This is a genomic window from Trinickia diaoshuihuensis (assembly GCF_003390925.1).
Classification (GTDB): Bacteria; Pseudomonadota; Gammaproteobacteria; order Burkholderiales; family Burkholderiaceae; genus Trinickia; species Trinickia diaoshuihuensis.
Genome location: NZ_QUBS01000084.1, coordinates 115,344 through 172,556 on the forward strand (window position 1 = coordinate 115,344; position 57,213 = coordinate 172,556).

Annotated in this window: 49 protein-coding genes (2 of these 49 running past the window's edge); 35 read left to right on the forward strand and 14 right to left on the reverse strand. The window is 64.1% G+C overall.

Going from position 1 to position 57,213, the window contains the following annotated elements:
• A protein-coding gene (locus tag DXT59_RS22495) for a phosphatase PAP2 family protein (protein WP_116139276.1) crosses the window boundary here: on the reverse strand, positions 1-320 show its 5' portion. Its footprint begins 289 nt before the window's first position; only the first 320 of its 609 coding nucleotides appear in the window; the start codon lies at positions 318-320; its stop codon lies off the left edge, out of view.
• A 211-nt stretch (positions 321-531) separates the two neighbouring features.
• Here DXT59_RS22495 and DXT59_RS22500 point away from each other — a divergent pair, with 211 nt between their 5' ends.
• The 4 genes from DXT59_RS22500 (at position 532) to DXT59_RS22515 (ending at position 3,464) form a co-directional block, all read left to right on the forward strand.
• A complete protein-coding gene (locus tag DXT59_RS22500; RefSeq protein WP_116139278.1) occupies positions 532-1,188 on the forward strand; it encodes a lytic transglycosylase domain-containing protein in 657 nt (218 codons plus the stop codon).
• Positions 1,189-1,418: 230 nt separating this feature from the next.
• A complete protein-coding gene (locus DXT59_RS22505) occupies positions 1,419-1,808 on the forward strand; it encodes a surface-adhesin E family protein (RefSeq protein WP_116139280.1) in 390 nt (129 codons plus the stop codon).
• 125 nt (positions 1,809-1,933) lie between these two features.
• Positions 1,934-2,368 (forward strand): CHRD domain-containing protein, encoded by a 435-nt coding sequence (locus DXT59_RS22510; RefSeq protein ID WP_116139282.1) that lies wholly within the window; start codon positions 1,934-1,936, stop codon positions 2,366-2,368.
• Positions 2,369-2,501: 133 nt separating this feature from the next.
• Positions 2,502-3,464 carry an alpha/beta hydrolase gene (locus DXT59_RS22515; protein ID WP_116139284.1) on the forward strand — a complete coding sequence of 321 codons (963 nt, stop codon included), beginning with the start codon at positions 2,502-2,504 and terminating at the stop codon, positions 3,462-3,464.
• Here the strand turns inward: DXT59_RS22515 and DXT59_RS22520 are convergent.
• Positions 3,410-4,291: an EcsC family protein gene (locus DXT59_RS22520; protein ID WP_116139286.1), complete on the reverse strand. Its 882-nt coding sequence runs from the start codon at positions 4,289-4,291 to the stop codon at positions 3,410-3,412. The two genes, DXT59_RS22515 and DXT59_RS22520, sit on opposite strands and share 55 nt — an antisense overlap.
• A 135-nt stretch (positions 4,292-4,426) precedes the next feature.
• Here DXT59_RS22520 and DXT59_RS22525 point away from each other — a divergent pair, with 135 nt between their 5' ends.
• Together DXT59_RS22525 and DXT59_RS22530 are read left to right on the forward strand one after the other, a co-directional pair.
• Positions 4,427-6,022, forward strand: coding sequence for an MFS transporter (locus DXT59_RS22525; RefSeq protein WP_116139288.1), 1,596 nt, complete (start codon positions 4,427-4,429; stop codon positions 6,020-6,022).
• Between the two features lie 26 nt (positions 6,023-6,048).
• Positions 6,049-6,540 (forward strand): MarR family winged helix-turn-helix transcriptional regulator, encoded by a 492-nt coding sequence (locus DXT59_RS22530; protein ID WP_116139290.1) that lies wholly within the window; start codon positions 6,049-6,051, stop codon positions 6,538-6,540.
• A gap of 27 nt (positions 6,541-6,567) precedes the next feature.
• Here the strand turns inward: DXT59_RS22530 and DXT59_RS22535 are convergent, their stop codons facing one another.
• Positions 6,568-7,839, reverse strand: coding sequence for an amino acid deaminase (locus DXT59_RS22535; RefSeq protein WP_420823418.1), 1,272 nt, complete (start codon positions 7,837-7,839; stop codon positions 6,568-6,570).
• Positions 7,840-8,006: 167 nt separating this feature from the next.
• Here DXT59_RS22535 and DXT59_RS22540 point away from each other — a divergent pair, with 167 nt between their 5' ends.
• Positions 8,007-9,503 (forward strand): N-acyl-D-amino-acid deacylase family protein, encoded by a 1,497-nt coding sequence (locus DXT59_RS22540; protein ID WP_116139292.1) that lies wholly within the window; start codon positions 8,007-8,009, stop codon positions 9,501-9,503.
• Positions 9,504-9,524: 21 nt separating this feature from the next.
• Here DXT59_RS22540 and queF read toward each other — a convergent pair whose 3' ends face one another.
• Together queF and ilvA are read right to left on the reverse strand one after the other, a co-directional pair.
• Entirely contained in the window at positions 9,525-10,349 is an 825-nt protein-coding gene (queF, locus tag DXT59_RS22545; protein WP_116139294.1) for an NADPH-dependent 7-cyano-7-deazaguanine reductase QueF, read from the reverse strand.
• Positions 10,350-10,375: 26 nt separating this feature from the next.
• Positions 10,376-11,905, reverse strand: a complete 1,530-nt coding sequence (ilvA, locus tag DXT59_RS22550; RefSeq protein ID WP_116139296.1) for a threonine ammonia-lyase, biosynthetic — start codon at positions 11,903-11,905, stop codon at positions 10,376-10,378.
• 514 nt (positions 11,906-12,419) lie between these two features.
• Here ilvA and DXT59_RS22560 point away from each other — a divergent pair.
• The 12 genes from DXT59_RS22560 to DXT59_RS22615 all read left to right on the forward strand — a co-directional run bounded on the left by DXT59_RS22560 (position 12,420) and on the right by DXT59_RS22615 (position 26,782).
• The gene (locus tag DXT59_RS22560; protein ID WP_116139300.1) at positions 12,420-16,445 is read left to right on the forward strand and encodes a DUF3683 domain-containing protein; all 4,026 of its coding nucleotides are present in this window, start codon (positions 12,420-12,422) and stop codon (positions 16,443-16,445) included.
• A 54-nt stretch (positions 16,446-16,499) separates the two neighbouring features.
• Positions 16,500-16,922, forward strand: a complete 423-nt coding sequence (locus DXT59_RS22565) for an HIT family protein (protein WP_116139302.1) — start codon at positions 16,500-16,502, stop codon at positions 16,920-16,922.
• A gap of 55 nt (positions 16,923-16,977) precedes the next feature.
• Positions 16,978-17,391 (forward strand): gamma-butyrobetaine hydroxylase family protein, encoded by a 414-nt coding sequence (locus DXT59_RS22570; protein ID WP_116139304.1) that lies wholly within the window; start codon positions 16,978-16,980, stop codon positions 17,389-17,391.
• A gap of 24 nt (positions 17,392-17,415) precedes the next feature.
• Positions 17,416-18,147 carry a bifunctional demethylmenaquinone methyltransferase/2-methoxy-6-polyprenyl-1,4-benzoquinol methylase UbiE gene (gene ubiE, locus DXT59_RS22575; RefSeq protein WP_116139306.1) on the forward strand — a complete coding sequence of 244 codons (732 nt, stop codon included), beginning with the start codon at positions 17,416-17,418 and terminating at the stop codon, positions 18,145-18,147.
• Positions 18,148-18,183: 36 nt separating this feature from the next.
• Positions 18,184-19,200: a Tim44 domain-containing protein gene (locus DXT59_RS22580; RefSeq protein ID WP_116139308.1), complete on the forward strand. Its 1,017-nt coding sequence runs from the start codon at positions 18,184-18,186 to the stop codon at positions 19,198-19,200.
• 174 nt (positions 19,201-19,374) lie between these two features.
• Positions 19,375-20,001: a ubiquinone biosynthesis accessory factor UbiJ gene (locus DXT59_RS22585; protein ID WP_116139310.1), complete on the forward strand. Its 627-nt coding sequence runs from the start codon at positions 19,375-19,377 to the stop codon at positions 19,999-20,001.
• 14 nt (positions 20,002-20,015) lie between these two features.
• A complete protein-coding gene (ubiB, locus tag DXT59_RS22590) occupies positions 20,016-21,593 on the forward strand; it encodes a ubiquinone biosynthesis regulatory protein kinase UbiB (RefSeq protein WP_116139312.1) in 1,578 nt (525 codons plus the stop codon).
• Between the two features lie 4 nt (positions 21,594-21,597).
• Positions 21,598-22,245, forward strand: a complete 648-nt coding sequence (locus DXT59_RS22595) for a methyltransferase domain-containing protein (RefSeq protein ID WP_116139314.1) — start codon at positions 21,598-21,600, stop codon at positions 22,243-22,245.
• A 191-nt stretch (positions 22,246-22,436) separates the two neighbouring features.
• Entirely contained in the window at positions 22,437-22,769 is a 333-nt protein-coding gene (locus DXT59_RS22600) for an FmdB family zinc ribbon protein (RefSeq protein ID WP_116139316.1), read from the forward strand.
• 132 nt (positions 22,770-22,901) lie between these two features.
• Positions 22,902-23,546 (forward strand): DUF502 domain-containing protein, encoded by a 645-nt coding sequence (locus DXT59_RS22605; protein WP_116139319.1) that lies wholly within the window; start codon positions 22,902-22,904, stop codon positions 23,544-23,546.
• A 68-nt stretch (positions 23,547-23,614) separates the two neighbouring features.
• Positions 23,615-25,417, forward strand: coding sequence for an aspartate--tRNA ligase (aspS, locus tag DXT59_RS22610; protein ID WP_116139321.1), 1,803 nt, complete (start codon positions 23,615-23,617; stop codon positions 25,415-25,417).
• A gap of 159 nt (positions 25,418-25,576) precedes the next feature.
• A complete protein-coding gene (locus DXT59_RS22615; protein WP_116139323.1) occupies positions 25,577-26,782 on the forward strand; it encodes a multidrug effflux MFS transporter in 1,206 nt (401 codons plus the stop codon).
• Between the two features lie 50 nt (positions 26,783-26,832).
• Here the strand turns inward: DXT59_RS22615 and DXT59_RS22620 are convergent, their stop codons facing one another.
• Together DXT59_RS22620 and DXT59_RS22625 are read right to left on the reverse strand one after the other, a co-directional pair.
• On the reverse strand, positions 26,833-27,222 hold the full coding sequence (locus tag DXT59_RS22620; protein WP_116139325.1) for a hypothetical protein: 390 nt from the start codon (positions 27,220-27,222) through the stop codon (positions 26,833-26,835).
• A gap of 69 nt (positions 27,223-27,291) precedes the next feature.
• The gene (locus tag DXT59_RS22625) at positions 27,292-28,989 is read right to left on the reverse strand and encodes a S10 family serine carboxypeptidase-like protein (protein WP_162878200.1); all 1,698 of its coding nucleotides are present in this window, start codon (positions 28,987-28,989) and stop codon (positions 27,292-27,294) included.
• Positions 28,990-29,331: 342 nt separating this feature from the next.
• Between DXT59_RS22625 and nudB the strand changes: the two genes are divergently transcribed.
• The 8 genes from nudB (at position 29,332) to DXT59_RS22665 (ending at position 39,148) form a co-directional block, all read left to right on the forward strand.
• A complete protein-coding gene (gene nudB / locus DXT59_RS22630; protein ID WP_116139581.1) occupies positions 29,332-29,844 on the forward strand; it encodes a dihydroneopterin triphosphate diphosphatase in 513 nt (170 codons plus the stop codon).
• On the forward strand, positions 29,841-31,115 hold the full coding sequence (locus DXT59_RS22635; RefSeq protein ID WP_116139329.1) for a phospholipase D-like domain-containing protein: 1,275 nt from the start codon (positions 29,841-29,843) through the stop codon (positions 31,113-31,115). The genes nudB and DXT59_RS22635 overlap by 4 nt, the downstream gene beginning before the upstream one ends.
• Positions 31,116-31,307: 192 nt before the next feature.
• Positions 31,308-31,907 carry a TetR/AcrR family transcriptional regulator gene (locus DXT59_RS22640; RefSeq protein ID WP_116139331.1) on the forward strand — a complete coding sequence of 200 codons (600 nt, stop codon included), beginning with the start codon at positions 31,308-31,310 and terminating at the stop codon, positions 31,905-31,907.
• Positions 31,908-31,993: 86 nt separating this feature from the next.
• A complete protein-coding gene (locus tag DXT59_RS22645) occupies positions 31,994-33,781 on the forward strand; it encodes an acyl-CoA dehydrogenase C-terminal domain-containing protein (RefSeq protein WP_116139333.1) in 1,788 nt (595 codons plus the stop codon).
• A gap of 128 nt (positions 33,782-33,909) precedes the next feature.
• Positions 33,910-36,348 (forward strand): 3-hydroxyacyl-CoA dehydrogenase/enoyl-CoA hydratase family protein, encoded by a 2,439-nt coding sequence (locus DXT59_RS22650; protein ID WP_116139335.1) that lies wholly within the window; start codon positions 33,910-33,912, stop codon positions 36,346-36,348.
• Positions 36,349-36,443: 95 nt separating this feature from the next.
• The gene (locus DXT59_RS22655; protein ID WP_116139337.1) at positions 36,444-37,643 is read left to right on the forward strand and encodes an acetyl-CoA C-acyltransferase; all 1,200 of its coding nucleotides are present in this window, start codon (positions 36,444-36,446) and stop codon (positions 37,641-37,643) included.
• Positions 37,644-37,727: 84 nt separating this feature from the next.
• Complete coding sequence (locus tag DXT59_RS22660) at positions 37,728-38,495, forward strand: enoyl-CoA hydratase (RefSeq protein WP_116139583.1); 768 nt, start codon at positions 37,728-37,730, stop codon at positions 38,493-38,495.
• A 122-nt stretch (positions 38,496-38,617) separates the two neighbouring features.
• Positions 38,618-39,148 carry a hypothetical protein gene (locus DXT59_RS22665; protein WP_162878201.1) on the forward strand — a complete coding sequence of 177 codons (531 nt, stop codon included), beginning with the start codon at positions 38,618-38,620 and terminating at the stop codon, positions 39,146-39,148.
• Positions 39,149-39,186: 38 nt separating this feature from the next.
• Here DXT59_RS22665 and fdhD read toward each other — a convergent pair whose 3' ends face one another.
• Positions 39,187-40,008, reverse strand: a complete 822-nt coding sequence (gene fdhD, locus DXT59_RS22670) for a formate dehydrogenase accessory sulfurtransferase FdhD (RefSeq protein WP_116139585.1) — start codon at positions 40,006-40,008, stop codon at positions 39,187-39,189.
• Positions 40,009-40,171: 163 nt separating this feature from the next.
• On the opposite strand from fdhD, the gene DXT59_RS22675 reads away from it, so the two are divergent.
• A complete protein-coding gene (locus tag DXT59_RS22675) occupies positions 40,172-40,648 on the forward strand; it encodes a nitrate reductase associated protein (RefSeq protein ID WP_116139341.1) in 477 nt (158 codons plus the stop codon).
• A gap of 248 nt (positions 40,649-40,896) precedes the next feature.
• The gene (locus DXT59_RS22680; protein WP_116139343.1) at positions 40,897-44,064 is read left to right on the forward strand and encodes a sensor domain-containing protein; all 3,168 of its coding nucleotides are present in this window, start codon (positions 40,897-40,899) and stop codon (positions 44,062-44,064) included.
• Positions 44,065-44,107: 43 nt separating this feature from the next.
• Here the strand turns inward: DXT59_RS22680 and DXT59_RS22685 are convergent, their stop codons facing one another.
• Positions 44,108-44,506: an acyl-CoA thioesterase gene (locus DXT59_RS22685; RefSeq protein WP_116139345.1), complete on the reverse strand. Its 399-nt coding sequence runs from the start codon at positions 44,504-44,506 to the stop codon at positions 44,108-44,110.
• A gap of 92 nt (positions 44,507-44,598) precedes the next feature.
• On the opposite strand from DXT59_RS22685, the gene DXT59_RS22690 reads away from it, so the two are divergent.
• A complete protein-coding gene (locus tag DXT59_RS22690; RefSeq protein ID WP_116139347.1) occupies positions 44,599-46,476 on the forward strand; it encodes an ABCB family ABC transporter ATP-binding protein/permease in 1,878 nt (625 codons plus the stop codon).
• A 10-nt stretch (positions 46,477-46,486) separates the two neighbouring features.
• On the opposite strand, the gene murU is transcribed toward DXT59_RS22690, so the two are convergent.
• Positions 46,487-47,215 (reverse strand): N-acetylmuramate alpha-1-phosphate uridylyltransferase MurU, encoded by a 729-nt coding sequence (murU, locus tag DXT59_RS22695; RefSeq protein ID WP_116139349.1) that lies wholly within the window; start codon positions 47,213-47,215, stop codon positions 46,487-46,489.
• A gap of 15 nt (positions 47,216-47,230) precedes the next feature.
• Complete coding sequence (locus DXT59_RS22700) at positions 47,231-48,265, reverse strand: aminoglycoside phosphotransferase family protein (protein ID WP_116139351.1); 1,035 nt, start codon at positions 48,263-48,265, stop codon at positions 47,231-47,233.
• A 226-nt stretch (positions 48,266-48,491) separates the two neighbouring features.
• Here DXT59_RS22700 and DXT59_RS22705 point away from each other — a divergent pair, with 226 nt between their 5' ends.
• From DXT59_RS22705 to rsmA, 4 genes are all read left to right on the forward strand, one after another.
• A complete protein-coding gene (locus DXT59_RS22705) occupies positions 48,492-50,855 on the forward strand; it encodes an LPS-assembly protein LptD (protein ID WP_116139353.1) in 2,364 nt (787 codons plus the stop codon).
• Positions 50,856-50,945: 90 nt separating this feature from the next.
• Entirely contained in the window at positions 50,946-52,313 is a 1,368-nt protein-coding gene (locus DXT59_RS22710) for a peptidylprolyl isomerase (protein WP_116139355.1), read from the forward strand.
• An 18-nt stretch (positions 52,314-52,331) separates the two neighbouring features.
• Positions 52,332-53,333 carry a 4-hydroxythreonine-4-phosphate dehydrogenase PdxA gene (gene pdxA / locus DXT59_RS22715; protein ID WP_116139357.1) on the forward strand — a complete coding sequence of 334 codons (1,002 nt, stop codon included), beginning with the start codon at positions 52,332-52,334 and terminating at the stop codon, positions 53,331-53,333.
• A gap of 61 nt (positions 53,334-53,394) precedes the next feature.
• Positions 53,395-54,216, forward strand: a complete 822-nt coding sequence (gene rsmA, locus DXT59_RS22720; RefSeq protein ID WP_116139359.1) for a 16S rRNA (adenine(1518)-N(6)/adenine(1519)-N(6))-dimethyltransferase RsmA — start codon at positions 53,395-53,397, stop codon at positions 54,214-54,216.
• A 3-nt stretch (positions 54,217-54,219) separates the two neighbouring features.
• Here the strand turns inward: rsmA and DXT59_RS22725 are convergent, their stop codons facing one another.
• The gene (locus DXT59_RS22725) at positions 54,220-55,170 is read right to left on the reverse strand and encodes a DMT family transporter (protein WP_116139361.1); all 951 of its coding nucleotides are present in this window, start codon (positions 55,168-55,170) and stop codon (positions 54,220-54,222) included.
• A 177-nt stretch (positions 55,171-55,347) separates the two neighbouring features.
• On the opposite strand from DXT59_RS22725, the gene gloA reads away from it, so the two are divergent.
• Entirely contained in the window at positions 55,348-55,737 is a 390-nt protein-coding gene (gloA, locus tag DXT59_RS22730; RefSeq protein ID WP_116139363.1) for a lactoylglutathione lyase, read from the forward strand.
• 15 nt (positions 55,738-55,752) lie between these two features.
• Here gloA and DXT59_RS22735 read toward each other — a convergent pair whose 3' ends face one another.
• A complete protein-coding gene (locus DXT59_RS22735) occupies positions 55,753-56,622 on the reverse strand; it encodes a M48 family metallopeptidase (RefSeq protein WP_116139365.1) in 870 nt (289 codons plus the stop codon).
• Positions 56,623-56,626: 4 nt separating this feature from the next.
• Positions 56,627-57,213, reverse strand: the 3' portion of a protein-coding gene (locus DXT59_RS22740; protein ID WP_116139367.1) for a lysophospholipid acyltransferase family protein. 229 nt of this gene lie beyond the right edge of the window; 587 of the gene's 816 nt are visible here — the last part of the coding sequence; the start codon falls outside the window, past its right edge; its stop codon occupies positions 56,627-56,629.

A 57,213-nucleotide genomic window follows, 5' to 3' on the forward strand; every position in this document is an offset into this window, starting at 1 on the left:
CTTGGAAAGGACGAATCGGGCGCGTGCGCCAAAAACGTATGGCCGAGACCGATCATAAAAGGCCTCGGATGCTGCCATGCGAGGCCGATCAACTGATTTACCGCTAGCGAGGCCAACGCCAGCGCGCATCCTCGTAGCGCCGCTTCGCGCCGATGGGGGTCCGCCGACAGCCAGAGGCCGGTCAGAATCAGCGGGATCGACCAAATCAGGCCGTTCGCGATGAACGAGGCGATGGCGATGCGCCAGGCCGGCGTGGACGGCGTCGCGTCGATCGCCAGAAAAAGCGTGCGGTTCAGGACTTCCAAGTCGGTCGGCACCATGGGGACGGGCTCGTGGGGGACGGGCGCAAATTGTGGGACCGGCCTGCTTAACGCAGCCTTAACGGTCGGTTCGAACCGCCCCGGATCGCCACCAAGCCGCGCGGGCCGCCCTGCGCGCCGCTTTTAATCGACTGATGAATTCAATCGGGCCCCTGAAAGCCTGCAACTGTGCCGCTATAATGCGGCGCACCCCTTTTCTTCTTAGTGCCTGATGACCCGACTTCTTTGCGCGCTGCTGATCTCGCTCGGTCTCGCCGCGTCCGCCGATGCGCAGGACTCCGAAGCGTCGCGCGCACTGGTGGCAACGGCGATCGCGGCCGCTAGCATGCCGGCGGAGTCATCGGCTTCGCGCGGCGGCTCGACAGTGGCCGATGCGGCGGCGCCGCAAGGCGCGGCGTCGGATGCATCGAGCGGTAACGCTTCGGGTGAAGTCCATCGGATCCGCGAGATGTTGACGCGCAAGTTCGGGATCGCACGAGCGAAGGCGGAGCAAATTTCGGCTGCGGTGATGACATCGGCCTCGAAGTATTCGCTGCCGCCTGCGCTCGTGCTTGCCATCATTTCGATCGAGTCGCGCTTCCAAGACCATGCGCGCGGCAGAAACGGCGCCACGGGGCTAATGCAAGTCGTGCCGGCGGCGCATAAGCGACTGGTCAAAAACCTCGATTTGACCGAACCGGCGATGAATATCGAGGCCGGTTCCGCCATTTTGCACGGCTATTTGGAATCCGCTCGCGGCGACGTGGGCGCCGCCCTCAAGAGCTACGGTGGTTCCACCGCTTACGCACGCAAAGTGAGTCTGCGCGAAAAAGACTTCGAAATCGTCGAGCCGGCCGGCCCCGCGGCGGGAGCGTCGGCCGCGCAGTAACCCGTGACGTGGCTCCCGCGCATCGCTTGCTTCGAGTCGCGCGGGACCCATCAACGCAACTAGCGCGCCCCTGCACTTTGCGCCAGGACGGGCTGATAGACGAGATTTTCAGCAGTGCATGAGTGGCATGCTCTGCTAGAATCTGAGCCGTCGTGCGGAAAATAGGCAGGACACCAAAATAATTAGCGATTTCGCAAAGCAGGGCCATTCCGAACGTTAGGAAACAAAACATGAATCGGCTCCGCCCTTTGATCATCTTCACCGTTGCGCTGGGTTCGTTCGCGTATGCGGATGCCACGCAATGGACGCCGCTCAAAAGCGCCAGCGATTTGGCCTATGCGGTCGATACCGACAGTATTGCGACCGATTCCGACGGCTATATCGAATACACCGCCAAAACCACCTGGAAGGCGTCGTCGATGATGCCCGGCGCGAGCGCGCCCGTTTCGGTATCGGTCACGCGTTATCAGATCGACTGCGCCGGTAAGCAATGGCGCGCGCTCGATACGCACTACCTCGCCGCGGACGGCTCGCCGGCCGGCGGGCTCTCGGCCAATTCGACCTGGGTTGCCGTGAGCCCCGGCACCGTCGTCGATACGATGTTCCGCAAGGTTTGCTGATGCGCGGCGGGGCGCGTAAGCGCCGCCGCGGCACGGCGATCTTCAACTTGTTCTAGTATGTTGACCGCCGCAAGTAGGGTGCGAAGCGTGTTCGCACAGGCGGCCTCAACAAACAGGAGAGCAAGATGCATCTTATGCGTAAGCTGAATGTGGCCGTGTTGTTGTGGGCAGTCGCGGCAGGCGCCGCGTTCGCCGAAACGGTGACTTTGAAGGCCGACCTCGAGCCCTCCAGCGAAGTGCCGCCCAATACGTCCAAAGGACATGGCGCTTTGCAGGCGACGTTCGACACTGCCTCGAAGAACCTCAAATGGAAAGTCACCTACGAAGGCCTGACGGGGCCCGCGACGATGGCGCACTTTCATGGGCCCGCGCCCGTTGGTCAGAATGCCGGCGTTCAGGTCGGCATTCCGAAGGAGAAGCTTGCGAGCCCCATCGAAGGCGACAAGACGCTCAGCGATGTGCAGGCCGACGATTTGATGAAGGGCAAATGGTATTTCAACGTCCATACGGCGGCCAACCCGAGCGGCGAAATCCGCGGTCAGGTCCTGCCGGCCAACTAAGCCTTCCCATTGCTGCCGAAAGCGGCCGGTGCGCTTTCGCACACGGCCCGCTCCGGCTTCGCACCGCGCGCGGCCGTCGGCCGGTACCATGGCGGTTCACGCCTAGGTCAAGTCACGCGCGGAGTGTATTGCGATGAGCTGGCAAAGCGCCGTCGCCTGTTGGTTGCTCAAGAAACAATTTCGTCCCGAAACGCTCAAGCCTCATGTGAGCGTCGAGCGCGCTCGCGCCCATGCGAGCGCGCGTATCCGGCGGCCCAGGGTGCCGCGCGGCTGGCGGCTGACCGAGCGAGCGTTGCCGTCCCATGCGCCCCTGCGCGGCGAATGGCTCGAGCGCCGACACGATCTGGCCCAGCGATCCCCGGTGCGGACGATTCTGTATTGTCACGGTGGGGGCTATTACTTTTGCTCGCCCGCGTCGCACCGTCCGCTCGTGTTCGCACTCGCCGCGCGTTCCGGCGCCAGGACGTTTTCGCTCGATTACCGGCTGGCGCCCGAGCATCCGTTTCCGGCCGCGCTCGACGATGCGCTGGCGGCCTATCGCGGTTTGCTCGCTCACGGCATTGCCGCTGACTCGATCGTCATCGCCGGCGATTCGGCCGGGGGCGGTCTCGCGTTGGCCACGCTGGTCGCGCTGCGCGATGCCGGCGATCCGCTGCCGGCGGCCGGCGTGCTGTTTTCGCCATGGACCGATCTTGCCGCCACGGGCGGTACGCTTCAGTCCAACGACGGCATCGATCCCATGTTTTGCGGCGCCGCCATTGGCCGTGCGGCAAAGTTCTACATCGGCGATGCGGACCCGACTCATCCCTATCTGTCGCCGTTGTATGCCGACCTATCGGGCCTGCCGCCGCTGATGATCCAAGCGAGCAGTACCGAAGTGCTGCTGGACGACACGCGGCGTGTCGCGGAGCGCGCACGCGCGGCGGGCGTCTCGGTGCACTGCGAAATCTGGCCCAACATGCCGCATGTCTGGCAGTTGTGGACGCCTTTCGTACCGGAAGCGAAGCAGGCGCTCGAACGGGCGACTCAATTCGTGCGAACTCATGCGCGCGAGCGCTTGCCGGGACCGGCTGGCGTCGATTCGATCGTGCGATAGGCGGTTTGCACGGCCTCGCTGCCGTAGCGTCGCTCCAGGCGCCGGACGGTGAAATGCCCGTGCGCCGTTTGCTGAAAATGGTCGATAAAGACCGTATTGACGGCCGCACCCAGTACCGCGCCGATGGCGGGAATCGACTTGGCGGCGATCTGCTCGCTCACCTGCGCGGAAAACCGCGCCGCGATGGCGTTCGTCAATCGCACGAGCGCGGGCGTGCCGTGTGCCGCCATGCCCTTGGCCGCCAGTTCCGACGACGCTTTCGAAACGGCTTGCGCGAGCGCGCCGCGGGCGATGAAGTAGCCGAAATCGGCTTCTTCATCCTGGGCGCTGCTTCCCATTCCGAACACGGCGAGACATTGCAGCCGCGCCTCGGCTTCTCCCAAGTCCTCGCCCTCGCTGCGCGCGATGTCGCAGATCGAACGGAACATCAATGTCGTCGTAACGGGAAGCTCGGCCGGCAGCGCAATCAGGCCGAACGCTCCGCCGGCGGCGCCTGTCGTCGCGACGGCCACTTTATGAAGCCAATCGCGCGGCTTCGCGCTCGGCACGAGGCGCTCGCTCGGGTCCCGCTCCTCGATCCGCGGTGCTGGCGCGCCGAGCGTCGCGAGCGCCGTGCGCAGGCTCGCGTCGAGGGCGCGGCGCGTGGCGTCGGCGATGGTCTCGTGCGCATAGGCAGGCAACCGCGCGAGCAACCGCTCGATCGGCATACCGACGGCACTCGCCAGCTTCATTGCCAGCGGCTGTTTTTCAAGCGCCCGCTTGGCGGCCGCGAGGGCGGCGAGGTCGGCTGCGGCCAGTGACGGCTCCGCGATGGGGATCGGTTCCATTGTGCGAATTGGCGAACGAAGAAGAGAAAAGCGGCGAGATCGGCCATGACCGCACGCGGCGATGGCCAGCAAGTTCCATGCGGCCATGCTATCATCCGGCATTCTTTGACGTATCAACGATTGCCTCCTCAAAAAATGGCCGTTCATACCGCCGCTCATCACTCGCGTGGGCAGCTCCTGCCGTTCCGAGAGTCGCTCCTTGCCATGCTCGGCATCTCCTTCGTCACCATGCTGGTTGCATTCGATCAGACCGTCGTCGGTACGGCTTTGCCGACGATCGTCGCCGAATTGCGCGGTTTCGAACTGTATGCCTGGGTGGCCACGTCGTACTTGCTGACTTCCGTCATCACCGTGCCGATTTTCGGGCGCCTTGGCGATTACTTCGGCCGCAAGCCGTTCGTCATTGCATCGATCGTCGTGTTCACGGGCGCGTCCGTGCTGTGCGGCGCCGCCAACAGCATGGTGTTCCTCGTCATTGCGCGGGCATTACAGGGCATCGGCGGCGGGATGCTCGTCGGCACGGCGTTCGCCTGCATCCCCGATCTTTTTCCGGACTCCGTGGTGCGGCTGCGTTGGCAGGTCCTCATGAGTTCGGCATTCGGTATCGCCAATGCGATCGGGCCTTCGCTCGGCGGCTTTCTCACGCAGTACTACGGGTGGCGCTCTGCCTTCTACGTGAACCTGCCGGTCGGCTTGCTCTCGCTCTATTTCGTCTGGCGCTATTTGCCGCATGTACGGCACATCGAGGCGCGCGGCAAGATCCGCCTCGATTGGCCCGGTTCGCTGTTGATCGCCGCCGCGCTCGGTTCGCTGCAATTGCTCGTCGAATCGCTGTCGCAGCATGGACTCTCGGCCGGCGTCGCGGCGCTTGGCGTTGCCGCGGCCGTGGCGGCGGTGGCGCTCTGGAAGTGGGAGCGGCGCGCCGCGCAGCCGATCTTGCCGCTCGACATGTTCGCCAATCGCAGCCTTGCCGCGCTATTTATGTTGTCGGTGCTGGGCGGATACTCGATGTTTTCGCTGATCTTTTATGCGCCCTTGCTGTTGCAGGGCGGCTTCGGACTCGCGCCCAAGGATGCGGGCCTCTTGATCACGCCGCTCGTCGTCTTCATCACGATCGGCAGCATCTTGAACGGCCGTATCGTGACGCGTATTCGCCGTCCCAACGCGATGCTCTATGCCGGTTTCGCGCTATTGGCGGCCGCTTGCGTCGGCACCGCGTTGGCGACCCGTTCGATGCCGCATCCGCTGCTGATGGGCCTGATGGTGGTGGCCGGCATCGGACTCGGTTTTGTGTTGCCGAACTTGACCGTGTTCGCGCAGGAAACGGCCGGGCGCGAGCATTTGGGCATCGCCACGGCCTTGCTGCAGTCGCTGCGGATGATCGGCGGCATGTTCGGAGCGGCGGTTACCGGCACGCTCATCACGCATCTGTACGCGCGCGGCGTGCGCGACGCGTTGACGTTCGCCAATGCCACGCAGTGGTGGGCGACCATGCGAGATCCGCAAATCCTCGTCAATCAAGGCGCGCAGCGCACGCTGCTCGACTCGCTCGCGCGAGCGGGGCAAGACGGCGCGGCGTTGCTCGAGCAAGCGCGCGAGTCGCTCGTTACCGCGATTCATGCGGGGGTCGCGGTAGCGGCCGTCGTCGCCCTCGTTGCGCTTTGGCGCTGCGCGAGCGTACCGCACGTGAGCATCACCCGCAGAGGCGAGCGAGCGCCTGCGGCAGAATAGCGCCGAGCAAGGGAAAGGGTTGCATCATGGAAGATTACATCGCGATCGTTCAGCAGTTCGGGCGGACCTATCGCTCGTTTATGTCGGCGTTCGAAGCGCAAGTGGGACATGCGATGCCGCGCTGGCGCATTCTGCTCGCGCTGACGGATCCGGACGGCGAGTGGTCGCAAAAGCGGCTCGTCGAACGGTTGCGCATCGACCCCGGCGCGCTGACGCGGCAATTGAAATCGCTCGAGGCGCTGGGCTGGATCGAGCGTAGCGTCGACACACGCGACAACCGCATCACGAACGTCCGGCTGACGAGCGAAGGACGGCAGGCCGTCGATGCGAGTTTGCCGCAGCGCAACGCATTCCTGCTGGAAACGATGGGGGCGCTGCCTGACGATGCGTTGTCGGCTTTATCGAACGCCTTGACCAAGCTCGAGGCCCGGATCGGCGAGGTGGCGGGCTCGCCGCTTCCCGGCTCGGCAAGCTCGAATCCGAGCGGCGAGGGCGGCGGCGGGCGTGCGACGGCATAGAAGTCGTGGAGGTCCTACGCCGGCTTCCTAAAAAAACGTCTCGACCACCTCGGTCACGCGGTAGCGATCGTCGACGATCAGCAACTGCCGCCATTTGTCGAACGTGAGGCACGGGTGCGAGATGTCGAATGCAAGCATGTCGCCCACTTTGAGATCGGTGCCCGGCACGATCCGCAGATAGGCGTGCTGATCCATCATTCCCGTGATTTCCCACCCCTCGCTCGGCGCAATGTCGCGGGGCGCGTCGGCACCTGGCCGATAGTGGCGCGCCGGGACCGGCATGCCCGCATCGAAGGCCGCGTCGCGCTTGCCGAAACCGACGATCGCCCGGTCGGGTTCGGGGATCGACTGCACGTAGGCCCAAAGCTGCAAGGCGGGCAACAGCGCCTCACCCATCTTTTTGGCGATCGGATTGCGGGCGAGGATCTCGCTCTGAGCTTTCTTGTAGATACCGACGTCATGCGTCAAATAGCAACCGGGGCGCAGCACCACCTCGATCGCGCCCGCCGACGATTGCGCGGCGAATTCCTCGGCGACGATGTCGTACCATGCCGAGCCGGCGCCCGAGAGGATCGCGGGACTGCGTTGAAATCGGCCGGCCTGCGCGAGCGTATGGATTGTTTCGACCGCCCGTCGCAAGAACGCGCGCACGGCTTGTTCGTCGGCCAGCACGCCTTCGTAAAGCTCGATACCGGCCAGCACGAGGGTGCCCTCGTGGCGCGCGATGGCCGCCAGCACGTCGCCGAGTTGCGCATCGTCACGCACGCCCGTTCTACCGCCGGGCACGCCGAGTTCTATCAATACTTGCAGCCGACGCCCGGCGGCTTTGAAGAAGGCGCCCAGTTGATCTACGCCATCGGGCGAGTCGACGAGGCAGAAGAATTCGAAGTCAGGGTCCGAGAGCAACTCGGCGATGATCGCCATATTCCGCTTGCCGACGAGTTGATTCGCCATCAAGACGCGCTCGATGCCGCCGTGATAGGCGGCTCGCGTTTGATGCGCCGTGGCGAGCGTAATGCCCCAAGCGCCCGTTTCGATCTGCCGGCGAAATAGCTGGGGCGCCATCGTCGTCTTGCCGTGCGGCGCGAACTTGAGCCCATATTCGGTGACGAACGCTTGCATCCATCGCAGGTTGTGCTCGATCCGGTCCTTATACAGGACCGCGGCCGGCAAGCTGACGTCCTCGGCCAGCAGATTCCACTCGAGATTGCGCGCCGATTCGAGGGGCACGCTGGCGCTCGGCACCATCCCTAAACCTTTGCCGAGCGGGTCGATGCTGGCGGCGGTGTAGCTTGTCATCGTCAAAGTCATCGGAGTCGTCCCCTGGTTTTGTCATGCGACGGCGTGGCTGCCGCCGTTCGAACTCCCATAGTACAGAAACTGCGAGTACGATTCGTGGCTAACCGGCGGCGCCGCATCTTCGCGCGGCTGTCCGCTCACCCGCGCCTCGCACTCGGAGACGAACCATGCATTCTCATCCGGAAGCCGCCGACACGTTGATCTACGGTGCCACGCTCTACGACGGTACGGGCAAACCGCCCGTCGTGCGCGACGTCGCGATCCGCGGCGAAAAAATCGCGGCCGTGGGCAACTTGTCGAATTGGATCGCCGAAGAGATCGTCGAGGCCGACGGCCGCGCGCTGGCGCCCGGATTCATCGACGTCCATACCCACGACGACACCTACGTCCTGCGCGATCCGCAGATGCTGCCCAAGCTCTCGCAGGGCGTCACGACGGTCATCGTGGGCAATTGCGGCATCAGTGCCTCGCCCGTTACGCTGCGCGGCGATCCGCCCGATCCAATGAACCTGCTCGGGGAGCGCGAATCTTTCCGCTTTCCGACCTTCGGCGCCTACGTCGAGGCCGTCAATGCCGCGCGACCGGCCGTCAACGTGGCGGCGCTCGTCGGGCACACTGCCTTGCGCAGCAATCATATGGACCGGCTCGATAGGGCCGCGACGCCGGCCGAGATCGATGCGATGCGGGCTCAGCTCGCGGAGGCCCTCGAACACGGCGCGCTCGGGCTCAGTTCGGGACTGGCGTATGCATCGGCATTTTGCGCGCCGACCGAGGAGGTGATGGCGCTCGCGGAGCCGCTTGCGCAGGCCGGCGCGCTCTATACGACGCACATTCGCAGCGAATTCGACGCGATCCTCGACGCTCTGGACGAAGCGTGCCGCATCGGCCGGCACGCGCGCGTGCCGGTCGTCGTCTCGCACCTGAAATGCGCCGGGCCGCGCAACTGGGGGCGCAGCATCGAAGTGCTGGCGTCGCTCGAACGCGCGCGCGAGGCGCAGCGCATCGGCTGCGACTGCTATCCGTACGACCGCAGTTCGACCACGCTCGATCTCAAGCAAGTCACGGGCGACATCGAGATTACCGTCACGTGGTCGACCCCGCATCCAGAGGCCTCGGGCAAGCGGCTCGCCGCTATCGCAAGCGAGTGGGGCGTCACGCAGCAGGAGGCGGCGGCCCGCTTGCAGCCGGCCGGCGCGGTTTATCACAACATGTCGGAAGACGACGTGCGCCGGATCTTGGCTCACCCGGCATCGATGGTCGGTTCGGACGGTTTGCCGAACGATCCGCTGCCCCATCCGCGGCTGTGGGGCACGTTCCCGCGCGTGCTTGGGCACTACGCCCGCGACGTCCGGCTGATGCCGCTCGAGCAAGCCGTGCATAAGATGACGGGGCTATCGGCGCGGCGCTTCGGGCTCGATCGCCGCGGTGAGATCCACGTGGGCTACCACGCCGATCTCGTGCTGTTCGATCCGGCGACGGTGCGCGATGCCGCGACCTTCGACAATCCGCGGCAAGTCGCCGACGGGATCGAGGCCGTTTGGGTCAACGGCGTGCTCTCGTACCGAGACCGCACACCGGTCGGCGAGCGCGGGGGATGCTTCGTCCCGCGTGGCGCCAAGGCCGCCGGAGATCACCGAGAGGCGGCCGCCGGCGAGGCGTTTTAACGCGGTCGCGATGCGCGCCGATCACTGCCGCGCCGTGCGCGCGTTGTCGGGCATCGGCAGGTTGTAATTGGTGCGGAACGGGTTGATGTCGAGCCCGCCGCGGCGCGTATAGCGCGCGTACACGGCGAGTTTGACCGGCCGGCACTCGCGCAAGATGTCGATGAAAATGCGCTCGACGCATTGCTCGTGAAAGCCCGTGTGCGAGCGATACGAAATGATGTAGCGCAACAGCCCCGCATGGTCGATCTGCGGCCCGACGTAGTGGATCTGCACGCTGCCCCAATCGGGTTGACCCGTGACCGGACAGTTCGACTTCAGCAAGTTCGAATACAGCGTTTCCTCGACGGGCGCTTCGCCGTGCGCGGCGGTCAGCAGCGACGGATCGGGTTCATAGACGTCGGCGTCTAGATCGAGGCGATCGAGCGAGAGCCCGTCGAATTCCTCGAACTCGAGTTTCGAAAATTCCGCGGGCGTCGCGAGACGTACCGACACGGTCGCGCCGCAGGCGGCCGACACGTCGCGCTTGAGCGTGTCGCGCAGCGCGTCGATCGAATCGACGCGCGTTTGCGCGAACGAGCCCAAGTACAGCTTGAACGACTTCGATTCGACGATATTCGGCGATTCGGCCGGCACGAAGAACGTCGCGATGGCGATCTGCGGCTTGCCGCGCGCATTGAGCCAAGACAGCTCATAGGCGTTCCAAATGTCGGTGCCGAAAAACGGCAGCGTCTGCGTGATGCCGATCGCTTCCCGCGCTTGGGTGCGGGCAATGGGGAAGAGCAGGGCGGGATCGTACTGCTCGGTGTAGGTCGTGCTCTTGCCGAGCGGCGAATGTTCGGGAGTCATAGTGTTCGGTCAGGTTGGACGCGCTCTCACGCCAGAAACAGCCGATAAACGGGGTTGCCGCTTTCGTCCCAATGCGGATAGCCGAGCGTCGACAGGAACCGGGCGAAAGCCTCGTTGTCCGCCTGCGGTACCTGAATGCCGACGAGAATCGAGCTATAGTCCGCGCCCTGGTTGCGATAGTGAAACAGGCTGATATTCCAATCGGGGGCCATCGAGGAGAGGAACTTCATCAGCGCGCCCGGCCGCTCCGGAAATTCGAAACGGAACAGCCGCTCGTCGCGCGCGAGCGGCGAGCGGCCCCCCACCATATAGCGGATATGCTGCTTGGACAGTTCGTCGCCTGTGAGATCGACCGTGGGAAAACCGTGCTGCTCGAACGCGCCGGCGATGGCGGCCGACTCGCCGCGGCTCTTGATCTGCACGCCCACGAAGATATGCGCGGCGCTGGCATCGGCGATCCGGTAGTTGAATTCGGTGACGTTGCGTTCGCCCACGAGTTGGCAAAACCGCTTGAAGCTGCCGCGTTCCTCGGGAATCGTCACGGCGAAGACGGCTTCCCGGGCCTCGCCGACCTCCGCGCGCTCGGCGACGAAGCGCATGCGGTCGAAATTCATATTGGCGCCCGAGGTGACCGCAACGAGCGTTTCGCCCGTCACGCCCGTGCGCTCGGCGTACTGCTTGGCACCGGCCACGGATAACGCTCCGGCAGGCTCCAGCAAGCTGCGCGTATCTTGGAAGACGTCCTTGATCGCGGCGCACAGCGCATCGGTGTTGACCGTGAGCACATCGTCCAGATATTGGCGGCAGAGGCGAAAGGTTTCCTCGCCCACGAGCTTGACGGCCGTGCCGTCGGAAAACAGCCCCACTTCGGGTAGCGTGACGCGTTCGCCGGCCCGGATGGAGCGCGCCATGGCGCACGAGTCTTCCGTTTGCACGCCGATGACTTTGATGTCGGGCCGCACTGCCTTGACATAGGCGCCGATGCCGGCGGCCAGCCCGCCTCCGCCGATCGGAACGAAGATCGCGTGGATCGGCGCCTGATGCTGGCTCAGGATTTCCATTGCAACCGTACCTTGGCCCGCGATGACGTAGGGGTCATCGAACGGATGCACGAACGTGAGCGCGCGCGCTTTTTGCAACTCGAGCGCGTGCGCGTACGCGTCGCTGTACGACTCGCCGAATTGGACGACCTCGACGGTGGGGCCGCCGTGCGCGCGCACGGCGTCGACTTTCACTTGCGGCGTCGTGACCGGCACGACGATGACCGCCTTTACCGCCAGCCGCGCGGCCGAATAGGCGACGCCTTGGGCGTGGTTGCCGGCCGAGGCCGTGATGACGCCCCTCGCGCGCGCATCGGCATCGATATGCACCATCTTGTTGTAGGCGCCGCGCAGCTTGAACGAGAAAACGGGTTGATTATCCTCGCGCTTGAGGTAGACACGATTGGAAAGCCGGACGGACAGATTGCGCGCCGGTTCGAGCTCCGTCTCGCGGGCGACGTCATAGACGCGGGCTGTCAGGATTTTTTTCAGGTAATCGTGAGAAGACGAGGACATGGGCGTGAGGCGCTCTGGCGGCGCGGATGGCACGCGAGATGCGCGCGGGATGCGAAAGCATCAATGATAGCGCCAACGGACGGCGGTTTTCTGCGCGCCGAACGGATAACTCAAGCGCGGCCAAACCGCCTGCGAAATTGACCGGACGGACGGTCGGTCCGGCGCCGGAATGGCGTTTTGGCGCGCGCGAGCGCGCCGAATCGCGCATCAACGCATATTCGGATCATGCGGTAGAATTCTGTTTTAAAACCAGGACCGGATAATGCGCTGGCAGCCACGGACGGCCCCTCTCACCCCAGCCCCGCGGGAAGCGCGTCCCGCGGCGCAGCGGCACGCCCGTCACGCACGATCGTGCGGCTAGCGCCCTTCTGATGCGAGCAGGCTGCGCTGCCGCCTACCCGCGCGGCGAGCCCTCGCTGCCGACGCCCAGTTTCCAGAAATCATTGCGCGTGACGCGCATTGCCGGCCTCAATCGTCGATCGACGTTTTGGCCGGCCTATCGATCCGTCCGACCATGAACGCACCTCAAGTCTTCGATCCGCACGGCGCCGCGGCTGCCGTCGCCGCCGAACCCGAACCGCGCTTGCGCGAGATTCCGTATAACTACACGTCGTTTTCCGACCGCGAAATCGTCATCCGTTTGCTCGGCGACGAGGCGTGGGCCGCGCTCGACGAACTTCGCGCCGAGCGCCGCACGGGGCGATCGGCCCGGATGCTGTACGAGGTGCTCGGCGACATTTGGGTCGTGCGCCGCAACCCCTATCTGCAAGACGACCTGCTCGACAATCCGAAGCGCCGCGCCTTGCTGATCGAGGCGCTGAACCACCGGCTGAACGAAATCGAGAAGCGCCGCCGAGCCGATATGGTCGAACACGGCGACGAAGCGGGGCGCGAACGCGCCGCGCGCGTCGAGATGCTCGTGGCCAGTGCGCGCGGCGCCGTCGAGGCGTTCGCGGCCGAATTCGGCACGATGGCCGATCTGCGCCGCCGCGCGATGAAGGTGCTCGGCCGCTGCACGCAGAAGGACAACATTCGCTTCGATGGCCTCTCGCGCGTGTCGCACGTCACCGATGCGACCGACTGGCGCGTCGAGTACCCGTTCGTCGTGTTGACCCCGGATACCGAGGCGGAAATCGCGAGCATCGTGAAGGCATGCTTCGAACTAGGCCTCACCGTGATTCCGCGCGGGGGCGGCACGGGCTACACGGGCGGCGCGGTGCCGCTCACGCCGTTCTCCGCCGTCATCAACACGGAAAAGCTCGAGCAGTTGGGCGCCGTGGAGCTGACCGAATTGCCCGGCGTCGCGGCGAAAGTGCCGACCATCTTCTCCGGTGCGGGCGTCGTCACGCGCCGCGTGACGGAGGCGGCCGAGGCCGCCGGCTACGTGTTCGCCGTCGATCCCACCTCGCTCGACGCGTCTTGCATCGGCGGCAACGTCGCGATGAACGCGGGCGGCAAGAAGGCCGTGCTGTGGGGGACGGCGCTCGATAACCTTGCCTGGTGGCGCATGGTCGATCCGCAGGGCAATTGGCTCGAAGTCACGCGGCTCGAGCACAACCGCGGCAAGATTCACGACGTCGATGTGGCCCGCTTCGAGCTGAAATGGTTCGATGGCGATGCCGCGCCGGGCGAGCGGCTCTTGCGCACGGAAACGCTCGCGATCGAGGGCCGGCGTTTCCGCAAGGAAGGGCTCGGCAAGGACGTGACCGATAAATTCCTCGCAGGCCTGCCGGGCGTGCAGAAGGAAGGCTGCGACGGCCTCATCACCTCCGCGCGCTGGGTGCTGCACAAGATGCCGGCGCACACGCGCACCGTCTGCCTCGAATTCTTCGGCCAAGCGCGCGATGCGATTCCGAGCATCGTCGAAATCAAGGATTACCTGTTCGAAACGTCCAAGCGCGGCGGCGCGATTCTCGCGGGTCTCGAGCACTTGGACGAGCGCTATTTGCGCGCCGTCGGCTACGCGACGAAATCGAAGCGCAACGCGTTTCCGAAGATGGTGCTGATCGGCGACATCGTCGGGGACGACGCCGATGCGGTCGCCGCGGCCACCTCCGAGGTCGTGCGCATGGCGAACGGCAAGAGCGGCGAGGGCTTCGTCGCCGTCAGCGCCGAGGCGCGCAAGCGTTTCTGGCTCGACCGCAGCCGTACCGCCGCGATCGCCAAGCATACGAACGCGTTCAAGATCAACGAAGACGTCGTCATCCCGCTCAATCGGATGGGCGAGTACACCGACGGCATCGAGCGGATCAACATCGAGTTGTCGCTGAAAAACAAGCTGCAACTCGTCGACGCGCTCGAAACGTTCTTCAAGGGCGGCAATCTGCCGCTCGGCAAGACCGACGACGCGAACGAAATTCCCAGCGCCGAGTTGCTCGAGGACCGCGTGCAGCAGGCGCTGGCACTGCTGGCCCGCGTGCGTACGCGTTGGTCGTTCGTGCTCGAAAAGCTCGATCTGTCGCTGCGCGAGGCGCAGCACTATCTCGTGCAGCTAGGCTACGAGGTGCTTGCCGAGAAGTTCGCCGACCGCGTGGACGCTCAACCGGGCGTGAACGTGTTTCACGTGATGCAAGACCGTACGATCCGCGCCTCGTGGAAGCAGGAGATTCGGGCGGAGCTGCGTCAAATCTTCAACGGCGGCGAGTTCAAGCCGATCTTGGACGAAGCGCAGGCGATCCATAAGAGGGTTTTGCGCGGCCGGGTGTTCGTCGCGCTGCACATGCACGCCGGCGACGGCAACGTGCATACGAATATCCCCGTCAACTCCGACAACTACGAGATGCTGCAAGACGCGCATAAGGCCGTCGAGCGCATCATGAAGCTGGCGCGGTCGCTGGACGGCGTGATTTCGGGCGAGCACGGGATCGGTATTACCAAGCTCGAATTCCTGACGGACGCCGAAATCGCCGATTTCCGCGCGTACAAGGAGCGCGTCGATCCGAACGGCCGCTTCAACAAAGGCAAGCTGCTGCCGGGCGCCGACCTGCGTAACGCCTATACGCCCAGCTTCGGGCTGATGGGCTATGAATCGTTGATCATGCAACAGTCCGACATCGGCGCGATCGCCGATTCGGTCAAGGACTGTCTGCGTTGCGGCAAGTGCAAGCCCGTGTGCGCGACGCACGTGCCGCGCGCGAATCTGCTCTACAGCCCGCGCAACAAGATCTTGGCGACCTCGCTGCTCGTGGAGGCGTTCCTCTACGAGGAGCAGACGCGCCGCGGCGTATCGATCAAGCATTGGGACGAGTTCAACGACGTGGCCGATCACTGCACGGTCTGCCACAAATGCGCGACGCCTTGCCCGGTGAAGATCGATTTCGGCGACGTGTCGATGAACATGCGCAATTTGCTGCGCAAGATGGGCAAGAAGAAGTTCAACGCCGGCGCGGCCGCGGGCATGTTCTTCCTGAACGCGACGAATCCGCAGACGATCAACGTCGCCCGCACGGCGATGATGGGCATCGGCTACAAGGCGCAGCGTCTCGGCAACGACCTGCTGAAAAACTTCGCGAAGAAGCAAACGGCGCATCCGCCCGCGACGACGGGCAGACCGCCCGTCGTGGAGCAGGTGATCCACTTCGTCAACAAGAAGATGCCGGGCAACTTGCCGAAGAAGACGGCGCGCGCGCTGCTGGACATCGAAGACAACAAGATCGTACCGATCATCCGCAATCCCAAGACGACGACCGTCGATTCGGAAGCCGTCTTCTATTTCCCGGGCTGCGGCTCGGAACGGCTCTTCTCGCAAGTGGGCCTGGCTACCCAGGCGATGCTGTGGGAGGCGGGCGTGCAAACGGTGCTGCCGCCGGGCTATCTGTGCTGCGGCTATCCGCAGCGCGGGGCGGGTCAGTACGACAAGGCCGAGAAGATCGTGACGGACAACCGCGTGCTGTTCCACCGCGTGGCCAATACGCTGAACTACTTGGATATCAAGACGGTGGTCGTCTCATGCGGCACCTGTTACGACCAGTTGGCCGGTTACGAATTCGACAAGATCTTTCCCGGCTGCCGCATCATCGACATCCATGAGTTCCTGCTCGAGAAAGGCATGAAACTCGACGGCGTGACGGGCACGCGCTACATGTACCACGACCCGTGCCACACGCCGATCAAGACGATCGATCCGGTCAAGCTCGTCAACGAATTGATAGGCTCGAGCCACGACGGCTATAAGATCGAGAAGAACGAACGTTGCTGCGGCGAATCGGGCACGTTCGCGGTGGCGCGCCCCGATATTTCGACGCAGGTCCGCTTCCGCAAGGAAGAGGAAATCCGCAAGGGCGCCGCGAAGCTGCGCGAGATTCCCGTCGCGGCCGCCGGGGCGGCGGGCGAGGGGGCGGCTCCGAACGGCGCCGCCGACGTGAAGGTGCTGACGAGCTGTCCTTCGTGCTTGCAGGGGCTGTCGCGCTACAACGAGGATGCGGGCGTTCAAGCCGACTACATCGTCGTCGAAATGGCACGTCACGTTCTCGGCGAGAACTGGATGGCCGACTATGTCGAGCGCGCGAATAATGGCGGAATCGAGCGCGTACTGGTGTAATAGCGGCCACGCGCGCTAGCGCTTATCGAGGCCGGCTGACGCCAAGGGACGATGATGGAATGCGTATTTTGCCGTGAGGAAGGCGGGGTCGTGCTTTGGCAGGACGATGCATTGCGCGTCGTACTGGCCGACGAGCACGACTACCCGGGCTTTTGCCGCGTGATCTGGAACGCGCACGTGGCCGAGTTTTCGGATTTGCAGCCGGGCGAGCGCGAGCGCCTCATGCTGGCCGTGTACGCGACCGAACGCGCGGTACGGCGCGTGCTTGCGCCGAACAAGGTGAATCTCGCCAGCCTCGGCAATCAAGTGCCGCACGTGCATTGGCACGTGATTCCGCGCTTCACCAACGACGCGCATTTCCCGCTGCCGATTTGGGCGCCCCGGCAACGCTCTGTATCGGAAGCTCTGCTCGCCCAGCGACGAGCGCAAGCGACGCTCGTCGCCGAGGCGCTGCGTCAGGAAATGGCGCAGGCGTGAGGCCGCAATCGCGCGAAAGGGCGCGCGGCGGCGGATTTGGATTAAGAGGCGAAAGATGAGCGGATTGACCCCCGAGACGCCGGTGCCCACGGGCATTGTCGTCCATGCAAAATCGCGCGCGCTGGAGCTGCGCTACCCGAACGGCCTCAGCTATCGGATTCCTTTCGAATTGATGCGCGTGTATTCGCCCTCGGCCGAGGTGCGCGGGCACGGGCCGGGGCAGGAGACGCTGCAAACGGGCAAGCGCGAGGTGACGATCGTATCGATCGATGCGGTCGGCAACTATGCGTTGCAGCCGACGTTTTCGGACGGCCACGCGACCGGAATCTATTCGTGGGATCTGCTGTACGAATTGGCCACGCGCCAGGACGAGCTTTGGCGAAGCTACCTCGATAAGCTCGCGGCGGCGGGGCTCGAGCGCGATGCGCCGATGGCCGCCGCATCGGCCCGGCGGGGCCACTGTCACTGATATGAAACGCGGAGGATAAACGCGATGAGCAAGACCCACTTCGGCTTCGAGACCGTAGACGAACAAGACAAGGCGAAGAAGGTGGCCGGCGTGTTCCACTCGGTGGCCAACAATTACGACCTGATGAACGACTTGATGTCGGCCGGGCTGCACCGCGTGTGGAAGCAATTCACGATCGCTCAAGCGAACGTGCGCCCAGGCTACAAGGTGCTCGATATCGCCGGGGGGACGGGCGATTTGTCGAAGGCGTTCGCCAAACAGGCGGGACCGGCGGGCGAAGTCTGGCTGACGGATATCAACGAATCGATGCTGCGCGTCGGCCGCGACCGCCTGCTCGATCGCGGCGTCGTGACGCCTTCGCTCCTGTGCGACGCCGAGAGGATCCCGTTTCCCGATAACTACTTCGACGTCGTGACGGTGGCCTTCGGGTTGCGCAACATGACGCGGAAGGAAGTGGCTATTTCCGAGATGCGCCGGGTATTGAAGCCGGGCGGCCGCCTGCTCGTGCTGGAATTCTCGAAAGTGTGGGAGCCGCTCAAAAAGGCCTATGACGTTTACTCATTCAAGGTCTTGCCGTGGCTCGGCTCGAAGTTCGCGCAAGATGCGGACAGTTATCGCTATCTTGCCGAATCGATCCGCATGCATCCCGACCAAGACACGTTGAAAACGATGATGGAGCAGGCGGGGCTCGATGGGGTGAAATATTACAATTTGTCAGCCGGCGTGGTAGCCTTGCACGTGGGGGTGAAATATTAGATCCCCTAACTCATTGTTTTTATAAGGAATACCACCATGGCCGATTCGCTCTCGCATCCTTCCAAAAAGCTTTCATGGCGTTTTTCGAAGCGAATTCGGTTCTTTGCCGTGGCGACGATGATCGCCGCGGGCGCGATGGCCACCCTCGATGCCGAGGCGAAGCGGATGAGCGGCGGGCGCAGCATGGGGCGCCAGTCGCAAACGATGCAACGCGAGAGCGCGCCGCCCACGCAGCCGGGGCGCCAGACGCCGGCCGGCACGCAGCCCTCGAATTCGGCTAACGCGGCGCAGACGCAAAGTGCGCAACGCGCGCCCGCGGCGCCGGCCGCCGCGCCGGCGCGTTCGCGTTGGCTCGGGCCGATCGCGGGTCTGGCCGCCGGTCTAGGCATCGCGGCGCTGTTGTCGCACTTCGGTCTCGGCGGCGCGTTCGCGAGCGCGATGGCGAACGTCATCATCGTCGCGCTGTTGGCGATGATCGGCATTTGGGTCGTCCGCAAGCTCCTGTCGTTGCGTCGCAAGCCCTCGGGGCCGGCCCTGGCTGCGGCGGGCGGCTCTATCCCCATGGGCCGGGCCGCGATCGGCCGGGACGGTTCCGGCGGCGCCTATGAAACGTCGTCTTCGGGCGCGGGCCGAGCCGCCACGTCCGCCCCGCTTTCGACGGCTGTCGCGTTCGAGCGGCCGTCCGATTTCGACGAGGCGGCGTTCCTGCACCATGCGAAGGTCAATTTCGTGCGACTCCAAGCCGCATGGGATGCGGGCAACCTCGCCGATATCCGCGCGTTTTCCACGCCGGAGATGTTCGCCGAACTGAAGGTCGACTTCGAAGCGCGTGCCGGCGAGCGAGACGAGACCGACGTGGTCCAACTCAATGCCGAGCTGGTCGACCTCAGCGAAGAGGCGAACGAGTACCGTGCGAGCGTGCGTTACACGGGCCTTATCCGCGAAGGGGCGGGCTCGGCCGCCGAGCCGTTCGGGGAAACCTGGCAGTTGACGAAGCCCAAGGGCGGCAGCGACGGCTGGCTGCTCGCCGGTATCGAGCAAACGGCGCATTGATCCACATGGACTCGATCGCCGTGGAGCGTCGATGGCCTGGCCACGCATGCCTCTGCTGTCCGCCCCGGGCCATTGCTCATAACGCGTTTGCCTAGCATCGGTTGCCCGGCCATCGGGCGCTACAATAGAGACCCGCGTCGGCTACCGCCCGCGCGGGCTTTTTATTATTCCCCGATGACTCTTGCCGCCAAGCCCCTTGCCGCCGCCGTCAATCATCTGCTCGCTCGCGAAGCGTGGGCCCGTGAACGCCTCGCGCCTTACGCTGGCAAAACGGCCCGTCTTACGTTCTCCTCGATCGCTCTCACGCTCGCCGTCGAACCGGGCGGCTACCTGAGCGCCGTCGACGAAACGGATGCTCGCGTCGTCGATGTCTCGCTGGCCGTCGCCGCCGATGCGCTGCCCGCATTCATGCGGGGGGGGCAAGCCGCCGTCATGAAGCACGTGAAGATCGAGGGCGATGCCGAGTTCGCCACCCAACTCGCCAAGCTGGCCGAACATCTGCGTTGGGAGCCCGAGGAAGATTTGGCCAAGCTGATCGGCGACGCGCCGGCCCATCGCGCGGCCGAACTCGTGCGTGCGGCGGGGGCGCAGGCGTTGCGCGCCGGTCGCGGTTTGCGCGATTCGATCGCCGAATACTTGCTCGACGAAAACCCCCAGCTCGTGCGCCGCGGGGCGCTCGACGCATTCAACGGCGAGCTTGCGCGTGCCCGAGACGCGCTCGCGCGCATCGAAAAACGGATCGAACGGCTCGATCAGCAAATGCTCGTGCGCCAGGCAGGCGCCTTGCGCCGCGTGCGATAGCGAGCGGGCCTAATATGCGTCTATTGCGTTTTATCAAGATCGTCTACACCGTCTGGCGTTTCGGCCTGGACGAAATGATGTTGAGCCGGATCAGCGATCGGCGCGTCCGATTCCTCGTGCGCATCGGCACGATCGGCCGCCGTTATACGTCGCCGCCGGCGGTGCGTCTGCGGCTCGCGCTCGAAAGTCTCGGCCCGATTTTCGTGAAATTCGGGCAAGTGCTGTCCACCCGTCGCGATTTGCTGTCGGCCGATGTCGCCATCGAACTGGCGAAGTTGCAAGACCAAGTGCCGCCGTTCGATTCGGCCGTAGCCATCGATATCATCGAGAAGTCGCTCGGCGCGCGCGTCGACGCGCTGTTCGACGAATTCGAGCGCGTGCCGATCGCCAGCGCATCGATCGCCCAGGTCCATTTCGCCAAGGTGAAATCGGGCCAGCACGCCGGTAAGGACGTCGCGATCAAGGTCTTGCGGCCGAACATGTTGCCTGTGATCGACTCCGACTTGGCGCTGCTGCGCGACCTGGCGACGTGGGCCGAGCGGTTGTGGGCCGACGGTAAGCGGCTCAAGCCGCGCGAGGTCGTCGGCGAGTTCGACAAATACCTGCACGACGAACTCGACCTCATGCGCGAGGCCGCCAACGGCAGCCAGCTTCGCCGTAACTTCGCGGGGCTCGATCTGCTGCTCGTGCCCGAGATGTATTGGGAGTTCTGCACGCCGAACGTGCTCGTCATGGAACGTATGGTGGGCGTGCCGATCAGCCAGGTGGAAACGCTGCGCGCGGCCGGCGTGGATATTCCGAAGCTCGCTCGCGAGGGCGTCGAGATCTTTTTCACGCAGGTGTTCCGCGACGGTTTTTTTCATGCCGACATGCACCCGGGGAACATTCAAGTCAGCCTCGATCCGGCCCACTTCGGGCGCTATATCGCGCTCGATTTCGGGATCATCGGCGCGCTGTCGGACTTCGACAAGAATTACCTCGCGCAGAACTTTCTGGCGTTCTTCAAGCGCGATTACCACCGTGTGGCGACGCTGCATCTGGAGTCAGGATGGGTGCCGCCGGGCACGCGCGTGGAAGAGCTCGAAAGCGCGATTCGCGCCGTGTGCGAACCGTACTTCGATCGCGCGCTAAAGGATATTTCGCTCGGACAGGTTTTGCTGCGCCTGTTTTCCACGTCGCGGCGGTTTAACGTCGAGATTCAGCCGCAGCTCGTCTTGCTGCAAAAGACAATGCTCAACGTCGAAGGGCTTGGCCGTTCCCTCGATCCGGAACTCGACCTTTGGAAGACGGCCAAGCCTTACCTCGAGCGCTGGATGACCGAGCAAATCGGCTGGCGCGGATGGTACGAGCGGCTGAAGGTGGAAATGCCGCAATGGAGCAAGACGCTGCCGCAATTGCCGCGTCTCGTTCATCACGTGCTCGCCGAGCGGCACGACGGTACGCACGCCGCCCAGGATACGGCGCTCAAGCTCTTGCTCTTGGAGCAAAAGCGGACGAACCGCATGCTGCAAGCGCTATTGTTGTTCGGCGTGGCGGCAGGCGTCGGCGCCTTCGTGGCGCGTGCCTGGCTTGCGATCGCTTACGGAGCTTGATGTCATGGCTAAATCTACCTCGTCAGACCGGCCGGCTCCGGCCCCGTCCGCGGGCGCCGCTCCCGTCTTCGCCACCCGCGATCCGAATACGGCGGCGTTTTGGGACGAGCGCTTTCGCCAGGGCTTTACGCCGTGGGATCAAGCCGGCGTGCCCGCGGCGTTCGCTTCGTTTGCCGCACGCACGGCCGCGCGGCCCGTCTTCGTTCCCGGGTGCGGCAATGCCCACGAGGTGGGATGGCTCGCTCAAGCCGGGTGGACCGTTCGAGCAATCGATTTTTCCGCCGACGCGGTCGCGGCGGCGCGCGCGCAACTCGGGCCGCATGCGGCGCTCGTCGAGCAAGCCGATTTCTTCGCCTATCGGCCGCCGTTTGCGCCGGGCTGGATCTATGAGCGGGCATTCCTATGCGCATTGCCGCCGGCGCGACGTCCGGACTATGCCGCCCGCATGGCCGAGCTGCTCGAGCCGGGCGGCTTGCTGGCCGGCTTTTTCTTCTTCGACGAGACGCCCAAAGGTCCGCCGTTCGGCATCGCGCGGCCCGAACTCGAGGCGCTCCTGTGTCCGTCGTTCGAACTCGTCGAGGACGCGGCCGTGGACGATTCGATTCCCGTCTTCGCGGGGCGCGAGCGCTGGATGAGCTGGCGCCGCCGGTGAGCCGGCCCGCGCTCGCGGGCCGCTCGCGTCTGCGCTGCGCCGGGGTTGATTTCCGGCCGGGCGCCCCCAACTTGCGAACTGCATGGCGCGGCGGGCGCCGGTTCAGCCGGGCCGCACCCAATTGCGGCTATAATTCAACGCTTTGCAAGCGCTTAACCGTTTTTTGTTCGGAAATAGTCGGGAAGAGAATCATGCCGATCTACGCCTACCGTTGCGAATCGTGCGGCTTCGAGAAAGACGTGCTCCAAAAGATGAGCGATGCGCCGCTGACGCAGTGCCCGCAATGCGAGAAGGATTCGTTTCGCAAGCAAGTGACGGCCGCCGGCTTTCAACTGAAGGGCTCGGGCTGGTATGTCACCGATTTCCGTGGCGGCTCGGGTGGTGCGAATGGCACCGCCGCGGCCAAGTCCGACGCGAAATCGGACGCGAAACCGGATGCCAAATCGGAGACGAAGTCCGATAGCGCCGCCGCATCGGCCAGTACGCCGGCCGCGCCTGCCGCTTCCGCCGCGTCCGACGCCTAACAGCGAGCGTTGCCACGGAAGGCGCTTGACAGGGCGCCGACGGAACGTCGTCGCGCGGCACAGCGAGCTTCGAGCGCGGAGCGGTGAGAACAAGCGCGCTGATTCATTCCTAGCGGTTCCCTGGCGGTATACATGAAAAAGACGACGCTCAAATCCGTGTTTCTGACCGGCTTGCTGGTCCTCGTACCCTTGGCCATTACGCTGTGGGTGCTGGGGCTCATCATCGGTACGATGGACCAGACGCTGCTCTTGTTGCCCGAGTCGTGGCAACCCGAGAAGCTGTTCGGATTCCATTTGCCCGGCGTCGGCGCGTTGCTCACGCTGGCGTTTATTTTTATCGTCGGCCTGTTCACGCAAAACTTCGTCGGGCAAAAGCTCGTGACGTGGTGGGACGCCATCTTGCGCCACATCCCGATCGTGGGCCCGCTTTATACGAGCGTGAAACAAGTGTCGGACACGTTGCTCTCGAGCAGCGGTAATGCATTCCGAAAAGCGCTCCTGATCGAATACCCGCGGCGCGGCTCGTATACCATCGCGTTCCTAACCGGCGCCCCCGGCGGCGACGTGATCAACCATTTGCAGCAAGAGCACGTCAGCGTATACGTGCCGACGACGCCGAACCCGACGTCGGGCTTCTTTTTGATGGTCCCTAAGGCGGAGGTCATCGAGCTCGACATGACGGTCGACGCGGCGCTCAAGTACATCGTCTCGATGGGCGTCGTCGCGCCGCAGATGCCGGCGGCGCCTGTGCGCCGCCCGGTCGAGCCGCCCCTTTAATGCCGCCGTGCGGCGGTGATGTCCGGCCGCACGCGCTGCCCTCAAATGCCAAACGAAAGACGAATACCATGTCGATGAGATCTGAATACTGCGGTCTGGTGACCGAACATCTGTTGGGCCAAACCGTGTCGCTGTGCGGCTGGGTGCATCGCCGGCGCGACCACGGCGGCGTCATCTTCATCGACCTGCGCGATCGCGAGGGCCTCGTCCAAGTCGTCTGCGACCCCGACCGCGCGGAGATGTTCAAGATCGCCGAAGGCGTACGCAACGAGTTTTGCGTTCGCGTTCAAGGCGTGGTGCGCAATCGTCCCGAAGGCACCGTCAACGCCGGCTTGAAGAGCGGCAAGATCGAGGTGCTGTGTCACGAGCTGACCGTGCTGAACGCGTCCGTTACGCCGCCGTTCCAGCTCGACGACGACAACCTCTCCGAAACGACGCGCCTCACGCACCGCGTGCTCGATCTGCGCCGTCCGCAGATGCAAAACAACCTGCGTTTGCGTTATCGCGTGGCGATGGAAGTGCGCAAGTATCTCGACGCGCAAGGGTTCATCGACATCGAAACGCCGATGCTCACGAAAAGCACGCCCGAAGGCGCACGCGACTACCTCGTGCCCTCGCGTGTGAATGCCGGCCAGTTCTTCGCGTTGCCGCAATCGCCGCAGTTGTTCAAGCAGCTCTTGATGGTGGCGAACTTCGATCGCTACTACCAGATCGTCAAGTGCTTCCGCGATGAGGATTTGCGTGCGGATCGCCAGCCCGAATTCACGCAGATCGACTGCGAAACGTCGTTCCTGAGCGAACAGGAAATTCGCGATCTGTTCGAGAGAATGATCCGCCACGTCTTCAAGGAGACGATCGGCGTGACGCTCGACGAGCCGTTCCCGGTCATGCAGTACTCGGAAGCGATGGCCCGTTTCGGTTCGGACAAGCCCGACCTGCGCGTGAAGCTCGAGTTCACCGAGTTGACCGACGCGATGAAGGATGTCGAGTTCAAGGTGTTCAGCGCACCGGCGAACACGAAGGACGGCCGCGTCGCGGCGTTGCGCGTGCCCAAGGGCGGCGAGCTTTCGCGTGGCGATATCGACGGCTACACCGAATTCGTGCGCATTTACGGCGCGAAGGGTTTGGCCTGGATCAAGGTCAACGAAGCGGCGAAGGGCCGCGACGGTCTGCAAAGCCCGATCGTGAAGAACCTGCACGATGCGGCGATCGCGGCGATCCTCGAGCGTACGGGTGCGCAAGACGGCGACATCGTCTTCTTCGCGGCCGATCGCGCGAAGGTGGTCAACGATAGTCTCGGCGCGCTGCGCCTGAAGATCGGCCACTCCGATTTCGGCAAGGCGAACGGTCTCGTCGAGGCGGGCTGGAAGCCGCTCTGGGTGATCGATTTCCCGATGTTCGAATACGACGAAGAAGAAGCGCGCTACGTCGCCGCGCACCATCCGTTCACGAGCCCGAAGGACGAACACCTCGAATACCTCGAGACGGATCCGGGGCGTTGCTTGGCCAAGGCATACGACATGGTGCTCAACGGCTGGGAAATCGGCGGCGGCTCCGTGCGGATCTATCGCGAGGACGTGCAGAGCAAGGTGTTCCGTGCGCTGAAGATCAACGACGAGGAAGCGCGGGCGAAGTTCGGCTTCTTGCTCGATGCGCTGCAATACGGCGCGCCGCCGCATGGCGGGATCGCATTCGGGCTCGATCGTATCGTGACGATGATGGCCGGTGCCGATTCGATTCGCGACGTGATTGCTTTCCCGAAGACGCAGCGCGCGCAGTGTCTGCTGACGCAGGCGCCGAGCGCCGTAGACGAGCGGCAGTTGCGCGAATTGCACATTCGCCTGCGCCAGCCGGAACAGCCGAAGGCGTAAGGTGTGATTTCCTTCCGAGGACCGCTTGGCCGGCCTCGGGATGGCGAAGCGTCTTAGAGCTCTGTTAGGGAAACCAAACCCCGATGATTGGACTGCATTCCAATTATTGGGGTTTTTTCTTTTGCGGTAACGACACTGCCGAAGCTGAAATTACCCGCCATGCACAGACATCGCCTCGTACTGATCAACTCATGCGTCATTCTCGTATTGGGCCTGTTTTCGATCGATCTGTATAACCCGGCGCTGCCCAGCATCGTCGCTTCGATCCACATTAACCATACGCAGGCCGAAAGCCTCGTGGTGTTCTATCTGGCCGGATTCGCGCTGTCGCAGCTTTGGTACGGGCCTGCTTCCGATCGGCACGGGCGCGTGCGCATCATTTTGATATCGCTGCTGCTCGCGGCTATCGGCAATCTGCTGACTGCATTCGCCAGGACGGGCAATGAGCTGATGTTGTGCCGCCTTGTCACGGGGCTTGGCGCCGGCGGCTGTCCGGTCATTAGCCGTGCGGTGCTGAGCGATGTCTTCAAGGAAAAAAAGTCGCTGACGCAGGCGCTCGCTGTTTTTTCGATGGCGTCGCAGATCTCGCCCGCGTTTGCACCGATGATCGGCGGTGTGATCACCTTGTACCTATCGTGGCGCTACAACTTCGCGGCGTTGTTCCTCATCACGTTAGCCGGCTTATGCGTCGTCAAAGCCACCTTGCCGGAGACGCACCCCGATCGCCACTTACAACCGACGAGCAACGCGTTCGCGAGCTATAAGATCCTCGCGTCCAACCCGACCTTCATGGTCTATAGCGTTGTCTCGGCGTTGCTGTTCGCGGTCACCATCGGTTATTACACGATCAGCCCGTTCATCTTCCAGGACCACTACCGGCTAACCCCGGCGCAAAACGGTCTCTTATACGTCTTCTATGCGGTGGGCATCGTCATCGGCTCCTTCGCCACGAGGAAACTCGTCGCGCGATGGGCACCGGAAACCGTGCTCAGAACGTCGTTGACCTTTCTCGTCGTAGTAAGCGGCGGCGCGGTTGCGGCTTGCGTCATGCTGCCCAACGTAGGTTTGCTGACGATGCTCGTGCTGGCGTTTTCGATAGCGGTGGGGTGCGGAGTTTCTTCGCCACTGCTGCTCGGGCTCAGTCTTCATCCGTTTCCGATGCTGGCCGGGGCGGGCAGTGCGCTGCAGGGAACGATCAAAATGGCCGGCGCGGGGCTCACGCTTTGGTTGATCGCTTTGATTCGGCCGACCGACTTGACGATGCTGATGGCCATCGTCTTTGCACTCGCCGCGACCTCCCTGCTGCTCGAGCGGTTCCTTGCACGTCCGAGCGCGCGCGAAACGATGGCGGCGGATAATCGATAATCGAGGAGCGCCGGCCGCACAAGCCGCGGCGGCCGGTCCTCACATCGCGGCTACTGTTGCTGCTGCAGATACTGCTGCACTTGCTTGAGCGTGACCTTGCCGCTACGCGCGGCGTCGATCTCCTGGAAGTGCTCGGCGACGAAACCCATGCCGTTCGCCTTGGCTTGTGCTTGCGTGATGGCGGCGTCGTTATTGAATGCGCGGTTCGTACCGAGGCTCTCCGCCAGCCGGTTTTGCGCTTGCTGTTTGAGCGCCGCGCCGGTCGTCAGCGTAGCGGACGACGAGCGCACACCGCGCTGGAGAAACGGGCCATCCACGCCCCCGCCGGGCAAAGGCGTAGGGGAGGAGACGGCTTGCGCCGTCGATGCGAGGGCGCCGGCGGTGCATAGGGCGAGCGCGGCGGCTATCGATGCGCGTCGCAGCAATGAGATCTGGGACATAACGTAGCTCACAAAAAAGAAGTGTCGCGAGCGAGCGCCCCTTCAATGGGGCCCCGCTTCGAATTGGAGTCAAGGGGCCTTCGCCGCCGTCGCAGCCGTCGGCGTGTTCGCCGGGCTTTGATCCGTCCACGGCGGTGCGAGCTGAGCAAGCGTCGTCGCATTCGAGATCGACTGATTCTTGTAATAGGCGACGAGATCGGCCTGCATTTGCGGTCGGGCAACGTTATCCAGATAAATCATGTGGCCGCCCTGGTAGAACGTGAGCTGTATGTTCGGGTTGATTCCCTTTACGGTTTGAAGCCGCGCCAATTCCTTTTCCGTTTCGAAGAATGGCGTTGCCAGATCATGATAGCCGTTGGAGGCCAACACTTTCAGTTGCGGATTGAGCATCAGCGCCGCGAGCAGATCGGGGATGGTGTCGGGCTGAGGCTTGCCCGCGTGACTGAAATTCCATACGCCGATGATTTTGTCGTTCAGCGTCTGGTAAGTCGCATGCGGCGCCTGGTAGCCGAGGTAACCGGGCATCTGCGTCCCGAGCGCGTTCGTGAACGGCTGCGAGATCAGAATGTCGGACGGATCGTTGTCCGCCGCGAGGCGCGAATCGCTGTTGGGCAACGACACGCGTCCATCGTAGCGGCCGATCGTCGTGCCCGGTATCAGCGTCGTTTGGCCGAACGATGCTTCCGTGTCATAGAAGTATTGGAAGTAAGCGTTCAGCGTGGCAGGCGTCAAATTCGTCTGCGAGGACCAAGCGCCGAGCGTCGCGCTCGGGATCGTCACCTGTTGCGCGGCGGTCGAATACTGCACGATCGGCGCATACTGCGCGGCGACGAAATTCCGAATCTGCTGTGAGTAGGCGCCGAGATTCGACGGCGACGGCGACACGAGGTTGTAGTAGGCCGCGACCGCCGCATAGGACGGGAACGACCCGGCCGAGGTATCGCCGGTCGAGGCCGAGTAGTTCAAGATCGACGACTGCAGCACGATGCCGGTCAACGGCACGCCCGCCGATTCGAGCGACAGCGCGAGCATGTCCGTGCGCGGCGTGCCGTACGATTCGCCGTACAAGTAGAGCGGCGCGCCCTTCACGTTGTTCACGCTGATATAGCGGCGAATGAAATCGCGCATGACCTGCACGTCGGGATCGGAGCCCCAAAACGTCTTATTCGTATTCGGTGCGATCGCTTCCGATAATCCCGTGCCCGGCGGATCGATAAAGACCATATCGGTGGTCGCGATCAAGCTTTCGGCGTTATCGACGAGCGGATAGTTCGGCCAATTGGTCATCAGCGGATCGGGCGTCGCGACCCGAGTCGGCGCGAACGAGCCGAGCCTCAGCCAGATGGACGACGAGCCCGGCCCCCCGTTGTAGAAGAACGTCACGGGCCGCGGCGTGCCGGTCGTGTTCTGCGCGACATACGCGACGTAGGACATCGTCGCTTCGGGCTTGCCGTTCAAGTCGGACGCGGTCAAGTGCCCGGTGGTCGTCGTATAAGGCACGGTAATGCCGCCGCTCGACCATTGATGATGCATGACGGCGGCCTGCTCGGTGACCTGCGCGGCGGGCAGCGAATCGCCCGCATTCGGCGAATAGGCGGTGTTGTCGATGTACGTTTGATCGGCGGCGGCCACGGCGGTGCCGTTGGTGCTGTCGCCGCTTCCGCCGCATCCGGCCAGCGCAAGTAGGCCGAGCGCCAGCGTCGTCCCTCCCACGCGTCGGGCAAACGGGCCCATCCCAACGCTATTTTTAACGCTTTTTTGTTTCATTTTTATCCTTATTCGACTTTTTAATATTTAACGAACGGGTGCGGCAGAGGCAAAAGAGGCGTGCAATAAAACGTTCGATTTTTATTGTCTTTATCTCTCGTAATAAATCGTAAGAATAAAAAATGACCGGGTCAACCGGGAGCGTGGTCGAATTGTGTCGAGTTCTGTCGAGTTTTGTGTCGGCGGCGGTTTCGTCGGCGGTTTCGTCGGTAGGGCGGGGCGATCGAGGGGGGCGGGGTGCCGAACGCCGAACGCCGATCGGCAGTGGGCGTACCGGTCTTGCATACCACCACGGCCCTCCTGCGTTATGCTGATGGGCCGATTGCAGATCAACCGAACGCCATGCGCAAACCGCCGAAGATTCCCGAATCGGTTCTCGTCGTCATCTACACGCCCGATCTCGACGTGCTCATCATCGAGCGCGCCGACCGCCCCGGGTTTTGGCAATCGGTGACAGGGTCGAAAGACCACCTCGACGAGCCACTGGCGCTCACGGCGGTGCGAGAAGTCGCCGAGGAGACCGGGATCGTCGTCGGCGGCGCACTCGTGCCGCCCGAGGCGCTGATCGATTGGGGCGAGCAGATCGAATACGAGATCTACCCTGTGTGGCGGCACCGCTATGCCGAAGGCGTCACGCGCAACGTCGAGCATTGGTTCGGGCTCCAGGTCCCGTACCGGCTCGAGGTCACGCTCGCGCCGCGCGAACATACGGCCTATCTATGGCTACCCTATGACGAGGCCGCGGCACGTTGTTTCTCTTCGTCGAACCGCGATGCCATCCTCCAATTGCCGCGCCGGGTGGGCGTACGCGCCGCGTCCGAGGTGGCGCCGCGCCAGCCGCCCCGGCGAGCATGAGCGGACGCGGCGCGCGACGGCTCGCGCGCATCGGAGCCGCGCTCGTGTCGAAGCGCCGCGCGTGGCGGCTCGCCTTCACGGCCGGCAACGAAGTACGGCTCTATAGCAGCGGCGCGGAGTATTTCGCGGCGTTGATCGATGAGGTCGACCGCGCGCAAGAGACGGTCACGCTCGAAACTTACATCTATTGCGACGACGAAGCCGGCCGGCCTGTCTCCGACGCTCTCGTGCGCGCCGCACGCCGCGGCGTGCGCGTGCGTGTCATCACCGACGGCTTAGGCACGGGGCGCCTCCCGTTGTTCGAGCAATGGGCGGCGGCCGGTGTCGAACATCGTATTTACAACGCGGGATGGCTGGGCGTATTCGGCCGTTTCGGTCTCTCGCGTACGCACCGCAAGCTGGCCGTGGTCGATGCGCGCGTCGGGTTTTGCGGCGGGATCAACGTCGTCGACGATTTTGCCGCCGCGGATGGTCCGCTCGCGCATCCGCGTTGGGACTTCGCCGTAGGATTGACGGGGCCGGTCGTCGCGCGCATCGACGCGGCGCTGGACACGCAGTGGCGACGCCTGGCGCTCGGGCATCGTCCGTACGCGCAAGCCGTGCCGCGTGCGCTCGCGCTGCGCGAGCAGGCGAGTTCGACCGGTGCGGCTGCGCCATCGCGGCGAGCGCGGGGCACGCCGGAGCAAGCGTTGAAAGCGCCCAGCATTGCCTTTATCGCCCGAGATAACTTCGTCAATCGGCGCGCGATCGAGAAGGCATATCTGGTCGCCATCGGCCGCGCGCGGCGCGAGATCTTGCTGGCCAATCCCTATTTCGTGCCGGGGCGCAAGCTGCGGCGGGCGCTGGTGGCGGCAGCCAGACGCGGCGTGGAAGTCCGGCTGCTGATCGGCCGCAAGGAATTCGCCGCGCTCGACTACGCGGTTCCGTATCTGTATCGAACTTTCCTGAACGCGGGGGCGAGGATCGCCGAATATGAAAAGACGATGTTGCACGGTAAAGTAGCGGTCGTCGATTCGAACTGGGCGACGGTAGGCTCCTCCAATCTCGACGCACTCAGTCTCGTGCTCAATAACGAGGCGAACGTCGTGCTGGTCGAACATCCGGAAATCGGGCTGCTGCGGGAGGCAATCCTGGAGGCATTCGGGCAGGCCCGCGCGATCGACCCGGCGAGCTACGCGGCGCGCCCTTGGGCAAAGCGTCTGACCAACTGGCTCGCCTATGCGGCGTACCGCGCGGCGATGAAATTGCTGACCGTCGGCGGATACGACTAGGGCCGCATCCGCAGTCGCCAAGCGTTTGCCGCAAGCGGCATCCGGCCGCCGCCCGCGCCCCACGCGACCCTAGCTCGCGGGTTAGATTCCAGTTTCTAATAAAGTCCTTGTTTCGAGGGCGGCCGCGCTCAATAATAGTACGGCCGTTCTATTTTTTGATAGCACAGCCAAAAGAACGGTACGAAAGAGGCCATGCGAAAAGGTGAACAAACGCGCGCAGCGATTCTCGATGCGGCGCTCGATCTAGCGAGCCGAGACGGGCTCGAGGGTTTGACGATCGGCTTGCTTGCCGAGCGCATGCAGATGAGCAAGAGCGGGGTTTTTGCGCATTTCGGATCGCGTGAGGACTTGCAGGTCGAAGTCGTCCGCGAATACCACCGCCGCTTTGAAGAGGAGGTGTTTTTCCCGAGTCTGCGCGAGCCGCGCGGCTTGCCGAGGTTGCGCGCGATGTTGGCCCGTTGGATGGAGAAGCGCATCCAGGAAGTCATGACGGGATGCATCTACATCAGCGGCGCGGTCGAGTACGACGACCGCGGCGACAACCCGGTGCGCGAGCAACTCGTCATGAGCGTCTCGACCTGGCGAGCGGCGTTGCACCGGGCAATTTCGCAAGCCGTTGAAGAAGGGCATTTGCGCTCGGACACCGATCCGGACCTCATGCTGTTCGAACTGTATAGCTTCACGCTCGGCCTGCATCACGACGCGCGTTTCCTGCATCTGCCCGATGCCGAACGCCTGACGTGGGCCGCGCTGGAAAAAACGATCGTTTCATATCAGAGCGAACGCCGTTAGCCCGCCAGTCGGTTACGCGCCCACCCGGCAACACTGACTCTCGCTGACGGCTTGATCTGCATAGCTGCAAACCTTTGGAGGAAGTCATGGGTCAGTACGCCGCGCCGCTGCGCGACATGCAATTCGTGCTGCACGAACTGCTGAACGTCGAAAACGAAGTCAAAGGCATGCCCAAGCACGCCGATCTCGATGCCGATACGATCAACCAAGTGCTCGAGGAAGCCGGCAAGTTCTGCGCCGAAGTGCTGTTCCCGTTGAACCAAAGTGGTGACCAGGAAGGCTGCACGTACGCGGGCGACGGTGTGGTGACGACTCCCAAGGGTTTCAAGGAGGCGTATCGCCAATATGTCGAGGCCGGCTGGCCGGCCCTCGGCTGCGATCCCGAATACGGCGGCCAAGGCCTGCCCGCGTTCGTGAACAACGCGCTCTACGAAATGCTGAACTCGGCCAATCAAGCCTGGACGATGTACCCGGGTCTCTCGCACGGTGCGTACGAGTGTCTGCACGCGCACGGCACACCCGAGCAGCAAAAGGTCTATCTGCCGAAGCTGGTCGCCGGCGAGTGGACGGGCACGATGTGTCTGACCGAACCGCATTGCGGCACCGACCTCGGCATCTTGCGCACGAAGGCCGAGTCGAACGGCGACGGTTCGTACCTGATCACCGGCACGAAGATCTTTATCTCGAGCGGCGAGCACGACCTGTCCGAGAACATCGTCCACCTCGTGCTTGCGCGTCTGCCCGATGCGCCGCCGGGGACGAAGGGGATTTCGCTGTTCGTCGTGCCGAAGTTCATCCCGAACGAAGCCGGCGAGCCCGGCGAGCGGAACGGCATCAAGTGCGGCTCGATCGAGCACAAGATGGGCATCCACGCGAACGCCACCTGCGTGATGAACCTCGACAACGCGAAGGGCTGGCTCGTCGGCGAGCCCAACCGCGGCCTGCAGGCGATGTTCGTCATGATGAACGCCGCGCGTCTGGGCGTCGGCATGCAAAGCCTCGGTCTCACCGAAGTTGCTTATCAGAACTCGCTCGTCTATGCGAAGGAACGCCTTCAAATGCGTTCGCTGACGGGCCCGAAGGCGCCGGACAAGGCAGCCGATCCGATCATCGTGCATCCCGACGTGCGCCGCATGCTGCTGACGCAAAAGGCCTACGCGGAAGGCGCGCGCGCATTCTCGTATTGGTCGGCCGTTCAGATCGACAAGGAGCTGTCGCACGAAGACGAGGCCGTCCGGAAGGAAGCGGCCGATCTCGTGGCGTTGCTTACGCCGATTCTGAAAGCGTTCCTGTCGGACAACGCCTTCGAGAGCACGAACCACGCGATGCAGATTTTCGGGGGCCATGGCTTCATCAAGGAATGGGGCATGGAGCAGTACGTCCGCGACGCGCGCATCAACATGATCTACGAAGGCACGAACGCCGTGCAGTCGCTCGACCTGCTGGGCCGCAAGGTGCTCGGCGACATGGGCGCGAAGCTGCGCAAGTTCGGCAAGCTCGTGACGGACTTCGTCGAAGCCGAAGGGGTGAAGCCTGAAATGCAAGAGTTCGTGAATCCGCTCGCCGACATCGGCGACAAGGTTCAAAAGCTCACGATGGAAATCGGCATGAAGGCGATGGCGAACCAGGACGAAGTGGGCGCCGCCGCGGTGCCGTATCTGCGCACGGTCGGCCACTTGGTCTTCTCGTACTTCTGGGCGCGCATGGCGCGCATCGCCCTGGACAAAGAGGCCTCGGGCGATCCGTTCTACAAGTCCAAGCTCGCCACGGCGCGCTTTTACTTCGCGAAGCTCTTGCCCGAAACGGCCAAGACGATCCGCGAAGCGCGCGCGGGTTCGAAGACGCTGATGGAAGTCGACGAGGCGTTGTTCTAAGCGCCCGCCACGCGGCGCATTAGAGACGATGCGCCGCGCTTATCCGGTTTACCGCGGTTCGACCCGCGCCGCGAGGCGGCGCGCAGCAATCGAATCAGCGAAACGCATGACTCCCAGGGAGGAAAGACGTGAGCAATCTGATCATTCGCAAGGTGGCCGTGCTCGGCGCCGGCGTGATGGGCGCGCAGATCGCCGCGCACCTGATCAACGCCAAGGTGCCGGTGCTGCTGTTCGATCTTCCGGCCAAGGAAGGTCCGAAGAACGCGATCGCCTTGAAGGCGATCGAGAACCTCAAGAAGCTGTCGCCCGCGCCGTTCGGCGCCAAGGACGATGCCCGCTATATCGAGCCCGCGAACTACGAAGACGATATCGCGAAGCTCGAACAATGCGATCTCGTCATCGAGGCGATCGCCGAGCGGATGGACTGGAAGCACGATCTGTACAAGAAGGTTGCCCCGCATATCGCGCCGCATGCGATCTTCGCGACGAATACGTCGGGTCTGTCGATCACGAAGCTGTCTGAAGGTTTCTCCGATGAGTTGAAGTCGCGCTTTTGCGGCGTGCATTTCTTCAATCCGCCGCGCTATATGCACCTCGTCGAGTTGATCCCGACGACGCATACGCAACCGCATATCCTCGACGATCTCGAATCATTCCTGACGAGCGTCGTCGGCAAGGGCGTCGTGCGCGCGAAGGATACGCCGAACTTCATCGCAAACCGCGTCGGTATCTTCTCGATTCTCGCCGTCATCGCCGAAGCGGCGAAGTTCGGGCTGCGCTTCGACGAAGTCGACGATCTGACGGGCTCGCGCCTGGGGCGCGCAAAGTCGGCCACGTTCCGTACCGCGGACGTCGTGGGCCTCGACACGATGGCGCACGTCATCAAGACGATGCAGGACAACCTTGCCGACGATCCGTTCTTCCCGGTCTACGAAACGCCGGCCGTGCTGGCTGCGCTCGTGGCCAAGGGCGCGCTCGGCCAAAAGACGGGCGGCGGCTTCTATAAGAAGGAAGGCAAGGCGATCAAGGTGCTCGACGCGAAGACCGGCGAGTACGTCGAGAGCGGCGCGAAGGCCGACGAACTCGTGGGCCGCATCCTCAAGCGCCCGGCCGGCGAGCGGCTGAAGCTGCTGCGCGAATCGGAGCACCCGCAAGCGCAGTTCCTGTGGTCGATTTTCCGCGACGTCTTCCATTACATCGCCGTGCACTTGGAATCGATCGCCGACAACGCGCGCGACGTCGATCTCGCGATTCGTTGGGGCTTCGGTTGGAACGAAGGCCCGTTCGAGGGCTGGCAGGCCGCAGGCTGGAAGCAAGTGGCCGAGTGGGTGCAAGAAGACATCGCCGCGGGCAAAGCGCTATCGAAGGCGCCGTTGCCGTCGTGGGTGTTCGAAGGCGCCGTGGCGGAGAAGGGCGGCGTGCATACGGCCGAGGGTTCGTGGTCGCCGGCCGCAGCCAAGTTCGAGCCGCGTTCGACGCTGCCGGTCTACGGCAAGCAAGTATTCCGCGCCCCGCTCGTCGGCGAGGCGGGCGTGGATCCGAAGAGCTACGGCAAGACGCTGTTCGAAACCGATTCGGTGCGCGCATGGGTGGATGACCGCGCAGGCGAGGACGACGTCGTCATCGTCTCGTTCAAGACGAAGATGAACACGATCGGCCCGGGCGTGCTCGACGGTCTCGCGCAAGCGATCGAATTGGCCGAGAAGTCGTACAAGGGCGTCGTCGTGTGGCAGCCCAGCTCGCTCAAGCTCGGCGCGCCGGGCGGTCCGTTCTCGGCCGGTGCGAATCTCGAAGAAGCGATGCCGGCATTCATGATGGGCGGCGCGAAGGGTATCGAGCCGTTCGTCAAGAAGTTCCAGCAGGGCATGCTGCGCGTGAAGTACGCGAACGTGCCGGTGGTCGCGGCCGTCTCGGGTATCGCGCTCGGCGGCGGGTGCGAGCTCATGCTCCATAGCGCGAAACGCGTGGCGCATATCGAGAGCTATGTCGGTCTCGTCGAAGTGGGCGTCGGTCTCGTGCCTGCGGGCGGTGGGCTCAAGGAAGCCGCGCTGCGCGCCGCCGATGCGGCCGCCGCCGTCGGCGCATCGAACGGCGATCTGCTGAAGTTCCTCTCGAAGTCGTTCGAGAACGCGGCGATGGCCAAGGTGTCTGGCTCCGCGATCGAGGCGCGTGCGATGGGTTACCTCAAGCCGTCGGACACGATCGTCTTCAACGTCTTCGAACTGCTCGATACGGCGAAGAAGGAAGCGCGCGCGCTGGCGGCCGCGGGTTATCGCCCGCCGCTGCCGGTCAAGCAAGTGCCGGTCGCCGGCCGCTCCGCGATCTCGACGATCAAGGCGCAGCTCGTGAATATGCGTGACGGCAACTTCATCAGCGCACACGATTTCCTCATCGCCTCGGGTATCGCCGAAGCCGTGTGCGGCGGCGACGTCGAAGCGGGCAGTCTCGTCGACGAGGAATGGCTGCTCACGCTCGAGCGCCGCGCATTCGTCGATCTGCTCGGCACGCAAAAGACGCAAGAGCGAATCATGGGCATGCTGCAGACCGGTAAGCCGGTGCGCAACTAACGGCTAACGGGCGCCCAGACCCGGCGCTGCGCGCCGGGCCCCCGAGGGGGACGAAGGCTGGGTCGCCCGGCGTTTAATTTGAGCAGGAGCTCCAAATGAGCAAACAATTGCAAGACGCATATATCGTCGCCGCGAGCCGCACCCCGATCGGCAAGGCGCCGCGCGGCGTATTCAAGAACACGCGGCCGGACGAGTTGCTCGTTCACGCGATCAAGTCGGCCGTGGCGCAGGTGCCCGGCCTCGATACGAAGGTCATCGAGGATGCGATCGTGGGCTGTGCGATCCCCGAGGCGGAGCAGGGCCTGAACGTGGCGCGTATCGGCGCGCTGCTGGCCGGCTTGCCGCAATCGGTCGGCGGCGTGACCGTCAATCGCTTTTGCGCCTCGGGCGTGACGGCTCTCGCGATGGCGGCCGATCGGATTCGCGTGGGCGAAGCAGAGGCGATGATCGCGGGCGGTTGCGAATCGATGAGCATGGTGCCGATGATGGGCAACACGCCCTCCATGTCGCCGCATATCTTCGATAACGACGAAAATTTTGGTATCGCCTACGGCATGGGTCTCACGGCGGAGCGCGTGGCCGAGCGCTGGAAGGTAAGCCGCGAGGACCAGGACCGCTTCTCGCTCGAATCGCACCAAAAGGCGATCGCCGCGCAGCAAGCGGGCGAATTCAAGGATGAGATCGCGCCGTACGCGGTGCTCGAGCGTTCGCCCGATCTCGCCACGGGCGAGGTGAAGACGAAGACGCGCGAGATCGCGCTCGACGAGGGTCCCCGTCCCGATACGACGCTCGAAGGCCTTGCCAAGCTGCGCACGGTGTTCGCGAACAAGGGCTCGGTGACAGCCGGCAACAGCTCGCAAACGTCGGACGGCGCGGGCGCGTTGATCGTCGTCTCCGAGAAGATCCTGAAGCAGTTCAATTTGACGCCGCTGGCGCGCTTCGTGAGCTTCGCGGTGCGCGGCGTGCCGCCTGAAGTGATGGGGATCGGCCCGAAGGAAGCGATTCCCGCGGCGCTCAAGGCGGCGGGCTTGAAGCAGGACGATATCGATTGGATCGAACTGAACGAAGCGTTTGCCGCACAATCGCTGGCGGTGATTCGCGAACTCGGTCTCGATCCGGCCAAGGTCAACCCGCTCGGCGGCGCGATCGCATTGGGCCACCCGCTCGGCGCGACGGGGGCGATTCGCGCGTCGACCGTCGTGCACGGGCTGCGCCGGCGCAATCTGAAGTACGGTATGGTGACGATGTGCGTCGGTACCGGCATGGGCGCGGCGGGCATCATCGAGTGCTTGTAATCGAGCCGTGACGCGGTCATGACGGTTCGCGAGCGCCGGAGCGATCCTCCGGCGCCGCGAACCGTTTTTACTTGGAGAGAGACGATGGAGATTGTGATTGAGCGCAGTGCCGAAGGCGTGATGACGATCGCCTTGAATCGGCCCGAGAAGAAAAACGCGATCACGGCGGCGATGTATCAAACGATGGCCGATGCACTCGCCGACGCGAACGAGGATGGCGCCGTGCGCGCGATCTTGATTCGCGGCGGGGAGCAGGTTTTTAGCGCCGGCAACGATCTCGAAGACTTCATGAAGTCGCCGCCCACGAGCGAAGATGCGCCGGTGTTGCAGTTCCTGCGCCGCATCAGCGGCGCCGAGAAGCCGATCGTCGCGGCGGTTTCCGGCGTCGCCGTCGGCATCGGTACGACGCTGCTGCTGCATTGCGACCTCGTGTATGCCGCCGACTCGGCCACGTTCTCGCTGCCTTTCTCGCAGTTGGGGCTTTGCCCGGAAGCGGCATCGAGTCTGCTGTTGCCGCGCCTGTCGGGCTATGCGTTGGCTGCCGAGAAACTGTTGCTCGGCGAAGCGTTCGATGCGCGCGAGGCGCACCGCATGGGGATCGTCAATCGGTTGCTGCCGGCCGGCGAGGTGGATGCGTTCGCGTACGGGCAAGCCGCCAAACTCGCCGCGCTGCCCGCCTCGTCGCTGCGTGTGACGAAGATGCTGATGAAGCGCGCGCACGGGCAGGAAATCGCCGATCGCATGAAGGAAGAGGTCGTGCACTTCGGCAAGATGCTGCTTTCGCCCGAAGCCCGCGAAGCGATGATGGCGTTTTTCCAAAAGCGTAAGCCGGATTTTCGGCAGTTCGGTTGACGACGCTCCGGGGCGGCTCGCGCTGCGGCGGCCGCGCCCGTTGATGCCTGAAGGCGTTTTCGGTACATTGCGGCGTTCGATGCGCTCGATCCGCGACGCGAGAGACCTTAAAAGCCAAAAAGATGCCGATACATTCGAAGATGCCCGCTTGGGGCACATGCCTGCTGCTATGCGCCGCGGCGAGCTTGAGCGGATGCGCCCAATATCACGATACGCGATCGCCGGAGGCGCAAAAGGCCGAGTTGGCCGCGGCGATCCAGGATGTCGTTGGGGAGTATGAAGTCGTAGACGCTCGCAACGAGAATCCGCAGTGGCATACCCGGCGCGTCGTGGTCAGTTATCTGGCGGGGTACAAAGTCCTGCAAGTCGTCATGACCGATCCCTCAAATGGCAATTCGCGGATAAGCAGCACCAAATGCACGGGATGGCACACCGATAAAAGCGGTGGCTTCTCGGCGGTGCACTGCGAGGGCCAAAAAGGGATCGTGTTCTTCGACGTCAGTGCTCACGAACACGAGCAGATCATCAAGGACAGCCGCAAGTACCATCCTTTCGAGCCGATGGTCGTGCCGGCCGGCAGCTCCACGTTGGACATTTACTACGAAGATGCCCCGGAGATCTATTTCGCGCTGAAGAAGAAGCAAAAGATGTAGACGGCTCGCACGCGTCGATCCACGGCGCCGCGGCGGCCTTACTCCGGTAGACCATACTCGACGAAACTCGTCTCCCTGCAGAAGCTGACGAGCCGAATCCCCGCTTGGCGTGCGATTGCGATGGCGAGCGAGGAGGGGGCCGAGATCGTCGCCACCATCGGGATGCCGACGCGCGCTGCTTTGCGTACGAGTTCATAGCTTGCGCGGCTCGACAGAAAGACGAAGCCGTTCGTCGTATCGGCCCGATCGAGCACGAGCCGGCCGATCAGCTTGTCGAGTGCATTGTGGCGCCCGACGTCCTCGAACGCGAGCGAGATCGCCCCTTGGGCGTCGCACCATGCGGCGGCATGCAGGCCGCCCGTCAGGCGCGTGAGCGCCTGACGCGAGGGTAGCTCGCGCGCCGCGCGCGCAATCGCATCGGGGGCGAGCCGTGCCGAGAATCCGCTCTCGGGCACCCGTTCCGGCGACAAGTCGAGCAAATCGATGCTCTCGATGCCGCACACGCCGCATCCGGTGCGGCCCGCGAGCGCGCGCCGGCGCTCTTTGAGCGCGGCGAACGCTTGTTGGACGATCGTCAGCTCCACCTGCGCATAGGGCAGCGTCACGCCGTCTCGATGAAACGTCACCTCGATGTCGCGGATATCGCTGCCGCGCTCGACGATCCCTTCCGAAATCGCAAAGCCGACGGCGAACGCTTCCAGTTCGCGCGGCGTGCACATCATGACGGCATGGGAGATACCGTTGAAGACGAGCGCCACGGGCCATTCCTGGCCGACGTGGTCGAGCGCGGTTTCGATTTCGCCATTACGGTGGCGGCGCACGTGTTGCTCGATCGCGCCGCGCTCATCGGCGCCGTCCATCGGGTCGTTCAAGATCGTTCCTTGTCGAAAAGCATGCGTGGCCGGCGCCTGGCGGCAGGTGCCCGGCGCCGGCCGGCGTTTCAGGCATAAGGTTCTAAAATACCCGAAGCGGGCGCCGCTTGCCCGCCCAAGCGCCGGCGCTCGCGCGCCAAAGGACACCGCCATGGGACTACTTGAAACGCCGCTGCTGTTCGATTTTGAGCTCGTGTCGTCGGAGAATCTCACTTATATGCCGATGTCGGTCCGCTTCAATCTCGATCGCTTCGGCCTTCGCATCTCGCTCGCGCAGTGGCAATTGCTGCCGCACGCGGATCGCGCCCTGTTAGCGCGGTTTCCCGTCGATGAAGACGCGCAGATCGAGCCCAACTTCGATCACGCGTTGTTCGAGATGATGCGCACGCACGCGAATGTCGAACCGGATTGGTTTACGCCCGAACCGGACCCGGCCTGGCGCAACGCCGCCGCCGTGCCCGAGCGTTTGCAAGCGCATAGCCGCGCGGTGGGCGCCGCTGCGCTCGGCGTGGAGCGCTGGGCGCAGCTCGACCCGTTCAAGCGCTATGTTCTGACGAAACTGACGCGCAAAGACGAGCCGAGCCACGATTTCCTGCCGGCCATGCGCGAGTTCGGGCTGATCGGCTAAGGCGTTCGCTCCGGCAGCGCCTCTTCCCGCCCCCGGCGCGCGGCCCGAAAATTTTTATCGCTCCGCCCTCAACCCGCGCTAAACGCTGCCGTTATCCATGAGATGGCACGGAAAGGCTCGCATCGATCCCAGCGAGAAGGATCGGACGGGCGCGTAGCACTCCCTCGCCGCGCCGCCCCACCCTGAGTGCCCTGAAACGCGGGAACGCTCGGCCCTGGGCACTAGAATCGACCGGCTTTCGACATCCAATGCGTTCCTTTTTATCGAAACGGCTGCTGATCAATGTCGCGGTCGTCGCGGCTGTGATCGGCGCAAACGCGTTCGTCGCCTACGGGCAGATCCGCGGTGAGCGGGCGACCGATTCGCGCACGGTGCGCTCGATGAGCGTGAAGCGCGACCTCGACGCATACCGGGCCACGCTGGGCTCCGGCCTCGCGGCACTTGGGCGTTTCCTGCGCTCGGGCGAACCGGTCGGCGACGCGTTGGTGCGCGAGCGCGAGATCGCGCTCGCGAACGGCAAAGCGCGTTTGCGCCAGGCGCTGGCCGACGACGCGGCGATGCGGGGCGACCTGGAAGCCCTGCTGACGCTGGCGGACAATGTGGAGGCGCAGACGCACGCCGCGCTCGTTCGCGCGGCGCGGCAGACGGGGCAAGGCGGGCAAACGGCGGCAGCGGCAGGGGCAAGCGAGCCGGCCGCGGGCGCCGCCGAGCGTGCCTGGGTCGTGCCCGTTTATATGCAGGCCGGTTCGGCCCTCGATGTCGTGGACGCCTCGATCGCGAAGCTGCGCGAGCGCGAGGATGAGGCGTTGGAGTCGTCTTTGTCGGCCTCGGAGCATTCGACGCGCCTGGCCACGCTGCTGCTTATCGTCACGATGGTGGCGGGTTGCGGCATGCTGATCTATACCTTCGGCGTGCGCGAGAGCGCCGCCCGCGCGAAGATCCGCGTGGCGCGCGCCATGCGGCGCAGCGATCAGCGCTTTCGCGAGTTGTTCGATGCGCACCCCGTGCCTATGTGGATATACGACCGGGAAACGTTGGGTTTTCTCGCGGTTAATGCGGCGGCCGTCGAGCAGTACGGTTACGGCGAAGGCGAGTTCTTCGGAATGACGATTCGCGATTTGTACTCGCCCGAGGAAATTGCCCGGCTCGAGTCGTCCCTCGTGCGCGGTCATGCGGCGCCGCGGCGCGGCCGGGTGTCGGCAGGCGTGTGGCGGCAACGCCGCCGCGACGGCACGCAATTGAGCGCCGACATCACCAATCACGCGCTGACCTTTATGGGCCGGCCCGCGGTATTCGTGCTCGCCGACGACGTGACGGAGCAGATCAAGGTCGAAGCCGAGGCCCAACGCTCCAATCAGATGCTCGAGACCGTGATCGACAACATCCCTCAGCGCATTTTCTGGAAGGATCGCGATTCGCGCTATCTCGGCTGCAACATGGCATTCGCGCGCGACGCCGGGCTGGCCTACACGGAGCAGGTCATCGGCAAGACCGACGAGGATATGCCGTGGGGCGAGCTGGCCGAGGCCCTGCGCCGCGCCGATCTCGAGGTGATGCATACGGGCGTGCCGAAGATGAACTACGAGTTCGAAACGCTGATCGACGGGGTGCATCGGGCCGGTATCACGAGCAAGATTCCGCTGACGAACGGAGACGGTACCGTGATCGGCGTGCTCGGCTCCTATACCGACGTGACCGATCGCAAGCGATCCGATCTCGCATTGCGCTTGCAGAGCCGGGCGCTCGATGCGAGCGTCAACGCGATTTTGATCACGGCGGCATCCGGCGGCGGCCACGTCATCGAATACGCGAACCCCGCGTTCAAGCGCATCACCGGTTACGATCCGGCCGAAATCGTCGGCCAGGACTGCCGCTTTCTACAGCGCGACGACCGCGATCAAGAAGGGCTGGTCGCCATTCGCGAGGGACTGGCCGCGAATCGCGAGGTGAGTGCCGTCTTGCGCAACTACCGCAAGGACGGGGCGCTGTTCTGGAATCAGCTATTCATCGCGCCGGTGCCCGATCCGGACGGCAACACCTCGCACCATATCGGCGTCATCAACGACGTAACCGACTTGATCCGCTACCAAGAGCAGCTCGAGTATCAAGCGAACTACGACGGTCTCACGCGGCTGCCGAACCGCAACCTGCTGCGCGAGCGGCTCGACCAGGCGATTGCGCGCGGCAAGCCGCTTGCCGTCGTCTTCATCGACCTGGACGGCTTCAAGAACGTCAACGACAGCCTCGGCCATAGCGTGGGCGACCGCCTGCTGGGCGTCGTGGCCGAGCGTCTGGCCCGCAGCGCGCGGCCGAGCGATACGGTCGCGCGCCATGGCGGCGACGAGTTCGTGATCGTGCTGACCGATGCCGTCGACGAAAAAACGCTGATCGGCTGGATGGAACGCGTGCGCGCGACGATCTCGGAGCCGGTGCTGCTCGACGGAACAGAGTTGTACGTAGGCTGCAGTATGGGCGCGAGTTTGTATCCGCAAGACGGCGAGGACGTCGAAACGCTGCTCAAGAAGGCCGATCTGGCGATGTACCGCGCCAAGGACATGGGGCGCAATACGTTCCAGTTCTACCAGCCCGAGATGAATACGAGCGTCGGCGCCCGGCTCAATCTCGAGCGGCGCTTGCGCCGCGCATTGCGCGACGGCGAGTTCTTGCTGCACTACCAGCCGCAGGTCGATATCCAATCAGGACAGATCGTCGGGATGGAGGCGCTCGTGCGTTGGCTCGATCCCGAAGTGGGGCTCGTGCCGCCGTCGGCGTTCATTCCGGTCGCGGAGGAAAGCGGGCTGATCGGGCCGCTGTCGGAATGGGTCTTGCGCGAGGCGTGCCGCCAAAACAAGGCGTGGCAAGACGAGGGGTTGCCGCCCGCGCGCGTGTCGGTGAACTTGTCGGCGCGGCAGTTTCAGCAGCGCGACATCGCCAAACTCGTGATGTCGATCCTCGAGGAAACGGGCCTCGCGCCGCAGTACCTCGAACTCGAACTGACCGAAAGCACGATCATGCGCAACGCCGAGGAAGCCGTGACCATGCTCGCCGAGCTGCACGCGCTGGGCATCGGTCTGGCCATCGACGACTTCGGCACCGGCTACTCGAGCCTGAGTTACTTGAAACGTTTCCCCGTCGATCGTCTGAAGATAGATCGCTCGTTCGTATCGGACATCGGTGCGTCGAGCGACGACGAAACGATCACGTCCGCCATCATCGCGCTGGCCCATTCGCTGCAATTGCAGGTCATCGCCGAAGGCGTCGAAACGGCGGCGCAGCTCGACTTTTTGAGGGAGCGCGCCTGCACGGAGATGCAGGGCTATTTCTTCGCGCGGCCACTGCCGCACGACGCGATTCCCGCTCTGCTGCAACGAGCACGCGCCGGGGGCACGGAAGAGGCCGACGCGCTCACGCACTGAACGCGAAGCGGGCACATACGCCGCCCACTTCGCGGGCCGTGCGTCAGCTCACGTCGGGCAGCTTGCGCGGACGGCGGTCGTGGTCGGTGGCGACATAGGTGAGCGTGGCCTCCGTGACCTTGACGAGCTCTTCCGTGAGGCTCATGCGCTGAGCGAACACTTCGACCGAGACGGTGATCGAAGTCGTTCCCGTTTTCACGATGTCGGCGTAGAAACTGAGCAGGTCGCCCACGAATACGGGCTGCTTGAAGACGAACGAATTGACGGCGATGGTCGCGACGCGGCCGTTGGCGCGGCGGCTGGCGGGAATCGAGCCGGCGATGTCGACTTGGGCCATGATCCAGCCGCCGAACACGTCGCCGTGAACGTTGGCGTCGGACGGCTGCGGCACGACGCGCAGGGCACAGTTTTTCTGGGGAAGCAGCGGGGGGGAGATAGTCATCGAAGTTACCTGTTCTGCAACAATGGGCCGAGCCTGCGACAATACCCGGCATCATCAGGCCGGCCCTCGAAATTGTACGGGTAATTGCACTCATGCGCCGCTATAGCTCATCGACAGAACCCGCGCCCGCCGCCACGCCAGGCGGGGCACGCCGCGACTGGCAGACGATTCGCTCGTTGCTGCCTTACCTCGCCGATTACAAGTGGCGTGTCGCGCTGGCGCTGTCGTGCCTGCTCGGCGCGAAGCTCGCCAATCTCGGCGTGCCGATCGTGATGAAGCATATCGTCGACGGCTTGGCTTCCATGCGCCAATTGACGGCGCTCGGGCGCGCCGAGCACGAGCCGGCGATCGTGCTGGCGGGCGGCATGGGCATGCTCGTCATCGCGTATGCGCTCGTGCGGCTATCGACGTCCCTGTTCACCGAGTTACGCGAAATTTTGTTCTCGAAGGTGACGGAGAGCGCGGTGCGTCAAATCGCGCTCAAGGTGTTTCGCCATCTGCATTCGCTGTCGCTGCGCTTTCACTTGGATCGGCAAACAGGCGGCATGTCGCGCGATATCGAGCGCGGTACGCGCGGCATTTCGCAGTTGATCTCGTACTCGCTCTACAGCATTTTGCCCACGCTGGTCGAAGTGGCGCTCGTGCTCGGCTTTTTCATCGTCAAATACGAGGCCTATTACGCGCTCGTCGCGTTCGCGGCATTGGTGATCTACATCGTATTCACGGTGAAGGTCACCGAATGGCGCACGCATTTTCGGCGGACCATGAACGAACTCGATTCGCGCGCGAACGCACGTGCGATCGATTCGCTGCTCAACTACGAGACGGTCAAGTACTTCGGCAACGAAGAGTGGGAAGCGCGGCGCTACGACGAAAACCTGAAGCGCTACCGGGCCGCCGCGATTCGATCGCAAAACTCGTTGTCGCTACTCAATTTCGGGCAGCAAGCGATCATCGGCACGGGGCTCGTGTTCATCCTTTGGCGCGCGACGCAAGGCGTCATGGCGGGCCGGCTCACGCTCGGCGACCTCGTGCTCGTCAACACGTTCATGTTGCAGCTCTATATTCCGCTGAACTTCCTCGGCGTGATTTATCGAGAATTGAAGCAGAGCTTGACCGACATGGATCGTATGTTCACGCTGCTCGGCGCCGCGCGCGAAGTGCCCGATGCGCCGGGGGCGCCGCCGCTTGCGATCCGCGGCGGCGAAGTGCGGTTCGAGCGCGTGCGCTTCGGTTACGAGCGTTCGCGCGTCATTTTGCAAGACGTTTCGTTTTCTATCGCGGCCGGCACGACGACCGCCGTGGTGGGGCCGAGCGGCTCGGGCAAATCGACGCTGGCGCGGCTGTTGTTTCGCTTTTACGACCTCGATCGGGAAGCCGGTGGCGCGATTACGATCGACGGTCAGGACATTCGGGACGTGACCCAAGATTCGCTGCGCGCCTCGATCGGCATCGTGCCGCAAGACACCGTGCTCTTCAACGATACGATCTACTACAACATCGCCTATGGGCGCCCCGAGGCGACGCGCGAGCAAGTGATCGCCGCCGCGCGCGCGGCGCATATCCACGATTTCATCGAGGGTTTGCCCAAGGGCTATGACACGCCTGTCGGCGAACGCGGGCTCAAGCTCTCGGGCGGCGAAAAGCAGCGCGTCGCGATTGCCCGCACGCTGCTCAAGGACCCGCCCATCCTGATTTTCGACGAGGCGACCTCGGCGCTCGATTCCCATTCCGAGCGCGCGATCCAGCAAGAACTCGATCAGATCGCGCGCGGCCGCACGACGCTCGTCATCGCGCATCGGCTTTCCACGGTCGTCCACGCCGAACAAATCATCGTCATGGATCACGGCCGCATCGTCGAACGAGGCACGCATGCCGAACTGCTGGACGCGGGCGGCGCCTTCGCGCAAATGTGGGCACTGCAACAGCGCGCCGCTTCGCGCGAACGCGTGCATGGCGAAGGCGTTTGAGCGGAGGGCGTTACCGGCCCTGGCCGCCCTCGCGTAGCATGGCGTCGAGCGCATGCAATTGGGCAGGCGTGCCGACGTTTTCCCAAAGGCCTTCGTAAAGCTCGCCGGTCGCGCGCCCGGCGCGGATCGTGTCGCGGTAGTAGGGGGTTAGCGCCCGGCGCGCGCCCGGCGCGAGCGTGTGGAACATGCGGGTGTCGTAGATCCCGATGCTGCCGAACGTGTAACGCGCGGTGCCTTCGAGCGAAAGCGCGCCAGCCCGATCGAGCACGAAATCGCCTTTCGGATGAAACGGCGGGTTCGGCACCATGACGAGGTGCATGCCCGGCTCGGCGGCCGTGGCCATACGCGCGGCGCGCTCGTGCAGCCGCGAGTAGTCGAACTCGCAGAACACGTCGCCGGCGACGCCCGCGAATACGCACGGCATCCCATCCTGTTCGAGCAGTGCGCGTGCTTGCGCGATGCCGCCCGCCGTCTCCAGCGCCTCGCGTTCGGCGGAATAGAGCAGCCGCACGCCGTGGCGCGCGCCGTCGCCGAGCGTTTGCTCGATTTGTTCGCCGAGCCAAGCATGGTTGATGACGATCGTCGTGATGCCCGCTTGCGCGAGACGCTCGATCTGCCAGACGATCAGCGGTTTGCCGCCTACCTCGAGCAGCGGCTTGGGCCGCGTGTCGGTGAGCGGACGCATCCGCTCGCCGCGGCCGGCGGCAAAGATCATGGCCGTCGTGAGCCTGTGTGCCATCGCGCGTGCGCCCTGTCAGAACGTGTAGCCGACTTCCGTCGAGCGATTGTCGAGCTCGTCGAGCAATCGCGCGAACGGCGTGAGCGGCCGGTAGCGTTGCGCAACCTTGCGCGCGTAACCGATGAAGCGGGGCAAGTCGCTCAGATAGCGCGCCTTGCCGTCGCGATAGTGAAGACGCGCGAACAAGCCGAGAATCTTGATGTGCCGCTGCAGCCCCATCCATTCGATTTGCCGGTAGAACTCGCCGAAATCGGGATCGACAGGCAGGCCCGCCTTCTTCGCGCGTTCCCAGTAGTAGGCGAAGCAATCGAGTTCGAACTCCTCGTCCCAACTGATGAACGCATCGCGCAGCAGCGAGGCGACGTCATAAGTGATGGGCCCGAAAACCGCGTCTTGAAAATCGAGGACGCCCGGATTGGGTTCGCAGATCATTAAGTTGCGCGGCATGAAATCGCGCAGCATGAACACTTGCGGTTGCGGCCGGGCGCTGGCGATGAGCAGCGCATAGGTGCGGTCGAGCACGCCGCGCGTGGTGTCGTCGACCTCGCGGCCCAGATGGCGCGTGATGTACCACTCGGGCATGAGCTCCATCTCGCGCCGCAGGAACGCTTCGTCGAACGGCGGCAGCACGCCTTCGCGCGAACTCGCTTGCCAGCGGATCAGCGCGCCGATCGCGTCGCGCATGAGCGGCTTCGCGCGCATGGTATCGCTCGGATCCATTTCGGCGATGTAGGTGCGCGTGCCGAGATCGGTGACCAGCATGAAGCCGGCATCGAGATCGCTCTCGAGCACGCGCGGCGCGTGCAAGCCCGCCTCGGCCAGCATCTCGGCGATTTGCGCGAACTCGCGGCACTTTTCGGGCGGCGGGGCATCGACGGCGATCAGCGAGGCGCCGTGCTCGGGCGCGCTCCCAAGCCGGAAATAGCGGCGAAAGCTGGCATCGGCGGAGGCGGGCTCGAGCGTTTGCAGCTCGAGGCCGTAGCGGTGCGCGAACGTGCCGAGCCAGGCGGCGAGGGCGTCGCGCCGGGTATCGGCGGGGGAATCGGTCATTGTGTCAACTGAGGGCAAAACGTCTTGCCATATAATACCCGACGACTTTTTACGTTGCGCCCTGTTCCCGTGTCGGCTTTCGCACGGCTGCGTTCGACCGCTCGCCTCGCGCGCCTATGCGTGTGTGTTGCCGGCCCGTGCCGCGACACGCCGCTTGATCGCGCCCGGGATGGATAACGTGCGACGGGCGCAAAGCCTGCCGCCGAGCCGATTCGCCAAACCATAGATGCCGCCCAGACAGCCCTTTTTCACGAATTTTCCCGGCGAGACGCTGCCGCGCATGAGGCGGCTCGCCGCGGCATTGATCGCCGTGCCGGGCATCATGCCCTCTATCTCGCATGCCCAACTGACCGGCGCGGCCGCGCAGCCGCAGCCGATCGATGCGCCATGGGGCCTGCGGCTCGACCCGCAGCTTCAAGAACACCCGTTGAAGCCGGGCAGCGCGCCGGCCACGTTCGTGACGGGCGACGCGGCGAACGGCACGTCCGACCGCGGCGTGGCGGTCAAGGGCTCGGCCGAACTTCGGCGTAACGTCGCCGTCGTCAAGGCCGACGCGTTTCATTACGACGAAGACACCGATATGGCCGACGCGTACGGGAACGTGCGCGTGATCGAAAACGGCGTATTGTTCGCGGGGCCCGAAGCGCATTTGAAGGTCGAGGCGAGCCAAGGCTATATGCCGGAGCCGAAGTACCATTTCAACTCGAACGGCGGCTCGGGGAGCGCCGAGCGGGTCGATCTGCTGGACAGCGAGCGCTCCGTGTTCACGAGTGGCACCTATACGGGTTGCCAGTGCGCCGATCCGTCGTGGTACATCCGCGGCAGCCGGTTTGACTTCGACACGGGCGCGGAACAAGGCGTGGCGCACAACGGCGTGCTGTTTTTCCAGGGCGTGCCGATCTTCGCGAGCCCTTGGCTGTCGTTTCCGCTAAACGGCGATCGCCGCAGCGGCCTGCTGCCGCCGCAGTTTTCGATGGGCTCGACGAACGGCTTCGAAGTCTCGCTGCCGTACTACTTCAATATCGCACCCAATCGCGATTTGACGCTGACGCCGCGCATCATCTCGAAACGCGGGGTGCAAACGCAGGCGATGTTCCGCTATTTGTCGCCGAGCTATGCGGGCTCGTTGACCGCGGAATTCCTGCCGAACGATGCGCTCAAGCATGAGAACCGGTACGCGATTTACTGGCAGCACGCCCAGGACCTGGGTCATGGGTTCGGCGCGTACTTGTCGTACAACCGCGTCTCGGACAACACGTACCCGCAAGACCTGGCCACCGCGACCAATCAGTTCCTGATCGGCACGCAATTGCTATTCCAACAGGAAGCCGGCCTGACCTATTCGAACGGTCCTTGGTCGGTGCTTGCACGCGAGCAGCACTGGCAAACGCTGCAGGGCTCGGCGCCGCCCTATGGCCGCGAACCGCAGTTGAACGTCAAGTACACGCGATACAACGTCGGCGGGTTCGACTTCGGCGCCGAGGCCGACTACACGCGCTTCCGCATTACGTCGGCGGATGCGATCGAGGGCGATCGGGTGATGTTCAACCCGTACGTGTCGTACGGGATCATCGGGCCGGGTTATTTCGTCGTGCCGAAGGTGCAGTGGCACTTCGCGTCGTACGATCTGAGCAATGTCTCGAGTACGGCGCCCGCGGGCCAACCGAAGTCGTTCACGGAATCGATCCCGACGTTCAGTTTCGATACCGGCCTCGTCTTCGACCGCTCGATGCGCTTGTTCGGCGACGACTATATTCAGACGCTCGAACCGCGCCTGTACTACGTCTACACGCCGTATCACGACCAGTCGTTCGCGCCGCTGTTCGATACGGCCGAATCGGATTTCGGCCTGGCCGAGATCTTCACGCCGAATACGTTCGTCGGCAACGACCGCATCGCGGACGCAAACCGTCTGACGGCCGCGCTCACCACCCGCTTCATCAACCCGGCGACGGGCGACGAACGTGCGCGCTTCGTCATCGCGCAGCAGTATTACTTCACCGATCAACGCATCACGCTCGATTCGTCCACGCCTACCCCGCCGACAGGTCATTCCGACCTGCTCGCCGGGGCTTCGCTGAAGCTAGGCGCCGGTTTTTCGTCGGAAACCGCGTTCCAATATAATGCGGACGACGATCAGCTCGTGCGCGCGAGCGTCGGCTTCGGGTACAGCCCGGACGATCGCAAGGTCGTCAACGTGGCTTACCGGTATACGCGCGCCAACAAGCTTTTGAGCAATCAGCCGATCAACCAGGTGTTGATCTCGTCCGAGTGGCCGATCACTCATCGGTTGTACGCCGTCGGCCGGCTCAACTACGATCTGTCGGGGCACCGTGTCGTCGACGGCCTGCTCGGCTTCCAGTACGATGCCGATTGCTGGGTCCTCGGCATCGGCGCGCAGCGCTTCGCGAACGGTATCAGTTCCTCGGGGCAGTACACTTCGTCCACCCGTGTGCTCGCGCAGTTGACGCTCAAGGGCTTTTCGAACGTCGACAACGGGCTCGTGGGGGCGTTCCGCGCCGGCGTGGCGGGCTATCAGCCGCCTCCGCCTGCGCCGCCGCCGTTGGCGCGGTTCACGAATTACGAGTGACGGGCGAGCAGGCGGACAACGCGTTGGGCTCTCCGGCTCGAGCGCGAAAAAAAGGGGCGCGAAAAGCGGCCCAAGATATTTGGAGCATTTGTGGCAATCGTGAATAAGCTTCGCTTGGCAACGCTTGCGGCCTCGTTGGCCGCCGCCGCTCTTGCGCCGGCAACCCCGGCCGCGGCGCAGGCGTTGAGCGCAAAACAGACCGGCCAAACGGTCGACTCCGTCGCCGCCGTCGTCAACGACGACGTCATCACCGTTCGGGAACTCGACGAGCGTGCCGGGCTCATCGCACGGCGGCTCGAGCAGCAGCACGCGCCGATCCCGCCGCAGGACCAGTTGCGCTCGCAAGTGTTGGAGCAAATGGTGCTCGAGCGTATTCAGATCGAGAAGGCGAAGGATGACGGCATCGTCGTGAGCGACGCGGACATCCAAAAGACGCTGCAGCGCCTGGCGGCCGCGAACAATCTGCCGCTCGACGTCTATCGCTCGCGGATCGAGGCGCAAGGCGTGCCGTGGTCGGTGTTCACGCGCGATGCCCGCAACGAGCTGACGCTCTCGAAGCTGCGCGAGAAAGAGGTCGACAGCAAGGTGACGGTGTCCGACGCCGAAGTAGCCAACTACATCGCAAGCCAGCGCGGACCGGGCGCGCGAGCGCAGCAGGACCTGCGCATCGAGCATATTCTCGTGAAGGCCCCGGCCGACGCGGCGCCCGAGGTGGTGGCCGCCGCGCAAAAGAAGGCCGAGGCGCTGTTGCAGCAGGCCAAGACCGGCGGCAAATTCGAGTCGCTCGCGAAGGACAACTCGCAAGCGCCGGACGCCAAGCAAGGCGGCGATTTGGGCTTCAAGGCCCCGGGCAATCTGCCTGACGCACTCGTGAAAGCCGTGTCGCAACTGCGTCCCGGCGAAATCGCCGGCGACCTGGTGCGTACCGACGACGGCTTCGAAATCGTGCGCCTCGTCGATCGGCGGATCGGTATCGGCGGCTCGGCGGCCGACGCGCCCAAGCTCGTGCAAACCCATGTGCGGCACATTCTGCTTCGCGTCGGCGACGGCCAATCGGAGGCGGCCGCGCGGCAAAAGCTGCTCGATATCCGCCGGCAGATCGAGGCGGGCGGCGACTTCGCGCAGTTCGCGCGTACGTATTCGCAAGACGGCTCGTCATCGCAAGGCGGCGACCTGGGCTGGATCAGCCCCGGTGAAACGGTACCCGAGTTCGAGCGCGCCATGAACGAGCTGAAGGACGGCGAGATCAGCGAGCCCGTGCGCAGCGAATACGGCTACCACTTGATTCAAGTGGAAGGCCGGCGCGAGGCGGAAGGCTCGGTTCAGCAGCAGATGGATCTGGCGCGTCAGGCGATCGGTCAACGTAAGGCGGAGCAGGCCTATTCCGACTGGTTGCGTCAATTGCGCGACTCGGCGTACGTGCAATACAAGATTGCCGCGCCGCTCGCGCAGCAGTGAGCCGATAGACCTTAGACGATGACGAACGCCGCCACCGCCGCCCCGCTGAATATCGCGATCACCACCGGCGAACCGGCCGGTGTGGGACCGGAGTTGACGGCGGCGGCGCTCGCCGGTGCGGCGGCGCGCTGGCCGGGCGTGCACTTCACGGTGCTCGGCGATGCGGCGCTCGTCGCTGCACGCGCGGGTGCCGTCGGCGTGGATTGGGCCGCGCTCGTTGCGGCCGGGCACATCGGCCTCGGGCACCGGTCGCTCGCGGCACCGTCGCGCCCGGGCCGGCTCGACGCCGCGAACGGCCGTTATGTCCTCGGCCTGCTCGACGACGCCATCGACGGCGCGCTAAGCGGCGCGTTCGACGCCATCGTTACCGCACCGCTGCAAAAGAGCACGATCAACGATGCGGGCGTGCCGTTCACGGGACATACGGAATATCTGGCGCAGCGTACCCATACGGCCCGTGTCGTGATGATGCTGGCCGGCACAGGGGCTCGTCCGTTGCGCGTCGCGCTGGCCACGACCCATTTGCCGCTCAAGGACGTGCCGGGTGCGCTCGACATAGGCAGCCTCGTCGAAACGATCGCCATCATCGACCACGATTTGCGGCGCGATTTCGGCTTGCCGGTGCCGCGTATCTTGGTCACGGGGCTGAACCCGCATGCCGGCGAGAACGGTTACCTGGGGCGCGAAGAGATCGACATCATCGCGCCGGCGCTCGCTCGGGCCGCCGAGCGCGGCATCGACGCGCGCGGACCCTATCCGGCCGACACGCTTTTCCAGCCCCGTTATCTCGAAGAGGCCGATTGCGTGCTCGCGATGTTCCACGATCAAGGCTTGCCGGTGCTCAAGTACGCCACGTTCGGCGAGGGCGTCAATATCACGCTCGGGCTGCCGATCATCCGTACGTCGGTCGATCATGGCACGGCCCTCGATCTTGCGGGCACGGGCCGCGCCGATGCGGGCAGCATGATCGCCGCCATCGATACGGCGGTGACGATGGCGCGCAACCGGCGCGCCGGCTGATCGAGCGCCGCGGGCCGCGGGTGCGGCGTTTTTCGTTCCTTTCGGTTTTTTCACGATTTCGATGTCCACCAGCAGACAGCATCAAGGCCATTTCGCGCGTAAGCGGTTCGGTCAGAATTTTCTCGTCGACCACGGCATCATCGATTCGATCGTCGCCCTGATCGGCCCCGAGCGCGGCCAGCGGATGGTCGAGATCGGGCCCGGCCTCGGCGCGTTGACCGAGCCGCTGGTCGAACGCCTGGCGACGCCCGAGGCGCCGCTGCATGCGGTCGAACTCGATCGCGATCTCATCGCGCGCCTGCGCGAAAAGTTCGGCGACCGGCTCGCGCTGTATGAAGGCGACGCACTGGCTTTCGACTTCGCCTCGCTCGTCGATACGCGCGAGCGGCCCACGCTGCGGATCGTCGGCAATCTGCCGTACAACATTTCGAGCCCGCTGCTGTTTCATCTGATGTCGTTCGCGCCGATCGTCATCGACCAGCACTTCATGTTGCAAAACGAAGTCGTGGAGCGAATGGTGGCCGAGCCCGGCACGAAGGCGTTTAGCAGGCTATCGGTGATGCTGCAGTACCGGTACTCGATCGACAAGCAACTCGACGTGCCGCCCGAATCGTTCCAGCCGCCGCCGAAAGTCGATTCCGCGATCGTGCGCATGATCCCGTACACGCCGCGCGAGTTGACACCCGTCGATATGACCGTGTTCGGCGAACTCGTAACCGCGGCGTTTTCGCAGCGGCGCAAGATGCTGCGCAACACGCTGGCCGCGTACCGCGACCGGGTCGATTTCGAGGGGATGGGTTTCGACTTGGCACGGCGCGCCGAGGATGTCCCCGTCGACGAATACGTGCGCGTCGCGCAAACGCTGGGCACGCGCCCCGCGTAGCGCCTACTTGGCCGGCGCCGCCCGCGACGGCGCGTTCACGAGCACGATGCCGGCGAGCACGAGTGCCGCCGCCAGTACGAAGCGCAGGCCGAAGGATTCGCCCAGCAGCAGCACGCCGAACGCCACGCCGTACAGCGGTGTGAGAAACGAAAAAACGGAAAGCCGGGATGCGGTATAACGCGTGAGTAGCCAGAACCAGGTCAAATAACTGACGAACGCCACCGCCACGGCCTGATAGCCAAGGCTTGCCAAGGCGAGCGGCGTGAACTGGGCGTGGCGCTGTTCGCCGAGCGCGAAGGCAAGCGCGAGCAAAATCACCGCCGACACCGCGAGCTGGTAGAAGAGCGTTTTACTGGCGCTCGCGTGCGAAAGCGAGGTGGCGCGCACGACCACCGTCGTCGACGCCCACATCATGCCGCCTAGTACACCCAAGGCGTCGCCGATCAACCCGCCGACCGTCGAGGTGCCCGGCACCGAGCGCGTGAAACCGTCGGCGAAGGCCAATGCGATTCCCGCGAAGGCCAGGATTACGCCGTACCACTGCAGGCGGCGCATCCGTTCCCCGGCGACGAACGCATGCAAGCCGAGGGCCGTGAAGCACGGCGCGGTATAAAGGAAGACCGCCATCCGCGAGGCGCTCGTGAGCGTGAGGCCCGCGAAAATGCAGACGAATTCTCCGGCGAACAGCACGCCGGCCAGCAATCCGGCTCCGAACGTTCCATCGCGCCGAAACATCGGCGTGCCGCGTGCGCGCGCCCAAGCCCATACCAGCACCGCCGCGATCGTCGAACGCAAGCCCGCTTGCAGCATCGGGCCGAGCGCGCCGTTCGCCGTTTTGATCGCGACTTGCTGAAGGCCCCAAATCGCGCATAGCACGATCATCAGCGCGATGGCGAACGTGTCGGGCGCGCGGCGCACCGGGACCGGCCTGGCGATTGCTGCTGCGGTGTTCATTTGAATGCTTGTCGAAAGTGGGGGCGGGACGCGTGCATGCCGCACTCGCTTGCGTACCATACCAAAACGGCGGCGCGTGCGCTGCGAAGTCGGGAAGTAACCCCACCGCCGGCAGGGCGAGCGGGTTCACCGCTTTCTTGGTAGATTCGCTCTTTTTCGACGAAACCGGAGTTCACCATGCGATTGCTGCATACGATGCTGCGAGTCGGCGATCTCGACCGCTCCTTGAAGTTCTACACCGAGTTGCTCGGCATGAAGCTGCTGCGCCGCCAAGACTATCCCGAAGGACGTTTTACGCTTGCCTTCGTCGGTTATACCGATGAGAGCGAAGGAGCCGTGATCGAGCTGACGCACAACTGGGACACGAAGGCCTACGATCTCGGCGCGGGGTATGGGCATATCGCGATCGAAGTCGACGATGCGTACGCGGCCTGCGACAAGATCAAGGCGCAAGGCGGCAAGGTGACGCGCGAGGCAGGGCCGATGAAGCACGGCACCACGGTCATCGCCTTCATCGAGGACCCGGACGGTTACAAGATCGAATTCATCCAGAAAAAGACCCAGTAAGCAGCCGGCGCGCGCTCACAGCGTCGGCAGCAATTCGGGCGGATGATGCTTGAGCGTATGCCGCGCTTCGCGAAACTCGGGGAAGATCGACTCGACCGTTTGCCAAAAGCGCGGGCTGTGGTTCATCTCGCGCAAATGCGCGAGTTCGTGGGCGACGACGTAATCGACGATCGATAGCGGGAAGTGAATGAGCCGCCAATTCAAGCGGATACGCCCGTCGCTCGAACAACTCCCCCACCGCGTGGCGGCGGACGAGAGCGCATAACCGTTGTAGGCGACGCCGAGCTTGTCGGCGTAATAGGCGAGCCGTTCTCCGAATACGCGTTTGGCTTCCGTTTGCAGCCAGCCTTGCACCCTGTCCTTGATTTGCTGCGCATCCGCATGGGCGGGCAGCGCAAGCGCCAGCGCGCCGGTTTGCGCGTCGAATGCGAGCGTGCCGTGCGCCGAACCGAGCGCGATGCGCACGGGCTTGCCGAGGTACGGAATCTGTGCGCCGTCGCGCCATTCGATGCGCGGCAACGCGCGCTGCTCCGCACGCGTTTGCCATTCGGCCAATTTCGCGAAGATCCAACGCTCCTTGGCGGCGATGGCCGTCTCGATATCGGCCAACGTGACCCACCGAGGGGCCGTGATCGCTAGGCCGCTGCCGTCGATCGAGAACCCGATCGTACGCCGTGCCGACCGCTTGAGCGCGTATTCGAGCGTGCGCCCATTCAGCGTCAAGCGACGCAACTTCACGCCGCTCGGCGTCGGGTCCTGCCGCGGCGGGGCCGATGCGGACGTTGCAACGCCGATGTCCGCGCCGGCCGCGTCCCCGAAAAGCGGCAGATCGAGCTGCGGGCTCTGGAGCGCCGTCGCTTGCCGGGGCTTGGGGGACTTGGGCATCGTTTTAGCTGCGAGCGGCGTCGGCGCGATCGGATGGGCCGGGATTGCCCGAGCGGCTGCCCGCGGCCGGCGCCGTACCGTCGGATTCTTGATAGGCGTCCGGATCGATGCGGCGCATTTCGGCTTCGATCCAAGCCTCGACGCGCGCATTGAGTGCGTCCGGCGTGAGACCTGTCGAATCGATCGGCTTGCCGATCGACACCGTCACCGTCCCGGGATACTTGATAAACGAATTGCGCGGCCAAACGTGACCGGCGTTATGCGCGATCGGCACGACGGGCGCGCCGGCGTCGATGGCAAAACGCGCGCCGCCCGTTTTGTATTTGCCCTGCTTGCCGACCGGCGTGCGCGTGCCTTCCGGGAACATGATCACCCACGCGCCTTCGCTCATGCGCAGCCGCCCTTGCTTGACGACGGAGGCGAACGCGTATTTGCCTTCCTTGCGGTCGATGTGAACCATCTTGAGCATGCCGAGCGCCCAGCCGAAGAACGGCACGTAGAGCAACTCGCGCTTGAAGACGTAGCACAGCGGCCGCGGCATGATCGCCGGAAACGCGAGCGTTTCCCAGGCGGACTGGTGCTTCGAGAGCA

What these genes read in the sequence shown, in the direction of transcription:
- DXT59_RS22635 (WP_116139329.1), top strand. Translation starts at nt 29,841, where the DNA reads ATGAGCGGACGCGGCGCGCGACGGCTCGCGCGCATCGGAGCCGCGCTC.
- DXT59_RS22525 (WP_116139288.1), top strand. Translation starts at nt 4,427, where the DNA reads ATGGCCGTTCATACCGCCGCTCATCACTCGCGTGGGCAGCTCCTGCCG.
- DXT59_RS22700 (WP_116139351.1), bottom strand. Translation starts at nt 48,265, where the DNA reads ATGACCGATTCCCCCGCCGATACCCGGCGCGACGCCCTCGCCGCCTGG.
- DXT59_RS22530 (WP_116139290.1), top strand. Translation starts at nt 6,049, where the DNA reads ATGGAAGATTACATCGCGATCGTTCAGCAGTTCGGGCGGACCTATCGC.
- DXT59_RS22615 (WP_116139323.1), top strand. Translation starts at nt 25,577, where the DNA reads ATGCACAGACATCGCCTCGTACTGATCAACTCATGCGTCATTCTCGTA.
- DXT59_RS22665 (WP_162878201.1), top strand. Translation starts at nt 38,618, where the DNA reads ATGCCGATACATTCGAAGATGCCCGCTTGGGGCACATGCCTGCTGCTA.
- DXT59_RS22570 (WP_116139304.1), top strand. Translation starts at nt 16,978, where the DNA reads ATGAGCGGATTGACCCCCGAGACGCCGGTGCCCACGGGCATTGTCGTC.
- DXT59_RS22510 (WP_116139282.1), top strand. Translation starts at nt 1,934, where the DNA reads ATGCATCTTATGCGTAAGCTGAATGTGGCCGTGTTGTTGTGGGCAGTC.
- DXT59_RS22565 (WP_116139302.1), top strand. Translation starts at nt 16,500, where the DNA reads ATGGAATGCGTATTTTGCCGTGAGGAAGGCGGGGTCGTGCTTTGGCAG.
- DXT59_RS22600 (WP_116139316.1), top strand. Translation starts at nt 22,437, where the DNA reads ATGCCGATCTACGCCTACCGTTGCGAATCGTGCGGCTTCGAGAAAGAC.
- DXT59_RS22625 (WP_162878200.1), bottom strand. Translation starts at nt 28,989, where the DNA reads ATGAAACAAAAAAGCGTTAAAAATAGCGTTGGGATGGGCCCGTTTGCC.
- DXT59_RS22660 (WP_116139583.1), top strand. Translation starts at nt 37,728, where the DNA reads ATGGAGATTGTGATTGAGCGCAGTGCCGAAGGCGTGATGACGATCGCC.
- pdxA (WP_116139357.1), top strand. Translation starts at nt 52,332, where the DNA reads ATGACGAACGCCGCCACCGCCGCCCCGCTGAATATCGCGATCACCACC.
- DXT59_RS22585 (WP_116139310.1), top strand. Translation starts at nt 19,375, where the DNA reads ATGACTCTTGCCGCCAAGCCCCTTGCCGCCGCCGTCAATCATCTGCTC.
- DXT59_RS22620 (WP_116139325.1), bottom strand. Translation starts at nt 27,222, where the DNA reads ATGTCCCAGATCTCATTGCTGCGACGCGCATCGATAGCCGCCGCGCTC.
- nudB (WP_116139581.1), top strand. Translation starts at nt 29,332, where the DNA reads ATGCGCAAACCGCCGAAGATTCCCGAATCGGTTCTCGTCGTCATCTAC.
- queF (WP_116139294.1), bottom strand. Translation starts at nt 10,349, where the DNA reads ATGACTCCCGAACATTCGCCGCTCGGCAAGAGCACGACCTACACCGAG.
- DXT59_RS22605 (WP_116139319.1), top strand. Translation starts at nt 22,902, where the DNA reads ATGAAAAAGACGACGCTCAAATCCGTGTTTCTGACCGGCTTGCTGGTC.
- ubiB (WP_116139312.1), top strand. Translation starts at nt 20,016, where the DNA reads ATGCGTCTATTGCGTTTTATCAAGATCGTCTACACCGTCTGGCGTTTC.
- DXT59_RS22680 (WP_116139343.1), top strand. Translation starts at nt 40,897, where the DNA reads ATGCGTTCCTTTTTATCGAAACGGCTGCTGATCAATGTCGCGGTCGTC.
- DXT59_RS22505 (WP_116139280.1), top strand. Translation starts at nt 1,419, where the DNA reads ATGAATCGGCTCCGCCCTTTGATCATCTTCACCGTTGCGCTGGGTTCG.
- DXT59_RS22645 (WP_116139333.1), top strand. Translation starts at nt 31,994, where the DNA reads ATGGGTCAGTACGCCGCGCCGCTGCGCGACATGCAATTCGTGCTGCAC.
- DXT59_RS22705 (WP_116139353.1), top strand. Translation starts at nt 48,492, where the DNA reads ATGCCGCCCAGACAGCCCTTTTTCACGAATTTTCCCGGCGAGACGCTG.
- DXT59_RS22725 (WP_116139361.1), bottom strand. Translation starts at nt 55,170, where the DNA reads ATGAACACCGCAGCAGCAATCGCCAGGCCGGTCCCGGTGCGCCGCGCG.
- DXT59_RS22515 (WP_116139284.1), top strand. Translation starts at nt 2,502, where the DNA reads ATGAGCTGGCAAAGCGCCGTCGCCTGTTGGTTGCTCAAGAAACAATTT.
- ubiE (WP_116139306.1), top strand. Translation starts at nt 17,416, where the DNA reads ATGAGCAAGACCCACTTCGGCTTCGAGACCGTAGACGAACAAGACAAG.
- DXT59_RS22640 (WP_116139331.1), top strand. Translation starts at nt 31,308, where the DNA reads ATGCGAAAAGGTGAACAAACGCGCGCAGCGATTCTCGATGCGGCGCTC.
- DXT59_RS22735 (WP_116139365.1), bottom strand. Translation starts at nt 56,622, where the DNA reads ATGCCCAAGTCCCCCAAGCCCCGGCAAGCGACGGCGCTCCAGAGCCCG.
- DXT59_RS22685 (WP_116139345.1), bottom strand. Translation starts at nt 44,506, where the DNA reads ATGACTATCTCCCCCCCGCTGCTTCCCCAGAAAAACTGTGCCCTGCGC.
- DXT59_RS22690 (WP_116139347.1), top strand. Translation starts at nt 44,599, where the DNA reads ATGCGCCGCTATAGCTCATCGACAGAACCCGCGCCCGCCGCCACGCCA.
- DXT59_RS22595 (WP_116139314.1), top strand. Translation starts at nt 21,598, where the DNA reads ATGGCTAAATCTACCTCGTCAGACCGGCCGGCTCCGGCCCCGTCCGCG.
- DXT59_RS22675 (WP_116139341.1), top strand. Translation starts at nt 40,172, where the DNA reads ATGGGACTACTTGAAACGCCGCTGCTGTTCGATTTTGAGCTCGTGTCG.
- gloA (WP_116139363.1), top strand. Translation starts at nt 55,348, where the DNA reads ATGCGATTGCTGCATACGATGCTGCGAGTCGGCGATCTCGACCGCTCC.
- rsmA (WP_116139359.1), top strand. Translation starts at nt 53,395, where the DNA reads ATGTCCACCAGCAGACAGCATCAAGGCCATTTCGCGCGTAAGCGGTTC.
- DXT59_RS22540 (WP_116139292.1), top strand. Translation starts at nt 8,007, where the DNA reads ATGCATTCTCATCCGGAAGCCGCCGACACGTTGATCTACGGTGCCACG.
- DXT59_RS22560 (WP_116139300.1), top strand. Translation starts at nt 12,420, where the DNA reads ATGAACGCACCTCAAGTCTTCGATCCGCACGGCGCCGCGGCTGCCGTC.
- DXT59_RS22500 (WP_116139278.1), top strand. Translation starts at nt 532, where the DNA reads ATGACCCGACTTCTTTGCGCGCTGCTGATCTCGCTCGGTCTCGCCGCG.
- fdhD (WP_116139585.1), bottom strand. Translation starts at nt 40,008, where the DNA reads ATGGACGGCGCCGATGAGCGCGGCGCGATCGAGCAACACGTGCGCCGC.
- DXT59_RS22520 (WP_116139286.1), bottom strand. Translation starts at nt 4,291, where the DNA reads ATGGAACCGATCCCCATCGCGGAGCCGTCACTGGCCGCAGCCGACCTC.
- DXT59_RS22535 (WP_420823418.1), bottom strand. Translation starts at nt 7,839, where the DNA reads ATGACAAGCTACACCGCCGCCAGCATCGACCCGCTCGGCAAAGGTTTA.
- DXT59_RS22655 (WP_116139337.1), top strand. Translation starts at nt 36,444, where the DNA reads ATGAGCAAACAATTGCAAGACGCATATATCGTCGCCGCGAGCCGCACC.
- murU (WP_116139349.1), bottom strand. Translation starts at nt 47,215, where the DNA reads ATGGCACACAGGCTCACGACGGCCATGATCTTTGCCGCCGGCCGCGGC.
- aspS (WP_116139321.1), top strand. Translation starts at nt 23,615, where the DNA reads ATGTCGATGAGATCTGAATACTGCGGTCTGGTGACCGAACATCTGTTG.
- ilvA (WP_116139296.1), bottom strand. Translation starts at nt 11,905, where the DNA reads ATGTCCTCGTCTTCTCACGATTACCTGAAAAAAATCCTGACAGCCCGC.
- DXT59_RS22580 (WP_116139308.1), top strand. Translation starts at nt 18,184, where the DNA reads ATGGCCGATTCGCTCTCGCATCCTTCCAAAAAGCTTTCATGGCGTTTT.